Origin of the sequence: Mycobacterium sp. (assembly GCF_044370595.1) — a bacterium.
Classification (GTDB): domain Bacteria; phylum Actinomycetota; class Actinomycetes; order Mycobacteriales; family Mycobacteriaceae; genus Mycobacterium.
In genome coordinates this window covers 1-52,130 of the sequence record NZ_JBILVF010000008.1, presented here as the reverse complement: position 1 = coordinate 52,130, position 52,130 = coordinate 1, and the positions used below count along the sequence as shown (strand labels likewise).

At 67.2% G+C, this 52,130-nt stretch carries 44 protein-coding genes, 1 tRNA gene and 1 pseudogene; 11 read left to right on the top strand and 35 right to left on the bottom strand.

All coding sequences use genetic code 11. From position 1 onward, the window contains the following. The 20 genes from ADBZ5N_RS02390 to argS form a co-directional block, all read right to left on the bottom strand. On the bottom strand, positions 1–767 hold a 767-nt coding region (locus tag ADBZ5N_RS02390; RefSeq protein WP_526255884.1), incomplete at its 3' end, for a F0F1 ATP synthase subunit beta. 35 nt (positions 768–802) lie between these two features. Then, positions 803–1,726, bottom strand: coding sequence for a F0F1 ATP synthase subunit gamma (locus ADBZ5N_RS02385; RefSeq protein ID WP_526255883.1), 924 nt, complete (start codon positions 1,724–1,726; stop codon positions 803–805). Next, positions 1,726–3,372 carry a F0F1 ATP synthase subunit alpha gene (gene atpA, locus ADBZ5N_RS02380; RefSeq protein WP_526255882.1) on the bottom strand — a complete coding sequence of 549 codons (1,647 nt, stop codon included), beginning with the start codon at positions 3,370–3,372 and terminating at the stop codon, positions 1,726–1,728. The genes ADBZ5N_RS02385 and atpA overlap by 1 nt, the downstream gene beginning before the upstream one ends. 64 nt (positions 3,373–3,436) lie before the next feature. Beyond that, positions 3,437–4,771 carry a F0F1 ATP synthase subunit B/delta gene (locus ADBZ5N_RS02375; protein WP_526255881.1) on the bottom strand — a complete coding sequence of 445 codons (1,335 nt, stop codon included), beginning with the start codon at positions 4,769–4,771 and terminating at the stop codon, positions 3,437–3,439. A gap of 11 nt (positions 4,772–4,782) precedes the next feature. After that, positions 4,783–5,298 carry a F0F1 ATP synthase subunit B gene (locus tag ADBZ5N_RS02370; RefSeq protein WP_526255880.1) on the bottom strand — a complete coding sequence of 172 codons (516 nt, stop codon included), beginning with the start codon at positions 5,296–5,298 and terminating at the stop codon, positions 4,783–4,785. Between the two features lie 6 nt (positions 5,299–5,304). Next, on the bottom strand, positions 5,305–5,556 hold the full coding sequence (locus ADBZ5N_RS02365) for a F0F1 ATP synthase subunit C (RefSeq protein ID WP_293223340.1): 252 nt from the start codon (positions 5,554–5,556) through the stop codon (positions 5,305–5,307). A gap of 81 nt (positions 5,557–5,637) precedes the next feature. Further along, the gene (atpB, locus tag ADBZ5N_RS02360; RefSeq protein ID WP_526255879.1) at positions 5,638–6,393 is read right to left on the bottom strand and encodes a F0F1 ATP synthase subunit A; all 756 of its coding nucleotides are present in this window, start codon (positions 6,391–6,393) and stop codon (positions 5,638–5,640) included. 5 nt (positions 6,394–6,398) lie between these two features. Beyond that, entirely contained in the window at positions 6,399–6,896 is a 498-nt protein-coding gene (locus ADBZ5N_RS02355; protein ID WP_526255878.1) for an ATP synthase subunit I, read from the bottom strand. A 150-nt stretch (positions 6,897–7,046) separates the two neighbouring features. Further along, positions 7,047–8,258: a glycosyltransferase family 4 protein gene (locus tag ADBZ5N_RS02350; RefSeq protein WP_526255877.1), complete on the bottom strand. Its 1,212-nt coding sequence runs from the start codon at positions 8,256–8,258 to the stop codon at positions 7,047–7,049. A 7-nt stretch (positions 8,259–8,265) separates the two neighbouring features. Beyond that, positions 8,266–8,940 (bottom strand): L-threonylcarbamoyladenylate synthase, encoded by a 675-nt coding sequence (locus ADBZ5N_RS02345; protein ID WP_526255876.1) that lies wholly within the window; start codon positions 8,938–8,940, stop codon positions 8,266–8,268. Further along, a complete protein-coding gene (prmC, locus tag ADBZ5N_RS02340) occupies positions 8,937–9,782 on the bottom strand; it encodes a peptide chain release factor N(5)-glutamine methyltransferase (RefSeq protein ID WP_526255875.1) in 846 nt (281 codons plus the stop codon). The genes ADBZ5N_RS02345 and prmC overlap by 4 nt, the downstream gene beginning before the upstream one ends. Beyond that, on the bottom strand, positions 9,779–10,858 hold the full coding sequence (gene prfA / locus ADBZ5N_RS02335; RefSeq protein WP_526255874.1) for a peptide chain release factor 1: 1,080 nt from the start codon (positions 10,856–10,858) through the stop codon (positions 9,779–9,781). The genes prmC and prfA overlap by 4 nt, the downstream gene beginning before the upstream one ends. Before the next feature lie 93 nt (positions 10,859–10,951). Next, the gene (gene rpmE, locus ADBZ5N_RS02330; protein WP_526255873.1) at positions 10,952–11,200 is read right to left on the bottom strand and encodes a 50S ribosomal protein L31; all 249 of its coding nucleotides are present in this window, start codon (positions 11,198–11,200) and stop codon (positions 10,952–10,954) included. Positions 11,201–11,512: 312 nt separating this feature from the next. Beyond that, a complete protein-coding gene (fadD1, locus tag ADBZ5N_RS02325; RefSeq protein WP_526255872.1) occupies positions 11,513–13,090 on the bottom strand; it encodes a fatty-acid--CoA ligase FadD1 in 1,578 nt (525 codons plus the stop codon). Between the two features lie 71 nt (positions 13,091–13,161). Beyond that, positions 13,162–14,868, bottom strand: coding sequence for a transcription termination factor Rho (rho, locus tag ADBZ5N_RS02320; RefSeq protein WP_526255871.1), 1,707 nt, complete (start codon positions 14,866–14,868; stop codon positions 13,162–13,164). A 250-nt stretch (positions 14,869–15,118) separates the two neighbouring features. Next, positions 15,119–16,078, bottom strand: a complete 960-nt coding sequence (gene thrB / locus ADBZ5N_RS02315; protein ID WP_526255890.1) for a homoserine kinase — start codon at positions 16,076–16,078, stop codon at positions 15,119–15,121. A gap of 41 nt (positions 16,079–16,119) precedes the next feature. Continuing rightward, on the bottom strand, positions 16,120–17,229 hold the full coding sequence (gene thrC / locus ADBZ5N_RS02310) for a threonine synthase (protein WP_526255870.1): 1,110 nt from the start codon (positions 17,227–17,229) through the stop codon (positions 16,120–16,122). Further along, positions 17,226–18,539: a homoserine dehydrogenase gene (locus ADBZ5N_RS02305; RefSeq protein ID WP_526255869.1), complete on the bottom strand. Its 1,314-nt coding sequence runs from the start codon at positions 18,537–18,539 to the stop codon at positions 17,226–17,228. The genes thrC and ADBZ5N_RS02305 overlap by 4 nt, the downstream gene beginning before the upstream one ends. Then, positions 18,536–19,915, bottom strand: coding sequence for a diaminopimelate decarboxylase (gene lysA / locus ADBZ5N_RS02300; protein ID WP_526255889.1), 1,380 nt, complete (start codon positions 19,913–19,915; stop codon positions 18,536–18,538). Before lysA ends, ADBZ5N_RS02305 begins: the two co-directional genes overlap by 4 nt. 35 nt (positions 19,916–19,950) lie before the next feature. Further along, positions 19,951–21,603, bottom strand: coding sequence for an arginine--tRNA ligase (gene argS, locus ADBZ5N_RS02295; RefSeq protein WP_526255868.1), 1,653 nt, complete (start codon positions 21,601–21,603; stop codon positions 19,951–19,953). A 52-nt stretch (positions 21,604–21,655) separates the two neighbouring features. Here argS and ADBZ5N_RS02290 point away from each other — a divergent pair. Next, positions 21,656–21,728, top strand: a tRNA-Arg gene (locus ADBZ5N_RS02290). A 30-nt stretch (positions 21,729–21,758) separates the two neighbouring features. Beyond that, a complete protein-coding gene (locus tag ADBZ5N_RS02285) occupies positions 21,759–22,163 on the top strand; it encodes a hypothetical protein (protein ID WP_526255867.1) in 405 nt (134 codons plus the stop codon). Here ADBZ5N_RS02285 and ADBZ5N_RS02280 read toward each other — a convergent pair. The 10 genes from ADBZ5N_RS02280 to ADBZ5N_RS02235 form a co-directional block, all read right to left on the bottom strand. After that, on the bottom strand, positions 22,143–22,823 hold the full coding sequence (locus tag ADBZ5N_RS02280; RefSeq protein ID WP_526255866.1) for a pyridoxamine 5'-phosphate oxidase family protein: 681 nt from the start codon (positions 22,821–22,823) through the stop codon (positions 22,143–22,145). The genes ADBZ5N_RS02285 and ADBZ5N_RS02280 overlap by 21 nt on opposite strands. A gap of 17 nt (positions 22,824–22,840) precedes the next feature. Further along, entirely contained in the window at positions 22,841–24,001 is a 1,161-nt protein-coding gene (locus ADBZ5N_RS02275) for an alpha-hydroxy-acid oxidizing protein (RefSeq protein ID WP_526255865.1), read from the bottom strand. Then, entirely contained in the window at positions 23,998–24,912 is a 915-nt protein-coding gene (locus tag ADBZ5N_RS02270; protein ID WP_526255864.1) for an LLM class flavin-dependent oxidoreductase, read from the bottom strand. The genes ADBZ5N_RS02275 and ADBZ5N_RS02270 overlap by 4 nt, the downstream gene beginning before the upstream one ends. Positions 24,913–24,938: 26 nt before the next feature. Beyond that, positions 24,939–26,051, bottom strand: a complete 1,113-nt coding sequence (locus ADBZ5N_RS02265; protein WP_526255863.1) for a TDT family transporter — start codon at positions 26,049–26,051, stop codon at positions 24,939–24,941. After that, complete coding sequence (locus ADBZ5N_RS02260) at positions 26,048–26,536, bottom strand: Rrf2 family transcriptional regulator (protein WP_526255862.1); 489 nt, start codon at positions 26,534–26,536, stop codon at positions 26,048–26,050. Before ADBZ5N_RS02260 ends, ADBZ5N_RS02265 begins: the two co-directional genes overlap by 4 nt. A 39-nt stretch (positions 26,537–26,575) precedes the next feature. Further along, on the bottom strand, positions 26,576–27,802 hold the full coding sequence (locus tag ADBZ5N_RS02255; RefSeq protein WP_526255861.1) for a hypothetical protein: 1,227 nt from the start codon (positions 27,800–27,802) through the stop codon (positions 26,576–26,578). A gap of 109 nt (positions 27,803–27,911) precedes the next feature. After that, positions 27,912–28,646 carry a 3'(2'),5'-bisphosphate nucleotidase CysQ gene (locus ADBZ5N_RS02250; RefSeq protein WP_526255860.1) on the bottom strand — a complete coding sequence of 245 codons (735 nt, stop codon included), beginning with the start codon at positions 28,644–28,646 and terminating at the stop codon, positions 27,912–27,914. Beyond that, a complete protein-coding gene (gene cysN, locus ADBZ5N_RS02245) occupies positions 28,643–30,529 on the bottom strand; it encodes a sulfate adenylyltransferase subunit CysN (protein ID WP_526255859.1) in 1,887 nt (628 codons plus the stop codon). Before cysN ends, ADBZ5N_RS02250 begins: the two co-directional genes overlap by 4 nt. Further along, positions 30,529–31,458 (bottom strand): sulfate adenylyltransferase subunit CysD, encoded by a 930-nt coding sequence (cysD, locus tag ADBZ5N_RS02240; protein WP_526255858.1) that lies wholly within the window; start codon positions 31,456–31,458, stop codon positions 30,529–30,531. The genes cysN and cysD overlap by 1 nt, the downstream gene beginning before the upstream one ends. A gap of 93 nt (positions 31,459–31,551) precedes the next feature. Continuing rightward, positions 31,552–32,043, bottom strand: a complete 492-nt coding sequence (locus ADBZ5N_RS02235; RefSeq protein WP_526255857.1) for a beta-class carbonic anhydrase — start codon at positions 32,041–32,043, stop codon at positions 31,552–31,554. 190 nt (positions 32,044–32,233) lie between these two features. Here ADBZ5N_RS02235 and oppB point away from each other — a divergent pair, with 190 nt between their 5' ends. From oppB to oppA, 4 genes are all read left to right on the top strand, one after another. After that, positions 32,234–33,211, top strand: a complete 978-nt coding sequence (gene oppB, locus ADBZ5N_RS02230; RefSeq protein WP_526255856.1) for an oligopeptide ABC transporter permease OppB — start codon at positions 32,234–32,236, stop codon at positions 33,209–33,211. After that, a complete protein-coding gene (gene oppC, locus ADBZ5N_RS02225; RefSeq protein ID WP_526255855.1) occupies positions 33,208–34,134 on the top strand; it encodes an oligopeptide ABC transporter permease OppC in 927 nt (308 codons plus the stop codon). The genes oppB and oppC overlap by 4 nt, the downstream gene beginning before the upstream one ends. Next, on the top strand, positions 34,131–35,975 hold the full coding sequence (gene oppD / locus ADBZ5N_RS02220; RefSeq protein WP_526255854.1) for an oligopeptide ABC transporter ATP-binding protein OppD: 1,845 nt from the start codon (positions 34,131–34,133) through the stop codon (positions 35,973–35,975). The genes oppC and oppD overlap by 4 nt, the downstream gene beginning before the upstream one ends. Positions 35,976–36,064: 89 nt before the next feature. Then, positions 36,065–37,702, top strand: a complete 1,638-nt coding sequence (oppA, locus tag ADBZ5N_RS02215; protein WP_526255888.1) for an oligopeptide ABC transporter substrate-binding protein OppA — start codon at positions 36,065–36,067, stop codon at positions 37,700–37,702. Here oppA and ADBZ5N_RS02210 read toward each other — a convergent pair. Further along, positions 37,692–38,945: an alpha/beta fold hydrolase gene (locus ADBZ5N_RS02210; RefSeq protein WP_526255887.1), complete on the bottom strand. Its 1,254-nt coding sequence runs from the start codon at positions 38,943–38,945 to the stop codon at positions 37,692–37,694. The genes oppA and ADBZ5N_RS02210 overlap by 11 nt on opposite strands. Before the next feature lie 112 nt (positions 38,946–39,057). Here ADBZ5N_RS02210 and ADBZ5N_RS02205 point away from each other — a divergent pair, with 112 nt between their 5' ends. After that, positions 39,058–40,431, top strand: a complete 1,374-nt coding sequence (locus ADBZ5N_RS02205) for a wax ester/triacylglycerol synthase domain-containing protein (RefSeq protein WP_526255853.1) — start codon at positions 39,058–39,060, stop codon at positions 40,429–40,431. Positions 40,432–41,686: 1,255 nt separating this feature from the next. Here ADBZ5N_RS02205 and ADBZ5N_RS02200 read toward each other — a convergent pair. Together ADBZ5N_RS02200 and ADBZ5N_RS02195 are read right to left on the bottom strand one after the other, a co-directional pair. After that, complete coding sequence (locus ADBZ5N_RS02200) at positions 41,687–44,302, bottom strand: AAA family ATPase (protein ID WP_526255852.1); 2,616 nt, start codon at positions 44,300–44,302, stop codon at positions 41,687–41,689. Then, the gene (locus tag ADBZ5N_RS02195) at positions 44,299–45,447 is read right to left on the bottom strand and encodes a metallophosphoesterase family protein (protein WP_526255851.1); all 1,149 of its coding nucleotides are present in this window, start codon (positions 45,445–45,447) and stop codon (positions 44,299–44,301) included. Before ADBZ5N_RS02195 ends, ADBZ5N_RS02200 begins: the two co-directional genes overlap by 4 nt. Positions 45,448–45,556: 109 nt before the next feature. Between ADBZ5N_RS02195 and ADBZ5N_RS02190 the strand changes: the two genes are divergently transcribed. Beyond that, on the top strand, positions 45,557–46,048 hold the full coding sequence (locus ADBZ5N_RS02190; RefSeq protein WP_526255850.1) for a SixA phosphatase family protein: 492 nt from the start codon (positions 45,557–45,559) through the stop codon (positions 46,046–46,048). Between the two features lie 38 nt (positions 46,049–46,086). On the opposite strand, the gene ADBZ5N_RS02185 is transcribed toward ADBZ5N_RS02190, so the two are convergent. After that, complete coding sequence (locus ADBZ5N_RS02185) at positions 46,087–46,638, bottom strand: DUF3558 family protein (protein WP_526255849.1); 552 nt, start codon at positions 46,636–46,638, stop codon at positions 46,087–46,089. Further along, positions 46,635–47,186, bottom strand: a complete 552-nt coding sequence (locus tag ADBZ5N_RS02180) for a DUF3558 family protein (protein ID WP_526255886.1) — start codon at positions 47,184–47,186, stop codon at positions 46,635–46,637. The genes ADBZ5N_RS02185 and ADBZ5N_RS02180 overlap by 4 nt, the downstream gene beginning before the upstream one ends. A 122-nt stretch (positions 47,187–47,308) precedes the next feature. Here ADBZ5N_RS02180 and ADBZ5N_RS02175 point away from each other — a divergent pair, with 122 nt between their 5' ends. The 3 genes and pseudogenes from ADBZ5N_RS02175 to ADBZ5N_RS02165 form a co-directional block, all read left to right on the top strand. Beyond that, the gene (locus ADBZ5N_RS02175) at positions 47,309–49,048 is read left to right on the top strand and encodes an ABC transporter ATP-binding protein (protein ID WP_526255848.1); all 1,740 of its coding nucleotides are present in this window, start codon (positions 47,309–47,311) and stop codon (positions 49,046–49,048) included. A gap of 32 nt (positions 49,049–49,080) precedes the next feature. Then, on the top strand, positions 49,081–51,000 hold the full coding sequence (locus ADBZ5N_RS02170) for an ABC transporter ATP-binding protein (RefSeq protein WP_526255885.1): 1,920 nt from the start codon (positions 49,081–49,083) through the stop codon (positions 50,998–51,000). 71 nt (positions 51,001–51,071) lie between these two features. Further along, positions 51,072–52,130 (top strand): annotated as a pseudogene (locus tag ADBZ5N_RS02165) (hypothetical protein); the annotation flags it as partial.

The window sequence follows — 52,130 nt, the reverse complement described above, 5'->3', positions numbered from 1 at the left end:
TCCATCTGGCCGAACACCAGCGCGGTGTCCTTGAGCACGTTGGCGTCCGCAAGTTCCACCCACAGGTCGTTGCCCTCACGGGTGCGCTCGCCAACCCCGGCGAACACCGAAGTGCCGCCGAAGTTGCGGGCGATACGGTTAATCATCTCCTGAATGAGCACGGTCTTGCCCACGCCGGCACCGCCGAACAGCGCGATCTTGCCGCCACGCACGTACGGGGTGAGCAGATCGACGACCTTCAGACCGGTCTCGAGCATCTCGGTGCGAGGCTCCAGCTCGTCGAAGGCCGGCGGGCGGCGGTGGATCGACCAGTGCTCGAAGTCCTTGCCGTATCCGGGTTCGTCCAGGCACTGGCCCAACGCGTTGAACACGTGCCCCTTGACGCCATCACCGACCGGCACCGAGATCGAGGCGCCGGTGTCGATGACCTCGACGCCACGAACGAGCCCGTCGGTGGGCTGCATGGAGATGGTGCGCACCAGGTTCTCGCCGAGGTGCTGAGCAACCTCAAGGGTCAGCGTCTTGGCCATCGGCCCAAAGGAGATGTCGGCGTGCAGGGCGTTGAAGAGCTCCGGCACCGACCCGCGCGGGAACTCCACGTCGACGACCGGTCCGGTGACCCGCACCACGCGGCCGGCACCCTCTTTGCTGCTGCTCGCGCCGCCACTGCTGTAGCTGCTGGTGCCACTGGTGCTGGTGACTGCGCTGGTGACTGTGCTGCTGCTGTCACCGCTGTCGCTGGCGTAGATGACGGTGGTCTCGGTCATTTCAGTCTTCGCTTCCTAAGCATTCCGACGGGGGTCTATTTCGCTGCGTCGGCCAGAGCGTTTGCGCCGCCGACGATTTCGCTGATTTCCTGGGTGATCTTGGCCTGCCGCTCCCGGTTGGCCATCAGGGTGAGGATCTTGATCAGATCGTCGGCGTTGTCCGACGCCGACTTCATCGCCCGCCGCCGCGAGGCCGACTCCGACGCCGCCGCCTCCAGCAGTGCCGAGAAGATCCGAGTAGCGACGTAACGCGGCAGCAGCGACTCGAAGAGTGTGGTGGCGTCCGGTTCGAAGGAGAACAGGGTGTGCGGCCCGGTGTCCTCTTCGACGTACTCCACCTCCATCGGGGCGATCCGGCGCGCCTCAGCCACCTGCGAGAGCATCGACCGGAACTCGGTGAAGACGATGTGAAGTTCGTCGACGCCCAGGACGCCATCGTCGCCAGGGTTGTCGCCTTCATCGTCGGCGCCGGCCAGGAAGGCCGTCACCATGGCGGTCGCGATCTCCTGGGCCTGCTCGTAGGTGGGTTTCTCCGAGAAGCCGATCCACGAGTCGGTGACCGCCCAGTTACGGAAAGTGAAGTAACTGAGCGCTTTGCGGCCCACCACGTAGAGGGTCGGATGCTTGCCCTCCTCGCGCAGCAGTGCCATCAACTCCTCGGAGCGCCGCAACAGGTTGGCGTTGTAAGCGCCGCACAGTCCGCGGTCTGACGAGATCACCAGCACCGCGGCCCGTTTGGGATTCTCCCGCGCCACCAGCAGTGGATGGTCCAGCGCCGACTCAGCCGCGAGTTCGGTCAGCATGTTGGTGATCTCGGCCGAATAGGGCCGGGCTGCCTCCACCCTCGCCTGCGCCTTGGCGATGCGCGAGGTGGCGATCAACTCCTGGGCCTTGGTGATCTTCTTGATCGACCCAGCAGATTTGATGCGTCCGCGAAGTTCGCGGAGGGTGGCTGCCATTACTTCCTCTTCGGGGCGGGCTTGCGGACCTTGACGGCTTCCTTCTCCACGTCCGCCTCGTCCATGGCGGCGACGTGCTCGTTGGGGATCACCGAACTACCGTCGGTGGTGGCGAAGCCGCGCTTGAATTCGGCCACCGCCTCGGTGAGCGCAACGTCGGTGTCCTCGGAGAGTTTCTGCGAGGTCTTGATCTCGCTGAGGATCCCGGAATTCGACGCCCGCAGATGCTCGAGGAACTCCGACTCGAAGCGGGACACATCGGCCACCGGCACCGAGTCGAGATGGCCCTTGGTGCCCAGGAAGATGGCCACCACCTGGTCCTCGACCGCCATCGGGGTGTACTGCGGCTGTTTGAGCAGTTCCACCAACCGAGCGCCGCGCTCCAGCTGCGCCTTGGATGCCTCGTCGAGGTCGGAGGCGAAGGCTGCGAAGGACTCCAGCTCGCGATACTGGGACAGATCCAGGCGCAGTGAGCCGGCCACCTCCTTCATGGCCTTGATCTGCGCCGCGCCGCCCACGCGGGACACCGACACACCGACGTTGATGGCCGGTCGCACGCCCTGGTTGAACAGGTCGGTCTCCAGGAAGCACTGGCCGTCGGTGATCGAGATGACGTTGGTGGGGATGTAGGCCGAGATGTCGTTGGCCTTGGTCTCGATGATCGGCAGGCCGGTCATCGAGCCGCCGCCGAGTTCGTCGGAGAGCTTCGCGCAGCGCTCCAGCAGACGCGAGTGCAGATAGAAGACGTCGCCGGGGTAGGCCTCACGGCCCGGCGGCCGGCGCAGCAGCAGCGAGATCGCCCGGTAGGCCTCGGCCTGCTTGGTGAGGTCGTCAAAGACGATCAGGACGTGCTTGCCGTCGTACATCCAGTGCTGGGCGATAGCCGAACCGGTGTAGGGCGCAAGCCATTTGAAGCCCGGGGAATCCGATGCCGGGGCGGCGACGATGGTGGTGTAGTCCATGGCACCACCCTCCTCCAGCGCGCGACGCACGCTGGCGATGGTGGTGCCCTTCTGTCCGATCGCGACGTAGACGCAGCGAACCTGCTTATTCGGGTCGCCGGTCTCCCAGTTCTGTCGCTGGTTGAGGATGGTGTCGACGCAGACGGCGGTCTTTCCGGTCTTGCGGTCGCCGATGATGAGCTGTCGCTGGCCGCGCCCGATCGGGGTCATGGCGTCGATGGCCTTGATCCCGGTCTGCAGCGGCTCACTGACGCCCTTGCGCTCGACCACCGACGGGGCCTGCAGTTCCAGCGCGCGGCGAGTACTGGCGGCGACGTCGCCCCGCCCGTCGATGGGTTGCCCAAGCGGGTTGACCACCCGACCGAGGAACGCATCACCCACCGGAACCGACAGCACTTCGCCGGTCCGCCGGACCTGCTGGCCTTGCTCGATCTTGTCCGACTCACCGAGGATCACCGCGCCGATGCTGTGCTCGTCGAGGTTGAGCGCCACGCCGAGCACACCGCCGGCGAACTCCAGCAGTTCCTGGGTCATCACCGAGGGCAAACCCTCGACGTGGGCGATGCCGTCACCGGTGTCGATGACGGTACCGACCTCCTCGCGCCCGGTGCCCGCCTCGAAGCTCGAGACGTAGCTCTCGATGGCGCCCTCGATGTCCTGTGCGGAGATTGTCAACTCTGCCATGGCTTTTCGTCTTCCTGCCTCTGGATGTCTTTGGAGTAGATCGGGTTTCGGCTTTTGGTGGCGGCTAGTCGGGCAGCTTCGTCGCTGCTGCGGCCAACCGGGATGACAGTGTTCCATCAATGACCTCGTCCCCCACGGCGACCGACAGCCCGCCGAGCAGCTCAGGGTTGACACTGAGCTGCACCGAAACGGGGTTGTGGTAGATGCGGGCGAGGATCTCGGTCAGCCGCCGGCGCTGACTGTCGCTCAGGTCGGCCGCGGCGCTGACCTGGGCAACAAGTTCCCCGCGGCGGGCCACCGCGAGTTCGGCCACTTCGTGCACCGCTTCGTCGGCACGCTCGCCATGGAGCAGTTCCACCGCGTGGGTAAGCAGTGCCGCAGCCGTCGGATTGGTGCCGCTGGCTCGATCAAGAATGCCGCGCAGCAACGCGACGCGGTCCGAGGACGGCTTGGAGTAGTCACTGAGCAGCGTGGTCAGTTGCGGCTCAGAGTCCAGAACGCGCCCGAACCGGAACAGCTGTTCGGCTACCTCGTCGGTCTGGTAATCGCGTTCAGCCTTGGCTAACAGGCTGAGCCGCGCAACATGCTGGAGAGCACCTCCGAAGTCCTCGGTCTTGGACCACCGCACCGATACCGCCGCATCGAGCAGGTCGAGCGTGGTCGTGCCGACCCGACCGCCGAGAACTCGTTGCACCAGTTGCCTCTTGGCGTCGGTCTCGCCGGTCGCCTCAGCAAGGTGTCGGGCCAGCATCGGCTCGCGCAGCAGAAGGTTCGTCACCGCGACCAGTTCATCGGCCAGGGTCGACAAATCGCTTGTGCTGAGCGATCCGGACAGCGCATCGAATCGGGCCACGACGGCGCCCTGGGCGTCCCGACTTGCCGAACGCAGGTCGCTGGCCGCCACTTCCGGAGCGAATGCGGCCGGGGCCATGGAATCCAACTCGTCGAGGAACCGGTCCACGGTGGCCGACTGGTTCTGCGGATCGGCGACGTGCGCCTTGACCAATTCGGTAGCTCGGCGAACCGACTCGCCACCGAGGTCGCCGCGCAGTTGGCGAATCAACTGGGAGCGCAGGAGCGAGACCTGCTGACCGCCTTGGACTTTGATCCGCTCGGCTTCGACGCCGGCCTGCACGTGCAACTGCTCGGCGATGCGCACCGAGTCGGTGCGGGCCTCATCGACGATGTGCCGGGCCTCGGTGCGACCCTCGTCGACCCGCTTGGCGTGAAACTGATCGGCAGCGGCGAGCCGCTGCTTGGCCTTGGCGCTCTCCTCCAACTGAGTGCGCACGGCTTCTTTCTGGGCGTTCATCAGCTTGCGGACCGGCGGGACCACGAATTTGGTGATGATCCAGACGATGACGGCGAAACCGACCAGCTGCCCGATGAATGTTGACATTCGCTACCGCCCTAGACCGTCGACGCCGAGGAGTAGCCCGGGGTGCTCGACGCCGAAACGCCGAGCACCCGGCTGGCCAATGTCTGCGACAACGTCTCCACCGACGCATTCAGGGTGGGCGCGATGGCGTCGCTCTGAAGCTTGAGTTCGTCGTTGGCTTCCTGCAGCGTGCCGGAGACCTCGTCGTTGGCCCGGGTACGCATATCGTCGATGACCTGCCGGCCCTCCGACCTGGCAGCGTCGCGGATGCCCGCGGCCTCGGAGCGGGCGGTGGCCAACTCCTTGTTGTAATCGGCCTCTGCGGCGGCCTCCTGCGCAGCGGCCCGGCGGTTGTCCTCGGCGGTCTGTGCCGCCATCCGTTCGCGCTCACTCAACACCTTCTGGATCGGCGGCACGACGAACTTGCCGATCACGCCGAGCACGATCAAGAAGATGGCCAGCACGAAGAAGAAGGTGCCGTTGGGGATGAGGAAGTTCTGGGTACCGCCTTCCCCAGCCGCCAACACGGTGACGCTCACGTCCCCCATGGCTGCTTAGGAGGCGCCGGGCGTGGCGAAGACGAACAGCGCCATGAACGCGAGGTTGATGAAGTACGCCGCCTCCACCAGACCGACGGTGATGAAGAACGGGGTGAACAGGCGGCCCTGCGCCTCGGGTTGGCGCGCGATACCGGAGATCAGCGCGTTACCGGCGATACCGTCGCCGATACCGGCACCGATGGCGCCGCCGCCCAGGATGAGCCCGCCGCCGATCAGGGCGCCGGCAACGATTTGTGGGTCTGCCATTACTTTCCTCCTTGATTGTTGGTAGGAGTCCTACCAGGGCTGTGGTTTGCTCGGGGGTCGAGCACAAGACTCGAGTTGGTTCTAGTGGTGCTCCTCATCCAGTTCCATGGACTGGCTGAAGTACAGGATCGTCAACAACGAGAAGATGAACGCCTGGATCAGACCGACGAACAAGTCGAAGGTCTTCCAGATCGCGTTGGGCGCCCACATGATGTACGGCGGGAACAACGCGATCAGGGCCACCATGATGCCGCCGGCGAAAATGTTGCCGAAGAGCCGGAGCGACAGCGAGATGGGCTTGGCGATCTCCTCGACGAGGTTGATCGGGGCCAGGAATGCGACGTGGCCCTTGAGCAGCTTGACGGGGTGGCCGATGAAGCCGCGGCGCCAGATTCCGGCTGCGTGGTAGCAGAGGAATACGAACAGAGCCAGCGCCAGCACGAAGTTGATGTCCGACGCCGGCGGTTTGAGCAACTCGTGGGTGCCGCCTTCAGCGGTGCCGTACTGCACCGGCAGCACTGCGATCCAGTTCGCGGCGAGAATGAAGACGAAGAGTGTCACTGCCAGGGGCAGCACGAACGGCGCGATCTTCATGCCGATGGCGGCCTCGATCTGGCCGCGCATCTGAACGGTGATGGCCTCCCAGAACAGCTGCACGCCGTTGGGTACACCGGTCGAGGTGATCTTGGCCTTCAGGAAGAAGGCCAGACCAAGTGTGACGGCCGCGGCGACCAGGGTCGCGTAGATGGTGTCGGTGTTGACGGTCATACCAAGCCAGGTGGCCGTGGTGTGGTGGCCGACCTCGATGGCACCCTCGGCGAGGATCTCTTCGGTCATGGTGCTCAATCCTTGAACATGTTGTCGGCAATTGAGGCGGGATTGCGATAAGAATCCACCGGAGCGCTTCCATCCTCGGCAAGCGCGTCCGGATCACCGGTGCGGATCTTCCTCCACACCGGAAGTGCGGTGCTGAGCACCAGGACGACCTGGAACAGCGCCAGGCCAAACAGCACACCCAGTCCGGGCGGGCGAAAGACGAAGGCGATGATCAGCCCGATGGCGGTGATGAGCAGCAGTCGGGTGGCCGAGTTGAGCGCCATCTTGTGCTTGAGCGGGTGGGCGTCGGCGGTGATTGAGGCCACCGACCGGCGCACCAGTAGAGCGTTGATCAGACCGAGACCCAGTCCGATTCCGAAGAACACCCCGTACAGCGCCTGGCCGGCCCAAGCGGCCACCGCGACTGCAACCGCGGTAAGCGCCGCACAGATGATCAGCAGTCGCAACGGCTGAAAAACCACCGACGGGAACACCAACGGCGCATCTGGCGCTGGCGTCGTCACAGGTCAACCCACAATCGCGTCGGTCTGGCGTATCCGTCGTGTACTTCTGCTGGAGCGTGTTCTTCTGCTGGAGAAGGGGCCCCAGGGGGCGCTCGCAACGGCACGGTACCACACGTTCATCAGCGGTAACCGGGAGTTAGGTGGGGCCTACTACTTGCTGTCGTAAAGAGTGTCGTAGAGCGCCGTCAACTCGTCGTCGTCGGGCATGTTCTCACCGCGGACGAGGGGGATGACGGTCACGACAACGGCCGCCACGAGGGCCGCGAGCAGCACCGCGCCGGTGTAGCGCGGATCGAAGAAGATGCTGCTGGCAGCGCCAAGGGCGACCAACCCCACCCAGAGGTAGATCAGCAGCACCGCGCGGCGGTGGGAATGACCGATCTGTAGGAGTCGGTGGTGCAGGTGCATCTTGTCCGGACTGAACGGGCTACGCCCGGCCCGGGTGCGCCGCACGATGGCCAGCAGCATGTCCAGTGCCGGCACGAACACCACAGCCACCACGAGCAGGAATGGGGACAGCAGGCCGAAGACGTCGCGGGCGCCGTAGGCGCTCTGCGAGATCGGTCCAGCCGCCGTCGTGGAGGCCGCCGCCAACATCAACCCGATCAGCATCGAACCGGAATCTCCCATGAAGATCCGGGCCCGATGGAAGTTGTGCGGCAGGAAGCCCAGGCACGCCCCGGCCAACACCACCGAGATCACCGCCGGCGGATAGAACAGCACATCCCCGCCGTGGTCACGCAGCAGGCCGACAGAGAAGATGCAGATGGCCATCGCGGTGATCAGCCCCAGGCCCGCTGCCAACCCGTCAAGACCGTCGACGAAGTTCATCGCATTGACCACCGCGACCGTCAGGGCCAGGGTGAGCAGGATCGAGGACACCTGATCAAGCACGATGGTGCCCACTCCGCCGAACGGAATGTAGAGCACGCTCCAGGCCACGCCCATGGTCACCAACACGCTGGCAGCGGTGATCTGCCCGGCGAACTTGGTCAGGGCATCCAGCCCCCACCGATCGTCGATGAGGCCGATGCCCATGATCAGTCCACCGGCGATCACCACCGCGGGCATTCCGGAGGAGTAGACGAACCCACGGGTGAGTGCCGGTAGCTGGGAGGCCAGGAACACGGCGGTGACCACGCCGAGGTACATGGCCAGCCCGCCCATCCGGGGGGTGGGCGCAAGGTGGACGTCCCGCGACCTGGGGTAGGCGACCGCACCCAACCGGGTCGCCAGCACCCGCACCCCGCCGGTGGCGAAGTAGGTGACGGCTGCGGCGGTTAAACCAACCAAGGTCAGTTCACGCAGTGGGACACCGGCCCCGCGATCCGAAAGCGCCAGGTAGAGCACGTCGGCGGCCATCGCGGGCCTACTCGCCCACGGTCGGCGCCGGGGCCGTCAGTATTTCGGCGTCCACCCCGATCACCTCGGCGACCGCCGCCACGCTGACCGGTCCCTCCCGCAGGACACGCGGCGTGGCACCGGTGAGGTCGACGATGGTCGACGCGGCCTGCTGCTGCGCCTGCCCGCCATCGAGATAGACGTCGACGAGGCCACCCAGCTGGTGCTGGGCCTCTTCGGCGGTGGTGGCCGCCGGCTGCCCGGAGATGTTGGCGCTGGAGACCGCCAGCGGACCCGTTTCCCGCAGCAGTTCGAGGGCCACCGGATGCAGGGGCATGCGCAGCATCACGGTGCCCCGGGCGTCGCCGAGATCCCACCGCAACGACGGAGCCTGTTGCACCACCAGGCTCAGCGCGCCGGGCCAGAAGGCGCGGATGAGTTCCCGGGCGGCGTCGGGCACGTAGTACACCAGACCCTCAATGGTGTGCCAGGAGCCGACCAGCACACCGACCGGCATATCCCGGCCGCGACCCTTGGCCGCGAGCAGGGCGGCGACGGCCTGGCTGTCGAAGGCGTCCGCGGCGATGCCATAGACGGTGTCGGTGGGCATCACGACCAGTCGCCCGCTCTTGAGGGCCGCGGCCGCCGCCGTGATGGCCTCGGCCCGGTTCTCCGGGTTGCGGCAGTCCAGGAACTGGGTCATCGGGCGCGCCGAGCCGTCACGAACCGCGGTCTGCCGGTGAGGTCGCGGTGGGCGGTCACCTCGGTGAAGGCGCCGACACCCTCGACGGTCGCCACACACGCCGCCGAGGTGGTGTCGTCGTGTTCGACGGCCAGCAGACCGTCGGCTTTGAGCCAGTCCGCGGCGCGGTGGACGACCGGGGTGATCACCGACATCCCATCGTCGCCGCCGAACAAGGCGCGCGCCGGATCATGCCGGGACACCTCGGGGTCGAGGACGGCGCCGCGCGGAATGTAAGGCGGATTGGCCACCACAAGGTCGACGGTACCGATCAATTCGGGCAGCAGGCGAGGATCGGTGGCGTCGCCGGTGATCAGTTGCACCGTCGTCGTTGCGGCGTTGCGGCGGGCGTACTCCAGCGCCGCGGGATCGTCGTCCACACCGATCACCGTGGCACCGGGGAGGTGGGCGGCCAGCGCGATGGCCAGCGCCCCGGATCCAGTGCAGAGGTCGACGATGACCGGATTGTCCGGAAGAGCTTGCCTCAGCGACCATTCCAGCAGCGCCTCGGTCTCCGGGCGCGGAATGAACACACCGGGCCCGACCTGCAGCTGCACCGGACCGAATGCCGTCGTCCCGGTGATGTGTTGCAGCGGAACGCGTTTGGCCCGCTCAGCGACAGCCTCCTGGAAGCGCTCCAGGAATTCGGGGGTGGTCCGTTCCAGTAGTGTCAGCCGCCCGCGCTCGGTGCCGGCCGCGTGCGCGGCCAGCAGTTCGGCATCGGTGCGGGCGGTGTCGATGCCGGCCTGGGCCAGGATGTCAGCAGCCACGGCGATGGCGGCGCGGAGTTGATGGCGGCTCATGCCTGCTCTAGCCGCGACTGCTTGTCGGCGGCTGCCAGCGCGTCGAGCAGTGCGTCGAGATCGCCGTCGAGGACCTGATCGAGATTGTGGGCTTTGAAGTTGATCCGGTGATCGGCGATCCGATTCTCCGGGAAGTTGTAGGTGCGGATCCGCTCGGAGCGGTCCACGGTGCGGATCTGACTCGCCCGGTCGGCCGAGGCGTCGGCTTGAGCCTGGTCCTCGGCGAGTGCCTGCAGTCGGGCGGCCAGCACCTGCATGGCTCGGGCTTTGTTCTGCAGTTGGGAGCGTTCGTTCTGACAGGTGACGACGATGCCGGTCGGCAGGTGGGTGATCCGGACCGCCGAGTCGGTGGTGTTGACGCCCTGACCGCCCTTGCCCGAGGAGCGGTAGACGTCGATACGCAGATCGGACTCGTCGATCTGCACCTCTTCGACCTCTTCGGGCTCGGGGTAAACCAGCACCCCGGCCGCCGAGGTGTGCACCCGGCCCTGGGACTCGGTCACCGGTACCCGCTGCACCCGGTGCACGCCGCCCTCCCATTTCAGCCGCGACCACACACCGTCGGGCGAGTCACTCTTGCTGGCAATGGAGATCGTCGCCTCTTTGTAGCCGCCGAGGTCGGAGAATGTCTCGTCGAGGACCGTCACCGCCCACCCGCGCCGTTCGGCGTACCGGATGTACATCCGGGCCAGGTCGGCGGCGAACAACGCCGACTCCTCGCCGCCCTCCCCGGACTTGACCTCCAGCACGATGTCGTCGGGGTCGTGCGGATCACGCGGTGCCAGCATGTCGGTCAGTTGGTCGTCGAGTTCGGCCACCCGGGCTTGAAGTTCGGTGACCTCGGCGGCGAAGGACGAGTCGTCGGCGACCAACTCGCGGGCCGCCTCAAGATCCCCGCGCGCCGCCTCAAGTTTGCGGTAGGTGGCCACGATCGGCGCCAACTGGGAGAACCGCCGGCCTACCCGCCGGGCATTCCCGGCGTCGCTGTGCAATTCGGGATCGGAGAGTTGTCGTTCTAGGTCGGCGTGCTCGGACACGATGGCGTCGATCGCAACAGCGGGGGCGCTCAGCGTCATCGTTGGTCCTTTGCCCGTCGGTATTGCCTGTGCCGTAATGCACACCGACGCCCGTCCTGTCGTGGAAACGGCAGACGGGCGTCGCCTGGGCAACTACTTGTCGGTGGCCTCACCGGACTTGTCCGCGGCGGCGCCGGCACGTTTCCCGTAGCGCTTCTCGAAACGGGCCACCCGGCCGCCGCTGTCGAGAATCTTCTGCTTACCGGTGTAGAAGGGATGGCACTGCGAGCACACCTCGACCACGATGTGGCCGCTCTCCTTGGTGCTGCGAGTGGTGAAGCTGTTGCCACAGCCGCAGACCACGGTGGTCTCGACGTAGGCGGGGTGAATGCCGGTTTTCATAGGTCCTCTTCTGTTCTGGTCGCCGGGTCGCCCGGGTTGCGGACGTGAACCGGTACCTGAGGTGATTCGCCCCCAAGTATGCCAGTCGGGCCCGCACCGGCCCAAACCGGCCCGAGTCGGCCCGAGCAGGGGTTTCGGGGCAGGACAGGCCGGGTATTCCGAGGTAGGCGGCATCCTGCCGGTCGGCCTCCCCTGGTCGGGAACGGTGCCCACCCCGCCGGTGACCCCTTGGTCACCAGGCCTGCGGTGAGCGGCGAGCGTCAACTGTCCATGCCGTCTTCGATCGCCGCGTCGCAGCCTGCGACGCGGCGATCAACGTTGCCGGTAGCCGGGGGTTTCGCGGCCAAACCGCTCCCACAGCACGCCGTCCGGTACATCGGTGGCCTGCGCGCTCAGTTGTCGCTTGACGATTTTGTTGGTCGCTGTCAGCGGAAGATCGCCGGCGATCCAGACGAAGCGGGGCCACGCCTTCGGCGACAGGTCCGGTTGGGCCACCAGGAATTCCCCGAACTGCTCGGGCAACAGCGTTGCACCCTCGCGCAGAACCAGAGCGGCCATCACCGCATCCCCGGCCAGTTCGTCGGGCACCGCATATACCGCTACCCGGCTCACCCGATCCAGTCGGTGCAGAATCCTCTCGATCGGCGCGCAGGCCAGGTTCTCACCATCGACACGCAGCCACTCACCGGTTCGCCCGGCGAAATAGATCCAGCCGTCGGCATCGCGGTAGCCGAGGTCACCGGACCAGTACATGCCGCCGCGCAATCGCTCGCGGGTGGCCTCGGCGTCGTTGTAGTAGCCGCTGAACAACCCGGCGCCGTGGGTGTTGACGATTTCGCCGATGGCCTCATCAGGGTTGAGCAGCACTCCGCCCGCGCCAAACCGCGCGGGTGGGCACTCGGTGCCGGTGTGCGGGTCATAGATGGCCACACCGGGGAAGCCGCGGCCCACCGAGCCGGGCGGGCAGTCCCCGTCGCGGGCGATGATCACCGAACCCTCGGTGGATCCGAATCCGTCCCAGACCGTGCAGCCGAACCGGCGGCCGAATTCGGCGACGTCGCGTTCGCCGGCTTCGTTGCCGAACGCCACCCGCAGCGGGTTGTCGGCGTCGTCGGGCTGTTCCGGGGTGGCCAGCACATAGGCCAGTGGCTTGCCGACGTAGTTCAGGTAGGTGGCGCCGTAGCGGCGCAGGTCGGCAAGCAAGCCGGAGGCCGAGAACGCAGCGGGTGCCATGGCGGCGCCGGCGCACAGCGCCACCGCCCACCCGGCAAGCAGCGCATTGGAGTGGAACAGCGGCATGGACAGATAGCAGACGTCGGTTGCGGTGAGCGAAAAGCGTTGCACCAGTGCGCTTCCCGAGAACGGGATCATCATGTGCGCCACCTGCACGGCCTTCGGCTCGCCGCTGGTGCCGGAGGTGAAGATCAGCATGAAGGTGTCGGTCGGGGCGGGCTCCGCGTGCGGGCGCAGGTCGCCGCTTGAGGCCAGCAGCGTTGTCCACGCGTCGGAGTCGACGTCGAGTACCTGCACGCCCGGTAGCTCGAGGCCGGCGAGCAACCCGCGGTGCGCGGTGTCGGTCAGCACGATCTGACAGTCAGCCCGGGCGATATCCCGGGCCAGCGCCGCACCGCGGCGGGTGTTGTTGATACCGGCCAGCACATAGCCGCCCAGACCCGCGGCGGCCAGTGCGGTGAGCATCGCCGGGGTGTTTCCCAGCAGGGTGCCTACGTGCAGGGGCCGACGGGGGTCGGCGAGGGAGATGAGGGCGGCGGCTTGGCGGGCCGCATCGTCGAGGTACTGCGCCCACGTCCAGACCCGGTCGCCGTACTTGACTGCGGGTGCGTCGTCGGTGAGGCGCTCACGCAGCAGCTTCTGGACGGTCTCCGCCACCTGACCTCCGGTGATTTGGGTGCGCAAACAGGCGCCCAGCGCACGTTAGCGCACCGAAATGGCGAGCCAGGTCAGTCGTCGTTGTCCATCGCGCCCGGCGCGGTCTTGGAGACCTGGACCAGGAACTCGTAGTTGTTCTTGGTTTTGCGCAGCTGGCTCATCAGCAGGTCGATGGCCTGATGGCTGTCCAGACCGGAGAGCACCCGGCGCAGCTTGTGCACGATCGCGAACTCGTCCGGGGACAGCAGCAGTTCGTCCTTGCGGGTGCCCGAGGGGTTGACGTCGACGGCCGGGAACACCCGGCGTTCGGCGATCTTGCGGTCCAGCTTGAGCTCGGCGTTACCGGTGCCCTTGAACTCCTCGAAGATCACCGTGTCGCCGGTGGAGCCGGTCTCGACCATCGCGGTGGCGATGATGGTCAGCGAACCGCCGTTCTCGATATTGCGGGCCGCACCGAGGAACCGTTTGGGCGGGTACAGCGCGGTGGAGTCCACACCGCCGGACAGGATGCGCCCAGACGCCGGCGAGGCGTTGTTGTAGGCGCGACCGAGGCGGGTGATGGAGTCGAGCAGCACCACGACGTCCTTGCCCTGCTCGACGAGGCGCTTGGCCCGCTCGATGGCCAGCTCAGCGGCCTGGGTGTGGTCCGACGGCGGCCGGTCGAAGGTCGAGGCGATGACCTCACCCTTGACCGAGCGCTGCATATCGGTGACTTCTTCGGGCCGCTCGTCGACGAGCACGACCATCAGGTGGCACTCCGGGTTGTTGCGGGTGATCGCGTTGGCGATGTCCTGCATGATCGTGGTCTTGCCGGCTTTGGGCGGCGAGACGATCAGCGCGCGCTGTCCCTTGCCGATCGGCATGATGAGGTCGATGACCCGGGTGGTGAGCTTCTCGGTGGTGGTCTCCAGGCGCAGCCGCTGGTTGGGGTACAGCGGGGTGAGCTTGCCGAATTCCGGGCGGTTGCGTGCCGCCTCGACGGGGCCGCCGTTGACGCTGTCCAGACGCACCAGCGGGTTGAACTTCTGGCGCTGGTTCTGGTTGCCGCCGCCGTCGCCCTCGCGCGGCACCCGCACCGCACCGGTGACGGCGTCGCCGCGGCGAAGGCCGTTCTTGCGGACCATGTTCATCGAGACGTAGACGTCGTTGGGCCCGGCCAGGTAGCCGGAGGTCCGCACGAAGGCGTAGTTGTCGAGGACGTCGAGGATGCCGGCGACCGGTTGGACGACGTCGTCCTCGCGCAGTTCGGTCTCTCCGCCGCCCTCGCCACCGGGCCGATCAGCGCGGCGGCGGCGGTCCCGAAACCGGCGGCCGCGCCGCCCACCGCGGCCTTCGCCGTCGTCTCCCGGTGGACCGCCCTGATGGCCGCCGGCGCCGGCTTCCGCGCCGCCCTGCTCACCGACTTGCGCTTCGGCCGGGGCGGGCTCTGCTGCCGTACCGGTGCCGTCGACCTGCGCCGACGATGCGTCATCGGTGCGGCGCGGCTTGTCGTGGCGGGTTTGGGCATCCTGCTGCTCGGCAGATTCGGGTTGCGAGTGGCCACCGTTATGGGACCCGCGGATCTCTGTGATCGCGGCGATCAGTTCGTTCTTCCGCATGCCCGATGTCCCTTTGACGCCGACCTGACTGGCAAGGGCGCGTAACTCGGGGAGCACCATGGTGGCCAGCGAGCCTCCCGCAGAACCCCTGGAGTCATTGGAAGCTTCAGCGGGTTCTTGCGCCGGGTTCTCCGAACTGGCAGAGGCGTCGTCGACCGCGATGAGGTCCGTATCCGTCACGGATTTCCTTTCTCTCCCCCGCGTTCTCATCTCACGGGGGTTTCCGGCGTTCAGCCGATTCGCTGAACGCGAAGTCTCACCTCAATCGGTGTCTGTGGGTGCCGGGCTGAGGCCAGCAGGCCAACCGTTCAGTCCACTGAATTACACACTCAAAAGTTTGGTGATCGTCCTAGTGTCGGCGCAGTACCTACGCTGCAGTTGCTGGACGCTTCTGAGAATAACCCGCTTCCCAGTTCGAGGCAAGAAAGCCTCACCTGCATTTCTCCTGCGCGCCGACGGCGACGTCGGCGCTCCACCGCACCGGCTGCCCGACGCCAACCTCCGCGGTGGCAAACCCGTGCTCGGCGGCAAAACCGCGAACCTCGTCCGGCAGGTCGGCCCCGTCGGTGAGGGCCAATACCGACGGCCCGGCCCCGGAAAGCACCGCCGCTATCCCGTGATTGCGCAGAAGCTGCAGGTACTGGGCTGATTCCGGCATGGCCGGGCCGCGTTGGGGCTGATGCAGTTGGTCCTCGGTCGACGGCATCAGCAGATCAGGGCGCTCCGTGAGTGCGAGGACCAGCAAAGCGACACGGCTGACGTTGAAGCGCGCCGCCTGATGACTGACCTGCGCCGGCAGCAGCACCCGGGTCTCCGCGGTCGACGAACGCACCTCCGGAATACCCGCAAACAACCGGATGTCGGGGTGTAGCCGCAAGGGTGCGGCGAAGTAGCCGGGTGCCTCGATGCCGATACCGGCACCACCGGGGCCGGGGTCCTGTGTCCAGGACACCACCGCACCGCCGAGCACCGAGGCCGAGGCGTTGTCGGGGTGTCCCTCGAATTCACCAGACAACTGAATCAGTTGCTGCGGGGTCAGTGGCGTCAAGTCGGTCTGCGCCACAAGGGCATTGGCGGCCGCCAGCCCGCCGACAACGGCGGCAGCCGATGAACCCAGCCCGCGGGAATGCGGAATCATGTTGCGGCAGTGGACTTTCAGGCCGTGCACTTGAACACCGGCTGCCTGCAAACCTCGGCGGATCGCGACTGCCACCAGGTTGTCGCCGCCGGTGGGAACCTGGCCCTGCCCCTCCCCTTCGACTGTGACAATCGTTGGGCCGGTCGTTGTTTCGACCACAATGTCGTCGTAGAGCGCCAACGCCAGACCCAGACTGTCGAACCCCGGACCGAGGTTGGCACTGGAGGCAGCCACGGTGGAACTGCCGGTCATGCCAGCCGGCAGCAGCACAGTCAACTCCGATCCCACTCGACTCAGCCCAAGCCCAGAGCGGCCACCACCGCGGCCGGATCGACCGGAACCGGAGTCACGGTCGGCATATCGCGCAGCGCGGTGTCGGGGTCTTTGAGTCCGTGGCCGGTGACCGTGCACACCACCGTCGAACCGGGCCGCACCCAGCCGTCCTCGGCCGCCTTGAGCAGGCCGGCGACGCTGGCGGCCGACGCCGGTTCGACGAAGATTCCCTCCTCGCGGGCCAGCAGGTGATAAGCCGCCAGCAGATCGTCATCGGTGGCAGCCAGGAACCGCCCGCCGGACTCCTGCTGGGCGGCCATCGCGCCGTCCCAGGAAGCCGGGGAGCCGATCCGGATCGCGGTGGCCAGGGTCTCGGGCTTGCTCACCGGGTGGCCCAGCACCAGCGGGGCGGCGCCGGCGGCCTGGGTTCCCAGCATCCGGGGCAGGCCTTCGCAGAGCCCGTCGCGGTGGTACTCGGTATAGCCCTTCCAGTACGCGGTGATGTTCCCGGCATTGCCGACCGGCAGGGCGTGGATGTCGGGGGCGTAGCCCAGGACGTCGACGATCTCGAAGGCCGCCGTCTTCTGACCCTCGATGCGGACCGGGTTGACGCTGTTGACCAGCGAGATGGTCGGGTAGTCGGCGGTCAGCTTGCGGGCCAGTTCCAGGCAGTCGTCGAAGTTGCCGTCGATCTGAATGATCTTGGCCCCGTGCATCACCGCCTGCGCCAGCTTGCCCATCGCGATCTTGCCCTGCGGGATCAGCACCGCGCAGGTGATGCCCGCGCGGGCCGCATAGGCGGCGGCCGACGCCGAGGTGTTTCCGGTGGAGGCGCACAGCACCGCCTGCTTTCCGGTGGCGACCGCCTCGGTGACCGCCATCGTCATTCCGCGGTCCTTGAACGAACCGGTGGGATTGAGTCCCTCCACCTTGATATGCACTGTGCAGCCGGTCTTCTCGGACAGTCGGGGGGCCGGTACCAGTGGGGTTCCGCCCTCCTTCAGTGTCACCGCCGTCCAGTCCGCAGCCATCGGCAACCGGTCACGGTAGGCCTCGATCAGTCCCGGCCAGGAGCATCCGACGCGGCCACGGCAGTCCGCAAACCCGCGCAAACGCCGCTCATCGGTCATTCGGCGGTCCCCTCCAGGCGCAGCACGCTGGTGACCTCGTCCACGACATCCAGGCCGGCCAACGCGGCCACTGTGTCCGACAGTGCCGAGTCAGTCGCGCGGTGGGTGACGACGACGATCCGGGCATCCTCACCGACGAGACCATCCTGGCGCAACTCCGCGATGCTGACCTCGCGTCGCCCGAATTCGGTTGCCACCGCGGCCAATACACCTGGGCGATCCTTGACGGTCATGCTGACGTAGTAGCGGGTCGGGATGATGCCAATCGGCGCGATCGGCAATTGCGCATAGCGCGACTCGCGCGGTCCGCGGCCGCCGTGCACCCGGTTGCGCGCGGCCATCACCACATCACCCATGACGGCTGAGGCGGTCGGATTACCCCCGGCGCCCTGGCCGTAGAACATCAGCCGGCCGGCCGCCTCGGCTTCGACCACCACGGCGTTGAACGCCCCGTTGACGGTGGCGAGGGGATGCTCCAGGGGTACCAGCGCCGGATAGACCCGAGCCGACACCCGTTGCTGCCCATCGTCATTGATCCGCTCACAGATGGCCAGCAGCTTGATTGTGCAGCCCAGCGCACGCGCCGCATCGAAGTCGGCGGGTGAGACCTTGGTGATGCCCTCCCGGTAGACGTCGTCGGCGGTCACCCGGGTGTGGAAGGCGATGGAGGCCAGGATTGCCGCCTTGGCGGCCGCGTCGTAACCCTCGACGTCGGCGGTGGGGTCGGCCTCGGCGTAGCCCAGCGCGCTGGCGTCGACCAGGGCCGAGGCGTAATCGGCTCCGGTGGAGGCCATCTCGGAAAGGATGTAGTTGGTGGTGCCGTTGACGATGCCGGCCACCCGCACCACGGTGTCACCGGCCAGCGACTGGGTCAGTGGGCGGATCACCGGAATGGCTCCGGCCACCGCGGCCTCGAAGTAGAGGTCGACGCGGGCACGTTCGGCCGCCTCGGCCAGTTCGCCGGTGGACTGGGCCAGCAGCGCCTTGTTCGCCGTGACCACCGACTTGCCGTGCTCCAGGGCGGTCAGGATGGCTTTGCGCGCCGGTTCGACCGGCCCCATCACCTCCACCACGATGTCGACGTCTTCCCGGGACACCAGATCCTCGACGTTGTCGGTCAACATCTGCATCGGAACGCCGCGGCCGCCGTCCACCCGGCGGACCGCCACACCCCGCAACTCCAGTGGCGCTCCGATCCGGGCGGCCAGGTCGGCGGCACTCTCATCGATGATGCGGACCACTTCGCGTCCGACGTTGCCCAGGCCCAGCACCGCGACCCCGATCGGCTTCGCAGAACTCGTGTTCGTCACCGCACCTCCAGACTGAGTAGATCGTCCATCGTCTCCCGGCGCAGCACCAAACGGGCGCGACCGTCGCGGACGGCGACCACCGCCGGTCGGCCCACCAGGTTGTACCGACTGGACATGGAATAGCAGTAGGCCCCGGTGGCCGCCACCGCGAGCAGGTCCCCGGGAGTCACGTCGTCGGGTACCCACGCGTCGCGGACGACGATGTCGCCGCTTTCGCAGTGCTTTCCGACGATGCGGGCCAGCGTGGGCGCTGCCGAACTGGCCCGCGACACCAGGCGGACGTCGTAAGTGGCACCGTAGAGGGAGGTGCGGATGTTGTCGCTCATACCGCCGTCCACGCTGATGTAGCGCCGGTGCGCGGTAGCGCTGACGGCGACGTCCTTGACGGTGCCGACCTCATAGAGCGTGATGGTTCCGGGGCCGGCGATCGCCCGACCGGGTTCCACCACCAGCCGCGGCGCCGGCAGCCCCACCGCGGCGGACTCGGCCCGCACGATGGCCGTCAGCTTGGCCGCGAGGTCGCCGACCGGCGGCGGATCATCGGCGGGCAGATAGGCGATCCCCAGACCGCCGCCGAGGTCCACCGTGGCGATCTGGGAGGTTTTGGCCACCCCGAATTCGGCGACGATGTCGCGCAGCAGTCCGATGATCCGGCGGGCGGCGAGTTCGAAACCGTCGACGTCGAAAATCTGTGATCCGATGTGGCTGTGCAGGCCCACCAGGCGCAGATTGTGCGCCGCGAAGACCTTGCGCACCGCGTCCATCGCCTGGCCGGCGGCCAGGGACAGTCCGAACTTCTGGTCCTCGTGGGCGGTGGCGATGAACTCGTGGGTATGGGCCTCGACCCCGACAGTCACCCGAACCATGACGTTCTGCACCACGCCGGCCTCACCGGCGACGGCGTCGAGACGGTCGATCTCGGTGATCGAGTCGACCACCACGTAACCGATGCCGGCTTTGACAGCCGCGGTGAGTTCGTCGACGGATTTGTTGTTGCCGTGCAGGGCGATCCGCTCGGCCGGAAATCCGGCGTGCAGGGCGACCGCCAGTTCGCCGCCGGTGGCGACGTCGAGGGACAGACCCTCCTGCGCGACCCACCGCGCGATCTCGCCACACAGGAAGGCTTTGGCGGCGTAGTGCACGTTGCCGCCGCCGCCGAACGCCGCGGCCATCTCACGGCAGCGGCCCCGGAAGTCGTCCTCGTCGATGACGAACAGCGGGGTGCCGTACTGCCCGGCCAAGTCGGTCACCGCGAGACCGGCCACCTGCACCTGTCCGTCGTCGGCACGAAACACGTTACGGGGCCATACATTCGGCGGTAGACCCAGTAGATCGTCGGCGCCCTGCGGCCGGGGCGGGGCGTCGGTGTGCTTGATCTCCTCGGCATGCCGGGGTCCGGCCGGATGGACGTTCACATCCGCTCCGGGGCGGTTACGCCGAGGATTCCCAGGCCGTTCCCGATCACCTGCCGGGTGGCCTCGCACAACGCAAGCCGGGCCTGATGAAGGTTCCCCTGTGCTTCATCGCCCATCGGCAGCACCCGGCAGGAGTCGTAGAAGCGGTGGTAGTCGGCGGCCAGGTCCTCCAGGTAGCGACACACCCGATGCGGTTCACGCAAGGTGGCCGCCGATTGCAGCACCCGCGGGAACTCGCCGAGGTTGCGGATCAGGGTGCCCTCTTTGTCGTGGCTGAGTAGGTCCAGGTGCCCGGCGTCAGGTGAAAGGCCCAGTTCAGCGGCGTTGCGGGCCAGCGCGCACAGCCGGGCGTGCGCGTATTGCACGTAGTAGACCGGGTTTTCGTTCGACGCCGCGGACCATAGCGCCAGGTCGATGTCGATCGGGGTGTCCACCGAGGAACGGATCAGGGCATAGCGGGCGGCGTCGACGCCGATCGCCTCGACCAGATCGTCCAGGGTGATCACGGTGCCGGCCCGCTTGCTCATCCGGACCGGCGCTCCGTCTCGGACCAGGTTCACCATCTGCCCGATCAGAACCTCCACGGTGTCGGGGTCCTCGCCCAAAGCCGCCGCGGCGGCCTTGAGTCGGGCGATGTATCCGTGGTGGTCGGCACCGAGCATGTAGATGCACAGGTCGAAACCGCGCTGCCGCTTGTCCAGGTAGTAGGCGAGATCAGCGGCGATGTAGGCGGGCTGACCGTCGCTCTTGATGACCACGCGGTCCTTGTCGTCACCGAATTCGGTGGTGCGCAACCACGTTGCGCCGTCCTTCTCATAGATCGCGCCGTTCTGACGGAGCTTGGTGATGGCCTGCTCGACCCGGCCAGTGGTGTGCATCGAGTCTTCGTGGGTGTAAACGTCGAAATCGGTGCCGAAGTCGTGCAGGGAGGACTTGATGTGGTCGAACATCAACTCCACACCGATCTCCCGGAAAGTCTCGCGTTGCTCGGCTTCGGGCAGGCTCAACGCATCGGGTGCCTTGGCCAGCACCTGGTCGGCGATGTCGCTGATGTAGGCGCCGGCGTAGCCGTCCTCGGGAGCGGGCTGGCCGTTGGCGGCGGCGATCAGGGAGGTGACGAACCGGTCGATCTGGGCGCCGTGGTCGTTGAAGTAGTACTCCCGGACCACTGCCGCGCCCTGGGTGCTCAGCAGGCGGCCCAGTGCGTCACCGACCGCGGCCCACCGGGTGCCGCCGATGTGGATCGGGCCGGTCGGGTTGGCCGAGACGAACTCCAGGTTGATCAGGCGGCCGTCGAGGAGATCGGAGTTGCCGTAGCCGTCCTGGGCGGTCAGCACGTCGCTGACGATGACACCCTGCGCGGAGGTCTCGATGCGCAGGTTGACAAAGCCCGGGCCGGCGACGTCGGCGGCGGCGATGCCCTCAGCGCCGGACAGCGCCGCAGCCAGCCAAGCGGCCAGGTCCCGCGGGTTGGCACCGACCTTCTTGGCCACCTGAAGGGCAAGGTTGGTGGCGTAGTCGCCGTGCTCAGGATTGCGTGGCCGCTCGACGGTCACCGTCGCCGGGAGTGCGGCGGGATCCAGACCGTGCTCGGCCAGCACCGCAGCGGCGGTACGGCGCAGCAGTTCGGCGAGATCGGCGGGGGTCACGGGGGTTTATCCTATGCGTTAGGCTGGGGCCGCCCGACGGCGCAGCATGTGCGCCCCCGTAGCTCAGGGGATAGAGCGTCTGCCTCCGGAGCAGAAGGCCGCAGGTTCGAATCCTGCCGGGGGCACCCTCTGACCAGCACGCAACGAGTCCGTTCATGATTTGCGCAACTGGGAGCTCGGGAATCGGTACTGCACCACGAGATTGGGTCATCGCCGCGGCCACCGGGATCCTGTTCATCGCGGTGGCCTTCGTGGGCGCCGACAAGCCCCCGCCGCCTGGATTCGCCGTCGTCGCGATCATGGCCGCTGCCCTGACCGCGCTCGTGGCTTTCGCCTTGCCGCGGTGGCGCGCGACCAAGGCCCTCCCCGAACGCGGCAAAGCGCCCGGCCCGGCGGTGCAAGGGGCCCTGGTCGGCACAGCGCTGTGGGCCGCCGCCGTGCTGCTGCCCTTCACGGGAGAGCCGACGATAAACCCTGGATTCGCCGACTACGTGATCGGCGCGGCCCTGGCGGCCTCGCTCGGAGCCGTCGTAGCGGCGCTACTCGCGCGGCTGGCCTGAGCAACGGCAGTTGGACACCACACCGGTCATCGACCGCACCGACGCCGGAATCGGAGTCGCGGGGTCGCAGTCCGGTGCCGGCAGCGGGGTGCCGTAGTGCATGGCGACGGGAACCACACCGGCCCATCCACCCGCGGCGACATCCTCCTCGCTGTCCTCCGGCCAGCCGTCGCCGATCTTCACCGACCAGTTGTCCGCACCGATCGGCAGCGTCAACGCCAGGGTGGCGGCTAGTTCGCGGGGGGTGCTGGCCCGCAGTTCCGCCGACCGGCCGGGGATGAAGGTGTCGGTGAGCGCCTGCAGGTAACCCACCCGGGCGTCGTCGGCTACCGGGCGGAAGGCTCCGAACAGCACTGCACTGCGATAACGGAACGACGACTCGAACCCGCTGCGTGCCACGACAACTCCGTCTATGACCGATGCGCACACCGAAACCGGTGCGCCGCCGGCCAATTCCCGCAGCCATGGCGATCCGGTTGACCCGTGGATCACCAGTTCATCCCCAATTCGCGCACCGCCGACCGGCAGGGCGACCGGATGACCGTCGCGGACGAAAGCCACTGTCACTAGCGGGGTGGCGTCGAGCACGGCATCGAGTTTCGCGCGCTCGGTGGCCTGCCTCTCAGCAAGGCGGGAGACGGCAGTCGACGGATGCAGCATCGCTTCAGCGTCGCATGTCAGCCGACCCGACGCAGCGCCTCCGGTGTCAGGTCCTTCAGGGTGGGGTAGCCGTCGATGGCCATGATGAGGTCGGCCTCGGCCAGCACCGACCGCAGGACGTGCACGATGCCGTCGGTTCCGGCCAGTGCGGCCCCGTAGGAGTACGGGCGGCCGATGCCGACCGCTGATGCACCCAGCGCCAGTGCCTTGACGACATCGGCGCCGGACCGCACACCGGAGTCGAACAGCACCGGCACCTCGCCGCTGGCCGCAACCACATCGGGTAGACAGTCGATAGCGGGCAGGCCGCCGTTGGCCTGTCGGCCACCGTGGTTGGAGCAGTAGATGCCGTCGACACCGGCGTCGACGGCACGGCGCGCATCCTCTGAGTGACAGATGCCTTTGAGGATCAGCGGCAGCGACGTGATCGACCGAAGCCAACCTAAGTCGTTCCAGGTCAGAGAATTCCCGAAGATGCTGACCCAGTGCATGACGGCATTGCGCGGGTCGGCGTCGACATCGGCGTCGACCTTGGCCCGGAAAACCGGATCGCTGATGTAGTTGGCCAGGCACAGCCCGCGCAACTGCGGGAAGTTCGCCGTGGACAGGTCCCGGGGTCGCCAGCCGGGAATCCAGGTGTCCAGGGTCACCACGATTCCGGCGTAACCCGCCGCCTCGGCCCGATGCACAAGACTTTCGGCCAGTTCGCGGTCTGTGGGCGTATAGAGCTGGAAAAAGCCTGGGGTGTCGCCGAATTCGGATGCGACATCCTCCAGGGGGTCCATCGTGAGAGTCGACACGCACAGCGGGACGCCGGTGCGGGCGGCCGCTCGGGCGGCGGCCAGGTCTCCGTGGTGGTCACGGGTGCACAGGCCGATCACCCCGATGGGCGCCATGAATACCGGCGCAGGCCAGCGCCTCCCCCACAATTCGACGGACAGGTCGCGCTCGGTGGCGCCGACCAGCATCCGCGGGATCAAACCCCAGCGGTGAAAGGCGGTCGCGTTGGACCGCTGGGTGAGTTCATCGCCGGCACCGCCGGCGACGTAGGACCAGATCGACGGCGGCAGAGCCTGTTCGGCGCGAGCTTGGAGTTCCTCGAATGCCATCGGCAGGGTGGGCAGCACACCGGTCAGACCCTGAAGGTAGATCTCCAGTTGGTAGTTGCCGAAGCTCATTGGAATCCCCTTGTCTTGGAACCGAAGTTGCTGGCGACGTCGGCAGCCCGACGCAACTGGTCGAGGTCAGAACTGGTCGGGATGAGGTGAATCTCGCTGGTGCCGATGGCGGCGAAGCCGCGCAACACCTCGGCGAGTTGTTCCTCGGTGCCGGCGAAGGCGGTACTGGGCGCCATCGCGTCGACGATCTCGGAGGGAATCCAGTTCATGTAGTGGCGCAGGTGACGGTGGATCTGGGCACGGGCGTCGTCGGGTTCGCCGAAGGCGAACCAGAACGAGGTAGCCAAATGCGGCGCCGGCTTGCCCGCTTCCGCCCAGGCGGAACGGCCCACGTCGAACAGCCGATTCTGTTCGGCGACGTCCAGATTGAGGGTGATACCGGCCAGACCATCGGCCCACTGCGCGGCACTGCGCAGCGTCTTGGGACCGACGGTGCCCACCAGCAGTCGCGGCCCGGCGTGCTGCACAGGCGAGGGACCCACTGGTACAACGGATTCGGTGAGTTTCTCCCCCGCCCATACTCTCTTCATGATGGCGACCCGGTCGGCCATCTCCCGCATGGTCTGGGTCGACGGATCAGCCCCCACAGCCCGGTAATCCTCGTGTCGGCCGCCGACTCCAACGCCGACGGTGAGCCTGCCCCCACTCAGCATGTCGCCGGTGGCCAACGACTTGGCCAGCAGCACCGGATCATGCAGTTGCGGCACCACCACCGTGGTGATCAGTGGGACCCGATCGGTCCAGGCCGCCAGGGCGCCCAGCAGTGTCAGGGCCTCGGGGTTGGTGAAGGCGATGCGCTCACCCCAGCACAGCGATGAGAACGGGCCCTGGTCGATGCCGGTCGCCCACTGCCGCAGAAGCGCCGCGTCGAGATCGGCCTCCATCACCGGCATTGTCATGCCTATCTGCATCTAGGCGATTCTGGCATATCGATCGTTTACCCCTTACGGGCCCGCACCGGGGCGGTTGGCGGTGGCGTGAAGAACTGACCACGCAGGCTGCCCCGGGCGGTGCGCACTGCGACTAACAACCATGTGCCGATCAGGCAGGCGTAGGCGATCAGCGCGACCGCCTTGAATACAGGCAAGCCGGTGTGTACCGCCAATTGCGTTGTGCCGGTGACGAATGTCCCAACCGGAAAGGTCAAGCTCCACCAGGTCAGGGCGAAGGGCATGCCGCGACGGAGGGTACGAACGGTCAGTGCGGTGGCCAACGCGATCCACAACACGGCGAAGCCCCAGACCGGCACGCCGTACAAGACCGCGAAGGTGTTCATCGCTTGAGCGGTGACCGGGTCGACGGCCAGCGCGGCGTTGAGTCCGAGCAGGCCGGCCGCGGTGATCGACTGGCCCAGTGGCCCGAGCACGATCCACAGGGTCGGTACCCGGGCAGTACCCGAGGTTCCGTACAACGCCAGCCGACTCCAGATCATCGAGATGATGATCAGGGCGGCGAGCAGAGACATCCCGAACATTGCCCAGCAGCCGTAAAGCAAGGTCTGGCGGGCCACCCCGGCGGGCGTGTGTGCAATCAGCAGGGATCCGGCGGCGGCGGCCACCATCGGCGGGACCACGGGCATCAGCCAACCGCCGAAGGCCGCATCGGGTTCCACGTCATGCTGGGTGAACATCAGAAACGGGATCGTCACCGCGGTGAACAAACCCCCGATGGTGCCGGCGACCCACAGCGCCCAACTCAGGGTGACGGCGGCTTGTTCGCCGATCAGGGGGCCGCCGAGCAGGATCGCGCCGATGCCCACCGTGAGCAGGGCCATCGGCGCGGCGCCGTAGAAGTGGGCCATCTGCGGATTGCGGGCGTGGCTGCGCGCCGTCCGCGGGTGGCGAACCCAGTGACCACCGATGATGGCGACCAACGTGATGAGCATGACGGCAGCGACCACCCAGACCACCCGGGCGAAGGTCTGCAGACCCGGAATATGCACAGGCAGCGTCGCTGCCGCATTGGCAACGATGCCGGTGCCCATCACCGAGGCGAACCAGTTCGGCCCCAGGGTGCCGAGCTTTTCGACCCGGGAGTCCACTGCGCTCACGCCGTCCCGGTCGGGCTGCGGCGGCCGCGCCGACCTTCCTGACCGAGGTAGTCCCGCGCCATTCGGCTGACGTGCGGTGGCAGGACACCGCCGACGACGTCGGCCAAGGTGGTCTCCTCCAGAACCGACCGCATACTGGCGCGCAGCGCCCGCCACAGATCGGTCAATGCGGCGGTGGGACCCGAGTAGGGCAAATCGCCGAGTCCGATATCGCGGACGCTGGCCAGCGGTCCGTCGATGCAGCGCAGCACATCGGCGATGCTGATCTGGTCGGCCGGACGGGCCAGTATGTAGCCGCCGTCGCGGCCGCGGTGGCTGCGGACCAGCCGGTCGGCCCGCAGATCGGAGAGGATATCGACTAGGAACTGCGGCGGAATGCCCTGGGCCTTGGCGAGGTCGTCGGTCTTGACCAACACACCGGGGGCCACCGACGCCAGGTGCGTCATGGCACGGACGGCGTACTCCGCTTTGGCCGACATCCGCATGAGCCGGATTCTGCCAGCTTGCCGGTCGGCGCCGCCTGCCTACCGGATCGCGCGGCCGGCGGGCTCCCCACCGGTTCGCCCGGCCGGGTCGGCGTCTTGCCGCGGGGGCTGGTGCGCCTTGCTCTGAAGTGCCTCGGCGGCTTCGGCGGGCTCATCGGCCTCGGCGGCGGGCCGCAGCGGGAGTGCCGACGGGAACTCGGCGGCCGGATCTTCACTCTCGGCGAGCTCTTCGGGAGCGTCCCGGGGGACGTCCCGGGGGGCGTCCTGGGGGACGTCCTGGGGATCCTGGGGGGCGTCGACGTCACGGGCGGCGTCGAGGTCTTCGTGGAGGGCGTCGGCCCGGTCTGCGGCGCCACGGGTGCGCCGATCCGCCAGCGGTGAGGCCGCGTCGAGGTCCTCGGTCGCTGTCGCACGGGTGTTCTCGCCGGAGGATTGGGTCGGCTCCTCGGTCACCGCGCCGGACACCGGCGGGGTGATCGACGGGGGGACGATCGACGGGGGGACGATCGACGGGGGGACGATCGGGGGCGGAGCAATCAGCGGCAGCTGGGCGATGACAGTACGAATGCCATCGCCGATCACCGCTCCGGTACGCGGCAAAACGGCAATCACCGACACGGTGCCGTCGATTATCAGCCCGATGCCATCTCCGACCGACCCGACAACGGCACCCATGACGGGGAAATACTCGGTGGCCAGGGCCGCACCGGCGGCGAACGCCGCGGCGATGGCCCGAACGTCGCCGGCGTGGCTGACGTCGGCCAGGATCTCGGTGAGCGCTTGCGCCACCACCGGCCCCAGATCGCCAGGGTCGGCCACCGGCGCCGTGGGCGTCGGCCAGGGCAGCGCCGCAGGGTCCATTGCCGCAGGGTCGATCGCCGCACCGGGGGGCTCTACGGGAACGTACGGATAGGACGTCGAGGTCAGCGCCGGATCGGCGATGACCCGAGCCCCCGTCGTGAAGGCGTGCAGGATCGCGTTCTTGCCCAGGTAAGCGGCATCAGCAACGATCACCCGGACCAAGTCGGTCAGGACAGCGAGCGGATTGGTCGACGCGGCCGGCTCGGGGCCGACGGCTCGGATGAAGTCCTCATCGAGCATTGCGATGGCCGCCTCGCGATGACCGTCGTCGGTGAGGGTGGCCGACAGTTCGCGAGCCGATATCTGGACATCAGCGCGGGGCACGACGACGGGGTTGGAAACCACCACAGCGGCGGCTCCCAGAGCCACCCCCGCCGTGAGGATCGGACCGAACGCCCAGGGCACGCGCGCACACCACCTTGTCTCGGAAGGTTACGTATTGTCTGAGAAACCTCAAGAATAGCTGAGAATTGCCTGAGGGGGAAATCCGGGGCGAACCTGACGCGCCCCGGCCCTAACCGTCCGCCAGTGCCGCGAGCACCGCGTCGGCGTAGTTCGGCCGGCAGACCAGCAGATCCGGAAGCAGGGGGTCGGCCCGGTTGTAGCTCAGTGGCGTGCCGTCGATCCGGGAGGTGTGCAGGCCCGCCGCCCGGGCGACCGCGACCGGTGCCGCCGAATCCCACTCGTACTGCCCACCGGCGTGCACGTAGACCTCTGCGCGGCCCTGGACCACCGCACAGACCTTCGCCCCCGCCGATCCCATCTCGACCAGCGTGCCGCCCAACTGGTCACAGACCCGTCGTGCCACAGCAGGCGGCCGGGTCCTGGATACCAGGATCCGCGGCGTGGTCGGCGGCGGAGGGGGAACCGGCACCGCCGGGGTCGCCAACGTCAGACCCTGGGCGGGCAGCGCCACCGCGCCCGCGGTCAGATCGCCGTCGCACCACAGCGCAACGTGGACCGCCCAGTCGTCGCGGCCGAGTTCAGAGAACTCGCGGGTGCCGTCAAGTGGGTCGACGATCCAGACCCGGCTCGACCGCAACCGGGCGATGTCGTCGCTGCCCTCCTCGCTGAGCACCGCGTCGGCGGGCCGTGCCCGGTGCAGCTCACCCATGAGAAATTCGTGGGAACGCTTGTCGCCTTGAGCCTTTCGCTCCGCCGCCGGCGCTTCGGCCAGTTCGGCACGCACGTCAAGCAACAACCGACCCGCCTCGGTCGCCAATCGGGCAGCCAGTTCGTGGTCGTTCACGCCCGCAATTCCAACAGTTCGACGACCTGCCGGGCAAGTTCTGCGACCGTGCGATCGGGAGTCAGTCGCAGGTCCGGATTACGGGGCCGCTGATAGGGGCTGTCGATGCCGGTGAAGTGGGTGATTTCGCCACGCCGGGCCTTGGCGTACAGGCCCTTGGGATCCCGGCTTTCACAGTCTTCCAGCGGGGTGTCGACGAACACCTCGAAGAATTCGATGCCGGCGACGGCGTGCACGGCGCGCGCCAGTTCGCGATGCTCACGCAACGGACTGATGGCCGGAACCAGCACCGTCAATCCCGCGTCGGCCATCAGGGTCGCCACATGGGCCAGGCGGCGCAGATTCTCGGCACGGTCGGCCATGGCGAAACCCAGGTCGGCGTTGAGTCCGTGGCGCAGGTTGTCGCCGTCCAGAATGTAAGCGGGGCAGCCCTGTTCGAGCAGCATCTGTTCGGCGACCACGGCTATCGAGGACTTACCCGAGCCCGACAATCCGGTGAACCAGACGGTCCGGCCCTTGGTCAGACGGTCGCTGACCAGCGACTGGTGGCGCACGGTGTTGGGTGAGGCACTTCTGTTGGCCGCCGGCGCGGTGTCGCGCACCATGCCGGCGGCGACGGTGACGTTGGTGTCCGGGTCGATCAGGATGAACGATCCGGTGGCCGCGTTGCGGGTGTACTCGTCGAGCAGCAACGGAACCTGGGTGCGCAGGGTCACCCGGCCAAGTTCGTTGAGCTTCAACGCCGTTGCGCTTTTGTCGCGGTGCAGGGTGTTGACGTCAAGGCGGTAGTCCAGCGCACTCACCCGGGCTCGGGTGGTCCGGGTGGTGTGTTTGATGACGTAGTCGCGTCCGGGCTCCAGCGTGGCGTCGTCGGCCATCCAGCAGACTGTAGCGTCGAATTCGCTGCTGGCTTCGGGCTGGTTGTTCGGCCGGGCCAGCATGTCGCCGCGAGAAATGTCAACGTCATCAGCGAGACTGACCGACACCGCCATCGGCGGAAACGCTTCGGCCACCGGGCCGGCCGGTCCCTCGATGGCGGTGATGCGACTGGTCTTTCCGTTCGGCAGCACCACGACCTCGTCGCCGGGGCGCAGGATGCCGCTGGCGACCGTTCCCGCGTAGCTGCGGTGATCGGCATGCTTGCGGGTCTGCGGGCGGATGACGTACTGCACCGGGAACCGGACGTCGACGAGGTTGCGGTCACCGGCGATGTAGACGTCCTCGAGATGGCGCAGCAGGGGCGGCCCGTCGTACCACGGCGCTTTATCGGACTTGGTCACCACGTTGTCTCCGTTGAGCGCCGACATCGGGATGGTGGTGACGTCGTGGACGTCAAGGCGTGCCGCGAAGGCGTGGAACTCGTCGCGGATCCATTCGAACCGCTCCTGATCCCAGCCGATCAGGTCCATCTTGTTGACGGCCAGCACAATGTGCTGCACACCGAGAAGTGAGGCCAGGAAGGCGTGCCGGCGGGACTGTTCCAGCAGACCGTTGCGGGCATCGACGAGGACGATCACCAGCTGGGCCGTGGAGGCACCAGTGACCATGTTGCGGGTGTACTGGATGTGTCCGGGGGTGTCGGCGATGATGAATTTCCGCCTGGCCGTAGCGAAGTAGCGGTAGGCCACGTCGATGGTGATGCCCTGTTCGCGCTCCGAGCGCAGCCCGTCGGTGACCAGCGCCAGGTCGGTGTAGTCGTTGCCCCGCTCGCGGGAGGTGCGCTCCACGGCGGCCAACTGATCCTCCATGACGGCCTTGGAGTCATACAGCAGACGGCCGATCAGCGTGGATTTGCCGTCATCGACGGAACCGGCGGTTGCCAGCCTCAGCAGGGTGGTGGCTGAGGGCGGGAGCGAAGCGACCCGGGAATCGGATTCAGCCATCAGAAGTACCCCTCGCGCTTGCGGTCTTCCATGCCGGCCTCGGAGATGCGGTCGTCGGCGCGGGTGGCACCGCGTTCGGTGAGCCGGGACACCGCGGTCTCGGCGATCACCTCAAGCACTGTGGCGGCCTCGGACTCCACGCAGCCAGTGCAGGTGACATCACCGACGGTGCGGAACCGAACTGAGGTTTCCACGATCTCCTCGCCGTCGGCGGGCTGCATGAACTCATGGACGGCCAGCAACATTCCGTCCCGGCGGAACACCGGCCTGCGGTGGGCGAAGTAGATCGCCGGCAGGCGGATGTCCTCGGCGCCGATGTAGGCCCAGATGTCGTATTCGGTCCAGTTGGACAGCGGAAAGACCCGGATGTGCTCACCCTTGCGGTGCCGGCCGTTGTAGAGGTTCCACAGTTCGGGCCGCTGTGCCTTGGGGTCCCACTGGCCGAATTCGTCCCGGAAGCTGAAGACGCGCTCCTTGGCGCGGGCCTTCTCCTCGTCGCGGCGGGCCCCACCGAATGCGGCATCGAAGCGGTTCGCCCGGATCGCGCGCAGCAGGGTCACGGTCTGCAACGGGTTGCGCGACGGGCCGTTGTCCACCACCCGGCCGGCGTCGATGTCGTCCTGCACTTTGGCCACCACCAGTCGAAGGCCGTGGCGGTCGACCAGTTCGTCGCGGGTGGCCAGCACCTCATCGAAGTTGTGGCCGGTGTCGACATGCATGATCGGGAACGGCAACCGGGCGGGGGCGAACGCCTTGATGGCCAGGTGCAGCATGACGATCGAGTCCTTGCCACCGGAGAACAACAGCACCGGACGCTCGAACTCGGCGGCCACCTCGCGGATGATGTGAATGGCCTCGGCCTCCAATGAGCGCAGATGGCTCAATTCGTACTGCCCGGCTCGGGGCTGGGCGACCGCGGTCTCGACCATACTTCCTCGTTAAGTTGGTAGATTTGACCAGATTAATGAACTTCGAGTGTACCAACCTGATGGGGCCGCACGTGCGCCCCGATCGCAAATGGTCTAGAGGCTGACCTCGGTCAGCTTTCCGGTTGCCACGTCGAAAACAAAGCCCCGGGCCGAGGTGTGCAGGGTGACAAACGGGCTGGCCTGGATGCGCCGCAGGGACTGCCGGACGTCTACCTCGACGTCGCCGAAGGCCTCGGCCGCCCACTCGGGCTTGATACCGGTGTCCTTCTGGAGGTCACGCTTGAAGTCGTCGTCGGTGAACGTCAGCATGCCGCAGTCGGTGTGGTGGATCAGGATGATCTCCCGGGTGCCCAGCAGACGCTGGCTGATGGCCAGGGAGCGGATCTCGTCGTCGGTCACCACCCCGCCGGCGTTGCGGATGACGTGCGCCTCGCCCTCGTTGAGGCCCAACATCCGGTAGACGTCCATCCGCGCGTCCATGCACGCCACGACTGCCACGTGCCTGCTCGGCGGCAGCGGCAACGGCCCGGAGAAGGTCTTCGCATACTCGGCGTTATTGGCCAGATACTCGTCGGTGACGCTCACGGCGGCTCTCCTGTCGGCGGGGGATGCTCGCCGAGATGGTAGCCGCCGCCGGCGCCGGTGAACCACCGGCGTGATGCAGGGCCGCCCTCAGTCCCGCCCTTCCCATGGTTACCCGTGCCCATCGCGGCGCAACGCCCGCGATCTCCTACCCTGTGCTGATGCGACATCGGGCCCGACCAGGGGTCGGCAGATGATCCGGTTTCTGGCGCGCCGGTTGCTCAACTATCTGGTGCTGCTGGCTCTGGCGTCCTTTTTGACCTTTTCGCTGACCTCCTACACCTTCACCCCGCTGAACAGCCTGCTGCAGCGCAACCCGCGCCCGCCGCAGGCGGTGATCGACGCCAAAGCCGCCGAACTGGACCTCGACAAGCCGATCCCGCTGCGCTACGCGCATTGGGTTTCCGGTGCGGTGCGGGGCGACTTCGGGACCACGGTCGCCGGCCAACCGGTCTCCGACGAACTGTGGCGCCGGATCGGGGTCAGTCTGCGACTGCTGGTGATCGGCTCGGTGCTCGGCACCGTCATCGGCGTGGTGGTGGGCGCTTGGGGGGCGATCCGCCAGTACCGATTATCCGACCGCGTTGTGACGCTGTTGTCCCTACTGATCATCAGCACACCGACATTCGTGTTGGCCAACCTGTTGATTCTGGCCGCACTCCAGGTCAATACGACGCTGGGGATGCAGATCTTCGAGTACACCGGCGAGACGTCCCCCGACGCGGTGGGCGGGGCCTGGAACCGGTTCGTCGACCGGTTGCAGCACCTCGTGCTGCCGACAGTGACGCTGGCGCTGGTCTCCATCGCCGGCTACAGCCGCTACCAACGCAACGCCATGCTCGATGTGCTCGGCCAGGATTTCATCCGCACCGCCCGGGCCAAAGGACTGACCCGCCGCCAAGCGCTGTTCAAGCACGGTCTGCGAACAGCGTTGATTCCGATGGCCACACTGTTCGCCTACAGCGTCGCCGGACTGGTCACCGGGGCGGTGTTCGTGGAGAAGATTTTCGGCTGGCACGGCATGGGTGAGTGGGTGGTGCAGGGAATCGCTACCCAGGACACCAACATCGTCGCCGCCATCACGCTGTTCTCCGGCGCAGTGGTCCTGCTGGCGGGGCTGCTCTCCGATGTCATCTACGCCATGCTCGACCCGCGGGTTCGGGTGACATGAGCACACCGGAAGTTCAAGTGGCGCAGAGCCAGTCCGACCCCGAGCAGTTCGTGTCCCGACGGACCCTGGTAACCCGCCGTTTCCTGCAGAACCGATTGGCGGTCATCTCGCTGGCGGTACTGGTCGGGCTGTTCGTAGCCTGCTACGCGGTTCCGCCGCTGCTGCCCTACTCCCACACCGACATCGACTATTACGCGCTGCAAACCCCACCGAGTCCGCAGCACTGGTTCGGCACCAACGCCCTCGGCCAGGACGTCCTGGCCCAGGTGCTGCGCGGCATGCAGAAGTCGCTGCTCATCGGGGTGTGCGTCGCGTTCATCTCGGCGCTGGTGGCCGCCATCGTCGGCTCGGTCGCCGGGTATTTCGGCGGCTGGCGTGACCGGGCGCTGATGTGGTTCGTCGATCTGCTGCTGGTAGTGCCCAGCTTCATCCTGATCGCGATCATCACCCCGCGTACCAAGAATTCGGCCAACATCGCGCTGTTGATCGTGTTGCTGGCGGCATTCAGCTGGATGATCAGCTCCCGCATGGTGCGCGGCCTGACCATGAGCCTGCGCGAACGCGAATACGTCCAGGCGGCGCGCTATATGGGCGTGCCGAGTTGGCGGATCATCGCCCGGCACATCCTGCCCAATGTGGCCTCAATTCTGATCATCGACACCGCGCTGAACGTCGGGGTGGCGATCCTGGCCGAAACCGGTTTGAGCTACCTCGGTTTCGGCGTGCAGCCACCGGATGTCTCCTTGGGCACCCTGATCGCCGACGGGACCAAGTCGGCGACCACGTTCCCGTGGGTGTTCCTGTTTCCGGCCGGGGTGCTGGTGTTGATCCTGGTGTGCGCCAACCTCACCGGCGACGGGTTACGCGACGCACTCGATCCCGGCAGTGCAAATCTGCAGCGGCGGAAGCTCATCAAGCCGTGAGCCTGCTGACGGTGGATGACCTGTCGGTGAGCTTCCCCACCGACAGTGGCGAACTGCGGGCGGTGCGCGGACTGAGTTACCGGATCGCCCCGCGTGAAGTGGTGGCGATGGTCGGCGAGTCCGGCTCGGGGAAGTCCGCGGCGGCGATGGCGGTGATCGGTCTGCTGCCGGAGTACGCCTCGGTGTCCGGTTCGGCCAGACTTGACGGCCGGGAACTGCTCGGGATGCCCGACGAGGAGATGTCGAGGATCCGGGGCCGTCGCATCGGCACGGTGTTCCAGGATCCGATGTCGGCGCTCACCCCGGTTTACACCGTGGGCGACCAGATCGCCGAGGCCATCCGGGTGCACCATCGTGATGTCGGCAGAGCGCAGGCCCGGGCCCGTGCGGTCGAACTGCTCGACCTGGTCGGCATCGCCCAACCCGATCGGCGCGCCCGAGCCTTCCCGCACGAACTCTCCGGTGGTGAGCGCCAACGGGTGGTGATCGCCATCGCGATCGCGAACGACCCCGCCCTGATCATCTGCGACGAACCGACCACCGCACTGGATGTCACCGTGCAGGCTCAGATCCTGGAAGTGCTCAGGACGGCCCGCGACGTCACCGGCGCCGGGGTGCTGATCATCACCCACGACCTCGGGGTGGTCGCCGAGTTCGCCGATCGCGCGCTGGTCATGTACGCCGGCCGGGCCGTGGAGACGGCCTCGGTCCCCGACCTCTACGCTGATCGCCGGATGCCCTACACCGCAGGGCTTTTGGGTTCGGTTCCCCGGCTCGGCGCACCCCGCGGTGAACGCCTGGTGCCCATCCCCGGCGCTCCGCCGTCCCTGGTGACGCTGCCGCCCGGGTGCCCATTTGCGCCGCGGTGCCCACTGCTGGTCGAGGAATGCGCGTCGGCCGAACCGGCCCTGGCGCCGGTGGGTCCGGGGCATTCTGAGCATCTAGCGGCCTGTATCCGCACCGATCAGGTGGCTGGGCGCAGTGCCGCGGAGATCTACGGTGTGGCCACCGCGGCGCCCGAGGCCGACGACGGCGGTCCCCGCGCCGTGGTGGTGCGGGTTTCTGACCTAAGCCGGACCTACCGACTGACCAAGGGCGTGGTGTTCCGCCGCCAGATCGGCGAGGTACGCGCCGTCGACCGGATCAGCTTCGAGGTGCAGCAGGGCCGCACACTGGGCATCGTGGGCGAGTCCGGGTCGGGCAAATCCACCACGCTGCACGAGATCCTGGAGTTGCGCGCACCGCAGTCGGGATCGATCGACGTCCTGGGCAACGACGTCGCCACCCTCACCCCGGCACGGCGGCGCGAGTTGCGCCGCGATCTGCAGGTGGTGTTCCAAGATCCGGTGGCATCCCTGGACCCTCGACTTCCAGTGTTCGACATCCTCGCTGAACCGCTGAGCGCCAACGGTTTCGACAAGACGGCCACCGACCATCGGGTAGCGGAGCTCCTGGAGATCGTGGGGCTGCGCCGGGCCGACGCCAGCCGCTATCCGGCGGAGTTCTCCGGCGGCCAGAAACAGCGCATCGGCATCGCCCGCGCGTTGGCGTTGCAGCCCAAGATCCTGGCTCTGGACGAGCCCGTCTCGGCGCTGGACGTGTCGATCCAGGCCGGGATCATCAACCTGCTGCTGGATCTGCAGCACGAGTTCGACCTGTCCTACCTGTTCGTCTCCCACGACCTGTCGGTGGTCAAACATCTGGCCCACCAGGTCGCGGTGATGCACCGGGGGGCGATCGTGGAGTACGGCGACAGCGAAGCGGTCTTCACCAACCCTCGCCACGAGTACACCCGACAACTGCTGGCCGCCATCCCCCAACCCGACCCGGCGCGCCGCTAACATCAGCGGTTGTGACCCTTGCGCGAACAGACACAAACTCTCACTCACAGCGGCGTTTCAGCGCGACTTTGCGTCTGCTCGCGGTCGCGATGGCGGCATTGCTGGCGCTGGCCGGCTGCTCGGCGCCCAACCGCGAGGCCGCCGCACCCGGCGCCAACGCCGAACTCGGCAAGAGCAGCGACACCAACCCGCAGGACGTCTCGGCCCTCAAGTCGGGCGGCAATCTGCGGTTGGCCATCGGGGCGCTGCCGTCGAACTTCAACACCCTCAACATCGACGGCAACGAGGCCGACAACGGCTCCATGCAGCGCCCCACAATGCCGCGGGCGTTCGTGATATCCCCGGACGGGTCGATGAAGGTCAACACCGACTACTTCACTTCGGTGGAGTTGACCAAGACCGACCCGCAGGTGGTCACCTACACCGTCAACCCGAAGGCGGTCTGGTCCGACGGTACGCCGATCACCTGGGAGGACATCGCCTCCCAGATCAACGCCACCAGCGGCAAGGACAAGGCCTTCGCGATTGCCTCCCCCAACGGCTCAGACCGGGTCGCCTCGGTCACCCGCGGGGTCGACGACCGCCAGGCCGTGATGACCTTCGCCCAGCACTACCCGGAGTGGCGCGGCATGTTCGCCGGCAACACCATGCTGCTGCCCAAGAGCATGACCGCCGACCCCGACGTGTTCAACAAGGGCCAGCTGGACAAGCCGGGACCGTCCGCGGGGCCGTTCATGATCTCCGCGGTGGACCGCACCGCGCAGCGGGTGACGTTGACACGCAACCCGAAATGGTGGGGAACCCCACCGCTGCTGGACTCGATCACCTTCCTGGCTCTTGACGACGCCGCCCGCATCCCGGCACTGCAGAACAACACGATCGACGCCACCGGGATCGCCTCGCTGGACGAACTGACCGTGGCCCAGCGCACCGAGGGCATCTCGATCCGCCGCGCCCCCGGACCGAGTTGGTATCACCTGACGTTCAACGGCGCACCGGGATCGATCCTGTCCGACAGGGCGCTGCGGCAGGCCGTCGCCAAAGGTATCGACCGGCAGGCCATCGTCAACGTCGCCCAGCGTGGTCTGGTGGACAAGCCCACCCCGCTAGGTAACCACATCTTCGTCGCCGGCCAGGACGGCTACCAGGACAACAGCGCGGTGGTGGCCTACGACCCGGAGAAGGCCAAAGCCGAACTAGACGCGCTGGGCTGGAAGCTCAACGGCCAGTTCCGCGAGAAGGACGGCAAACAACTGGTGATCCGGGACGTGCTGTATGACTCCCAGAGCGGTCGGCAGGTGGCCCAGGTGGCGCAGAACAGCCTCGCCCAGATCGGGGTGAAGTTGGAACTCGACGTCAAACCCGCCAACGGCTTCTTCACCAACTACGTCAACGTCGGCGACTTCGACATCACCCAATTCTCCTGGGTCGGTGACGCTTTCGCGTTGTGCTGCCTCAACCAGATCTTCACCACCGGCGCGGAGAGCAACTTCGGCAAGATCTCCTCACCGCAGATCGACGCCAAAGTCGAGGAAGTGCTCGACGAACTCGATCCGGTCAAGGCCCGGGCCCTGGCCAACGAGGTGGACAAGATGTTGTGGGAAGAGGTATTCAGCCTCGCGCTGTTCCAGTCGCCGGGCAACGTTGCGGTGCGCAACGCACTGGCCAATTTCGGCCCGTCCGGTGTCGGCGACTTGAACTACAGCACAATCGGTTTCATGAAATAGGCGGGCGGGGCAACAGTCGGGGCATTGCCGGAAGGACGCCCTCGACCCGCGCCGCGGCCTCAATCGCCAAGCCCAGCAGCCGCAGTTCCGGTGATGCGGGCAGTTCGTCGAGCACCTGCCCCTGGGCCGGCAGGTCCCCGGCCCGGCCGTCACACACCTGACCGGCGATCCGCAGCGCCGCCCGCTCCCGGGTGTCCAGGATGCTGTGACCGGCGGTCGGCAGCCGCACCAAGGCCGGGGCAGCAACGAGTTCGGCGATGAGGTCAGCCACCGCCGGCGGGGTGATCAGGTCGCGGCCGCCGGAGATCACCACGGTGGGCCAGCCGAAGCCGGGCATCTCGGCCACCAGGTCGAACGGCTCGCCCTGGAAGTCCGGCGGCGCGTCAAGGTCGGACTCCCGCATCGCCACCGCCGGGTCCAGCGGAAGGCCGTCGGGGGTGCCGTGGAAATTCAATTCCCGGTATCCGATCGGGCCCACTAGGTCGGTTTCGTTGCGGTAGGGCATTTTTCGGCTGGCCAGCCGACTGAGGTATCCCATCGTGGTCCAGAGCACCCGCCGGTCATCGAGCAGCAGATCCAGCAGACGGTGCAGCATGTCCGAACCGCCGATGCCATAGAGAGCTGCCGCGAGTTGGGCGTCGCTGGGCGTCATGGCGCCGTCATCGGAAAGCTGCCGCACTTTGGCCGCGAGGTCGGAGCTGTCCGGATCGGCGCCGTGCCAGAGCAGTCGGCGCAGTTCGCGACGCATGATCTCGATGTCGTCCCGGTTGAGCAGCGGAGAGTCCAGGATCATCGCGTGTACGCGGTCGGGGTGCCGCACACCAAGCCCGGCGGCGAGGTAGCTGCCGTAGGAGGTCCCGTACACCACGGCGTCGTCGACCTGCGCGTCGGCGAGTACTGCGGCGATGTCGTCGACTACCTGCTCGATGGTGAGCGCCTCGGCCGACAGGTCCTGACCGTCGTCGTCATGGCGGGACATGCCCACACCGCGATGCTCGACCATGATGACGTCAAGGCCGGCGGCGGCGGCCCGGCGGCGCAGACCCTGATAGTGACCGATCGAGGCCATGCCCGGGCCGCCGGGGATGACGACCAAGGGGCGCACTGTCGGCGGGCCGGTGCGTATGTAATACAGATCGAACTGCTCCCCGTCGGGGTCGGTGACCGGGCGGCGCAACGAGGCGACACCGGGCAGCGCGGCCAACTTGTCGTGGACGCGGCGGCGTTTGTCGTCCAGGGTCATCGGCAGGGTCCCGGCATGCCCCCGATTCTGCCAACGTGGGCAGGGGAGAAAGTCACCACTTGCCGCGCAGACGGTGACGCCGGCCGCACCGCGGTCGTAGCGTGGGATCACGATGACCGAATTCATGAGCCAGACCGACGCGTTCACCTGGGCGATGGAGTCCGATCCTCGGCTGCGGTCCACCGTGGTGACGGTGATCATGCTGGACCGTTCACCGGACTGGGGGGTGGTCCGCGAACGCTTCGAGGCCCTCTCCCGCAACCTGCCCATCTGGCGGCAGCGGGTGGTGGAGTCCCCACCACCGGCGCCGCCGCGTTGGGAGGACGCTCCCGATTTCGACATCGACTTCCACATGCGCCGGGTTTCGGCGCCGGAACCCGGCAACCTCGACGGCGTGCTGGAGATGGCGCGGGTGGCGGCGATGGCCGACTTCGACCGAGCCCGGCCGTTGTGGACCGCGACGCTGATCGAGGGACTCGACGACGGAGGCGCCGCGGTGTTGTGCAAGTTCCACCACGGGCTGACCGACGGGGTGGGCGGCGTGCAGATCGCCATGCACCTTTTCGACCTGAGCGAGGAGCCGCGTTCGATCGAGTCGGTCCGGGCCAAGTCCGGTGTGCCCGAGGTTCACGAGCGCGGGCCACTGGCGGAGTACATCGACATCGTGCGTTACGACCTCGGCCTGGTGGGCAAGGCCGTCGCCGGTGCGGTGAGCGCGACTCCGGGTCTGCTGTTGAACACCATCCGTCGACCGATTCAGACGGTGGCGTCGGCCGGGGAGTTGGCCGCTTCGGTGTATCGCACCGTGCGGCCGGTCAGCGAGACCGGGTCGCCGATCATGAAGGAGCGCACTCTGGTGCGCCGTCTGGCCGTTCACGATGTTCCCCTGGCGGGACTGAAGGAGGCCGCCCATCGGGGCGGCGGCGCACTCAACGACGCATTCGTCGCCGGTATCGCCGGAGGTTTGCGCCGTTATCACGACAAGCACGGCGCGACGGTTGGTGATCTGCACCTGACGATGCCGATCAGTGTCCGCACCAAGGACGACAACGAGGGCGGCAACCACATCACGTTGGCGCGCTTTGATGTTCCGGTCGGGATTGCCGATCCCGCCACGCGGATCCGCGAGACCCGGGAGCGCACCAACAAGGTGCGCAACGAGAAGTCCACGCCCTACATCCAGCTCATCGCCGGCGCGATGAACCTGATGCCCCGCTGGTACATCGGGTCCGTGCTGCGAAAGGTCGACTTCCTGGCCAGTGACGTGCCCGGGATTCCGGTGCCGGTCTACCTGGCCGGAGCCAAGATGCGGATGCAATACGCGTTCGGGCCGACGATCGGCTCAGCGGTCAACGTCACACTGCTGACGTATGTGGACACCTGCGCGCTGGGCATTGATGTCGATACCGGCGCCATCCCGGACTTCGAGGCGTTCTACGAGTGCCTCGTGGAAGGCTTCGACGAAGTCCTGGCTCTGGCGGACTGAGCGGTGACGATGCGGTCCATCAGGTACTGAGCGGCAACGATTCGGAGCACCCTGAGCGACGACGATACGAGCGCGCCAGCGACGGTGCATCCAACCTGGGCGATTACCGACCTCTTGGGCGAACATCTACATTTGAGGACTCCGCTATCATCACGAGCAAAGTTCGCTGAAATCTTTGGGGGTTTTCCAGTGCACAGCCACGCAAACCGGAGCCGTCTGGTTCTTCCTGTCGCAGTGGCGCTGGCGCTCGGCCTGATCAGTGTTCCGCACAATCCGGTGTCGGCGACTGCAATCCCGAGGCTCACCGAGGTTTCCGCCGTCCGACTGCAAGCCGAAGTCAGCTCTCTGGTCACCGGAATGGCGGGCGCCCTCTCTGCCGAACCGTCCGCCGAGGCGGCAGCGAACAGCCTCACCGGGAGCGCGACCACAGCCGTCGTTGACTCGTGCGTCTACCCCTGCACGTTCTTCGACAAGTTCCTATCGAGCCTGCCGGAGGACGTGCGCTATGCCATTCTTCCCGCGGTCTATGTCGTTGCTTGGTGGGTGGGATTGATAATCTCACCGGTCATACTGGTGACCTCCGCGCTGTTCGGTTGGCCGTATTCGTTGCCGAGTGCGGCCGCGGCGACACCGCAGACCGCACCGGAACCGGCTGAGGCGACCACTCCGGCGAGTGATCCGATCGGCGCGGGTTCCGATCAGGAAGCAGGGGCCGGCCAGGAAGCCGTGCCGGCTGTCCCCGGCGGGAACGCAGTCGGCAATGAGGCCGCGGGAATTTCCACTGAGAGCGACGACAACAGCTTGCGCGGCAGTGCGCAACGCACCATCGAGGCGGGTACAAACCCAGCGGTAAGTTCAGTGTCTGCAGAGGCTTCCGCTCTCCCGGACACTGCCGCCACCGAGCCGACGCCGACTGCTGAGATGTCGACTGAGGCCACCAACGCGGCCAAGGACGCTGCCCCAGTTCAAGACCGTCCGGCGCAACTCCCCGGCGGCTCATTAGAGGCCGGGTCCCCGGAGATCGGGTCCCCCGAGATCGGGTCCCCCGAGATCGGGTCCCCGGAGGCTGGGTCCCCGGAGGCTGGGTCCCCGGAGGCTGGGTCCCCGGAGGCTGGGTCCCCGGAGGCTGGGTCCCCGGAGTCCCCAGAGATCGCGTCCCCCGGGACGGCCCCCACCGAGGCTGGCCCGACGACGGGCCCCAGTGGTGCCACCGACGCGGGCCCCGCGGATTCGGCTCGGGCCTCGCAGCGGGCGTCTACGCGCTGAGCTCGATGACCTCGGCGTCGGCGACCCCGTCGTAGCGGCCGGGCGTGCACGTCAGCACGATGACCTGACCTCGGTCGCCGACGGTGTTGAGCACCCCGCTCATCCTGTCCAGACGATCCGGGTCACTGAAGCCCAGCGCGTCGTCGATGATCACCGGCACGGTGTCCTCCTTGGCGACCAGCGCGGCACCTGCTAGCCGGGCGAGAATGCCCAGCTGTTCCTTGGCGCCGCCGGACAGCGAGTCGTAGGGCACGGTGCATCCGTCCAGCGTGCGGGTCTGGATGGACAACTCGGTGTCGACATCCACCTCGAAGCTAGGGCCGAATACCTCCCGGCCCAGCCGCTCCAACTCGGCACGGTAGGGCTGGACGTAGCGCTGCCGGGTGTTGTCCCGGTGCCGGATCATTGTGGTGCGCAGCAACTCGGCGGACTGCGCCCGCTCCTGGACGCGGGCATACTCGGCGCGCGCCCGTTCCAGTTCGGCCTGCGCCTCATCCAGCCGGCCCTGCCGGCCCTCGCTGCCGATGACGCCCAACTCAGCGGCCAGCGTGTGCAATTCGAGTTTGGAGTCGTCGCGTTGACCGGTGATGGACTCGACCGACTCCAACGCGTCCGCGAGTTCGGCGTCCACCGCGGCCGGATCTGCTGCGCCGTAGCGCTCGGCCAGACCTGCGACCACCTCGTCGGCGGTGCGCTTAGCATCGGCGTCGGAGGTCGCCTGCGCAGCGACGAGTTCGTCGGAAACGGCGGCCCGCAGCATGGCCAATTGATCACGCACCGAAACGAATTCGGCGTCGGCCGTCTTCAGCCGTTCCTGTGCCACTGTTGCCCCGGTGGACTTCGCGCTCAGGACCGCGGCTGCCGCGGTGGCGGCCTTCTGGTGTTCAGCCGCCTCGGCTCGGGCCTTGGCCAACGCCTCGCCGGCCGCCGTCAGTTCCGCGGCGGCCGCCTCCGGGTCGATCTGATCACCGACCGCGGCGGCGGCGCGAAGCGCGGCCAGTTGGGTGTGCAAGGCGGCGCCGGCCTCGCCCGCGAGCAGGCCTTCGAGCTTTGCCGCGTGCGTGGCGCGGCTGTCTGAGAGCGCACGACGCTGGGCATTCAGTGCACGCGCAGCCTCGACACCGTCGACTCCGGCGAGGGTAAGTTCGTGATCCAGAAGCTGCTGTGCCGCATCCAGATCCGCACGTAACTTCGCCGCGCTCGCACCCGGGTCGATGCGAACGCTCAGCACACCGGGCACGTCGACGATCACCGCGGCCGAGGCGGGCTGGGTCCAACTCTGCCCGGCGGTCAGGGTGCGCGGCCGGCCGTCGACGGTGATGTCGAGGTCGGCGGAGGCGGTGAACTCGACACTCGCAGCGTCGGCCTGCAACTGCGCCGCGACGCGCTGCACCGCCGACCACTGCTGCTCGATACCGGCCATCACCGTCTCAGTGAGGGTGATCGCGGTCAATTCGCCGGCAATCCGGGCGAGTTGCTTCCCGATCTCGTCGATGCTCGCCACCCGGGCCGCCAGTTTGTCGGCGGCCTCGCGCGCGACACAGGCTTCCGCCGCCGTCTTGGCAGCATCGAATCGGTCCTGCGCAGCCACCAGTGCAGCGGCTGATTTCTCGGTAGCCGCACGGGCCACCTCAGCCGTCTCCGTGGCCAGGGCCTCCTGCTGGACGGCCTCGGCAAGCGTGGTCTGCAACGCCAGCAGCGTTTCCCCGCGGCGCTTACCGTCGTCGACCAACTGTTGGCGCTGGCCGTAGGCCGCCGTCGAGTTCGAACTGGTGGCGGCCGCGGCGGCCGCCACCAGGCGAGCCTGACGCAACTGTTCGCGCAGTTCGGCCAGCGCCTCGTGCACCTTGCGGGCCTCGGCAAGCCGCCCGTTCACCGGGGTGAGCGACTCCTCAAGGTCTCGCAGCGTAGCAATCAGGTCCTCGTGGCGGGACACCCGTTCGTCGACCTCCTCGACGGAGAGCAGCCAGCGGTCCACCTCGACCTCAGCGGTCTTGACTCGTTCGATCGCCGACTTCCACACACCCGTTGGCCGCCCGGTGCCGGTGAAGTACTTCAGATACTCGGCGTCGACGCGGTCGATGAGCAGGGACTCATCTCCGGCCGGCGCGGCGTCGGTTTCCCCGGCGGCGGCGTCCAGCGCCCGGGACAATGCGTCAGAGCCGGTCAGGTTCACCGCGTTCGTCGACGCCGACTGCAGCACCCGCTGGGCTTCCCACAGCTTGGTGTCCAGTGTCGCGGCCAGCATGGCCTCGACCCGCTCGTGGGCATCGTCGGCGGACAGTTGTTCCCGCCTGGGCTCGATGATCTCCAGTTCGGTCTTGGCCTTCTTGTGGAAGCGCTTTCGGTAGACGAACCGGTAGGGGCCGGTGCTGATTTCGGCCTCGACCTCGGCTCCGACATCGGCGTGTGCGGGCTTGACCGCCTTGACGTCGCGATGGCCGGAGCGGTCCCGGTAGGTGAGCAGCAGATCGAGAGCCTCGAGCATCGAGGATTTACCGATCTCGTTGGGGCCGCAGACCACCACCACGCCCTGGTCGGGAAAGGAGACCTCACGGTTGCCGACACCCCGAAAGTTGGTCAGCCGCAGACGATGCAGGATCACGCCGCGCTCCCCTGCTTGAGACGCAGCAGCAGGGCCAGGGCACCACGGGCCGCACCGGCGTCGTCCCCCTCGGAGCGGGCGGTCGCGACCAGTTCAGCGACGGCGTCGGCGGCGAACCCGCCGATACCCAGATCGTCGAACTCGTCGTCGGCGGGCATCACTGCGATGTCGGTGTTGCGCTCCCAGATGCTCAGGGCGGCGAACCGACGGGAGTGCCGGTCGATGCAGGCGTCCAGTGCCGCCCGGTCGGTGACCGTCAGCGTGCCGACCAAGCCGATCTTGACCACCGTGCGGTCCTTGTCGGGCAGTTCGTCGAGGTTGAGGTTCAGATCGGCGACATCACGGCTGTTGTTGACCTCGCGGCGCAAGGTCAGGAACCGCCAGGTACCGACGGAGTGGGACTCGACGGTCACCGGATGCGCCGGGTCGTCGAGGTCGATGTCGACCACGAGCACATGCCCGGAGTCTGCTTCCTTGTGGTCATAGTTGGTGACCTCCGGGGATCCGGAGTACCAGACGCGGCCGCTGTCACCCACTCGGGTGCGAGAGTGCTTGTCCCCCAGTGCGCCGTAGTGCACCGCCGCGCGTTCGATCGCGGCCCGCAGACCGGCCATCGCGATCTGGGCCGGGTTGTCGCGGTCGGGGTCCAATGTGTCGACGGCCCCGTGGGCCAGCAGGATCCGCGCCGTTCCATCCGACGCCAAACCCTCGAGCACCTCGGCGGTCAAGTCGGTGGTGGGCTTCTTGGACCGCCACGGCGCGGCGACGATATCCAGACCCGGACGCACCTGCCAGACTCCGGCGCGGTTGAGCACCGTCACGTTGTCCGGGCACTCGGCGATGAACAACGCGCTGGTGTACACCGATGCCGCATCCAGTGGGTCGTGGTTGCCGGGCAGTAAATAAACCGGAACCTCGATGGCCCGCATGGCATCCAGCGATTGGCTGATGACTCTGGGCGCCAACTGGTTGGCGTCGAAAACGTCGCCGGCCACCACCACGAACTCGGCTCCGGTCTGCCGGGCCAGTGCTCCGATGGCCACGATCGCGTCGCGGCGGGCGGCGGAGTAGCGGGCCTGGGCGTCCTCCTGCAGGAAGTGACGCGTCATACCCAGTTGCCAGTCCGCGGTGTGTAGGAACTTCATACCTCCGACGTTCCTTTCCTCCGGGTGCTGATTGCCGACGGCGCGAGTGTATGGCCGCAGTCCGACAAGTCCGCGGACCTCAGTCGGCATGTGCCCTAACCTGGGACGAATGAGAACACTGGTGCTGATGCGACACGCGAAATCGGACTATCCAGACGGCGTGCCGGATCATGAGCGGCCCCTCGCCGCCCGCGGAGTCCGAGAGGCCGCCCTGGCCGGTGAGTGGTTGCAGGCCAACGCGCCCAACATCGATGCGGTGCTGTGCTCGTCGGCGACGCGAACCCGGCAGACCCTCGAGCGCACCGGGGTGCCGGCGCCGGTGAACTATCTGGACCGGCTCTATGGGGCGAGCCCGGGCGATGTGATCGACGAAATCACCAAGGTCGGCGCCGACATCGCCACCCTGCTGGTCGTCGGCCATGAACCCACCACGAGCCACCTCGCACTCGGACTGGCCGGCCCCGGCAGCGACCGCGACGCCGCCGAACAGGTGGCGCGCAAGTATCCGACGTCGGCGATCGCCGTCTTGCAGGTGCCGGGGCCGTGGTCCGGACTGCAACTCAGCGGTGCGGAGTTGGTGTCATTCCACGTGCCGCGCTGAGAAGTCGCTCGGAGCCGGGCAACAGCGACCAGAAATCTCTAGGAGTTGGTAGCCAGTGTCAGTTCCATCAACTTGATGGCCTGAGCGCACGCATCAGTACCCGGGGTCTGCGGGTTGACCCACCAGCCCACCACCCCGGCGGCATCGGCGGCCACTCCGCATCCCCCGTTGGGGTCGTTGCCGCGCATCACGATGGCGGCGATGCCGTTGATCGCGCGGCTCTCGATCTTGTACTTGTAAGACTCGGCGATCCTGCGCTCGTTTTCGAGGCTGCCCTGCTCGAACCAGAACCGGGTGATATCGACCAGCCCCGTCGTGCTCAGGGCCTGCCAGCGGCAAATCGCCCCGACGAAGGTGCTCTGGATGTCCAACGGGTCGGCGCCGACCGTCTTGGCCAGGATGTCGGCGGTCAGGACGTCGCATTCCTTGAGGAGATTGGGGTACTCCTGCGCAGCACCCCCGCGGGAGCCGCCGGTGCCGGCCTTCATCGCCGTGCCGTCAACGGTCTGGGCGCAGCCGCTCAGCGCAACCGGCATCAGCACCGCCGCGACCGCCCCCGCAGCCAGCCGGCGACGGATGAGGCCGCTCATTTGGCGTTCACAATCGACAGCCGGGTCAGTTCTTTGGCGACGTCGCAGGCCGGCGGGTAGGGCTTCTCGGCGAAGCTCACCGACCACTCGATGAAGTCGTCGTCGAACTGGATCCCGATCTCGCAGAGACTCTCGCCGAGCAACGGGTCGTCGTTGACCGCGATGAACCCGCTGCGGCCCTCGATGGTGATGTCCTCGACGCTGGTGCGGGAGAGTTCCTCGGTCTTGCGTTCGCGTCCGATCGGGCTGCCGCGGAACCAGTTGAAGGAGAAGTGCGGCCCGAGGATTCCGCCCCCGGCCAGCCACTGACAGCCGACCGGATTCACCGCGGTCTTGACCAGTCCGGTGATCCGGGTCTGCTCGGCCATCGTCTGATCATTGATTCCGCCGCACTCGGGGAACGTCGGCCCGTGCTTGCCTTCCTTGGCCACCGGCGCGCTGGACTCCTGCCCCGGGGACTGTGGCTGCCCGGTATCGACCGAATCGGAGCACGACGAAAGCGTGCTGATCGCCGCTACGGCGGCCAAGCCGGCCACGACTGAGCGCATCACCATCATGCGGACCTGCTCACTGTCACAGCATGCACTGTAGCGGCCGGGGCCGGTCAGGCTTAGACACACCGGCTGAACAGCCTGTTTGTCGCCCCTTCGCAGTGTGGGACAGTTACGAAATGCTCCTCGGGCTGGTCCGGCGCTACGTCCGGCCGTACCGGCGGCTGGTGGCCGCGGTGATGGTTCTGCAAACCCTGAGCGCCACGGCGTCGCTGTATCTGCCGACGATCAACGCAGCCATCATCGACGACGGCGTCGCGACCGGCGACACCGCGTTGATCACCCGACTGGGACTGCTCATGCTGGCCGTGACAGCGCTGCAGGGGGCCTGCGCCGTCGGCGCGGTGTACTTCGGATCACGGACCGGAATGGGTTTCGGCCGGGATCTGCGCGCGGCGATGTTCCACCACGTCATCGGTTTCTCCGAGGCCGAGACGGCACGGTTCTCCGCGCCGTCGCTGCTCACCCGGACCACCAACGACGTCCAGCAGATCCAGACCCTGGTCCAGATGACGGCGACGGTCCTGGTGACCGCGCCCATCATGTGCGTCGGCGGCATCATCATGGCCATCCACCAGGACGCCGGGCTGTCCTGGCTGCTGTTGATCAGCGTGCCGGTCCTGGCAAGCGCCAACTATCTGATCGTCGCCCGGATGCTTCCGGTCTTCCGCAGCATGCAGCGTCTGATTGACGGTATCAATCGGGTTGTGCGCGAGCAGCTTTCGGGGATCCGGGTGGTTCGGGCATTCGCCCGGGAGCCGTTCGAACAGCAGCGGTTCGACGCCGCCAACCGGGCGGTGTCGGATGCCGCGCTGACCGCGGGGCGCTGGCAGGCGCTGATGCTGCCGGTGACGACACTGACCATCAACATCTCCAGCGTGGCTCTGATCTGGTTCGGCGGGTTACGCATCGACGCCGGTCAGATGCAGGTCGGTTCGCTGATCGCTTTTCTGTCCTATTTCCTGCAGATCCTGATGGCCGTCTTGATGGCCACCCTCATCCTGGTGATACTGCCGAGGGCTTCGGTCTGCGCCGAGCGCATCAGCGAGGTGCTCGGCACCCGACCGGGGTTGGCCGACCCGCCGGCCCCGCGGCGCCCGACCGGCGGGATCCGCGGCACGGTGTGTCTCGACGCGGTGACGTTCCGCTATCCCGGGGCCGAACGTGCGGTGCTCGAGGACGTCAGCTTCACCGCCCACCCCGGCACCACCACCGCGATCGTGGGTGGCACCGGATCGGGGAAGTCGACACTGGTGGCGTTGATCTGTCGCCTTTACGACGTAACCGCCGGATCGGTCCGAGTGGACGGCATCGACGTTCGGGACTACGACACCGAGGACCTGTGGTCGGCGCTGGGTCTGGTACCGCAGCGCGGATACCTGTTCTCCGGCACGGTCGCCGACAACCTGCGCTACGGCAAAGCCGACGCGGGCGAGGAGGAGATGTGGGCGGCCCTGCAGACCGCCGCCGCCGACGATTTCGTTCGCGACCACCCCGACGGGCTGGGCATGCGGATCGCCCAGGGCGGCATCAACATTTCCGGTGGCCAGCGGCAGCGGCTGGCGATCGCCCGCGCGATGATCCGAACTCCGAGCATCTATCTGTTCGACGACGCGCTGTCCTCCCTCGATGTCCGCACCGACGCGCGGGTGCGGTCCGCGCTGCGAGAGGCCTCAGTTGGTGCCACGGTAATCGTTGTCGCGCAACGTATTTCGACGGTAACCGAGGCTGATCAGATCGTCGTCCTGGACGACGGTCGGGTCGTCGGGGTCGGGTCGCACGCATCCCTGATCGCCGAATGCCCCACCTACGCTCAGTTCGTCGATTCCCAGATGGTCAGCGTGGGAGGTCGATCGTGACCGCCCCGCCGGTACGGGCCGGGGTGCGGGCAATGCTCGCTGATCCGGAACTGGCGCGCTCGCGGGATTTCCGGGGCTCAGCGCTTCGGTTGCTGCGGCGGCTGACCCCGCACCGCCTGCCCACAGCAGCGGTCATGGCGATGGCCATCGTCGGCATCGCACTGTCGGTGATCGGCCCGCGGGTGCTGGGCCACGCCACCGACCTGCTGTTCAACGGGTTCATCGGCCGGCGCCTGCCGGACGGGATCACCAAGGCCCAGGCCATCGCCGAAGCGCGGGCCCGCGGTGACGACAGGTTCGCCGAACTGCTGTCCGGGATGAATGTGGTGCCCGGCCAGGGAATCGACTTCGCCGCCGTTGGCGCGACGTTGCTGCTGGCGCTGGTTCTCTATGTGACCGCAGCACTGCTGATTTGGGGTCAAGCCCGGCTACTGAACGTGATCGTGCAACGCACCGTGACAGCGCTACGGACCGACGTGCAAGCCAAAATTCACCGGCTGCCGCTGAGCTACTTCGACTCACGTCAGCGCGGTGAGTTACTGAGCCGGGTCACCAATGACGTCGACAACATTGCCGCCTCGTTGTCGCTGACGATCAGCCAACTTCTCACCGCCGTTCTCACCGTCGTCGCGGTGCTGGTGATGATGCTTGTCCTCTCACCGCTGCTGACGCTGATCGCCGTGGTCGGCGTTCCGCTGTCGCTGTTGGCGATCCGGGCGATCACCCGCCGGTCGCGGACACTGTTCGTGGCGCAGTGGGCGAATACCGGGCGACTCAACGCGCACATCGAGGAGACCTACAGCGGCTTCACCGTGGTCAAAACCTTCGGTCACCGCGCCTCGGCGAGTGCGAAGTTCGATCAGCTCAACGACGATGTGTACCAGGCGGGTTTCGGCGCCCAGTTCTTCTCCGGTCTGGTGTCCCCGGCCAGCATGATCGTCGGCAACCTCAGCTACGTCGCGGTCGCGGTGGCCGGCGGCTATCAGGTCGCCACCGGGCAGATCACCCTCGGCAGTGTGCAGGCGTTCATCCAGTACGTCCGCCAGTTCAATCAGCCCTTGACCCAACTGGCCGGGATGTACAACACCCTGCAGTCCGGGGTGGCCAGCGCCGAGCGGGTGTTCGAGTTCCTCGACGAGGCCGAGGAGTCCGGTGCGCAATCATCCGCTGCGACGGCCGAACTGCCCGCCGGGCCCGGCCGGGTGGAGTTGCGCGACATCAGTTTCAGCTACCGCCCCGGCACCCCGGTGATCGAGAACCTGTCGCTGACCGCCGAGCCGGGCAGCACGGTGGCCATCGTCGGCCCCACCGGCGCCGGGAAGACCACCCTGGTCAATCTGCTGATGCGGTTCTACGACACCGACTCCGGGGCCATCCTGATCGACGGGGTGGACATCACGTCGGTGAGCCGCCGGTCGCTGCGGTCACGGATCGGGATGGTGCTCCAGGACGCCTGGCTCTACGGCGGCACGATCGCCGAGAACATCGCCTACGGCAGGCCCGATGCGACCCAGGACGAGATCGTGGCGGCGGCGCGGGCGGCTCGGGTGGACGCGTTCGTCCGGGCGCTGCCAGACGGCTACGCCACCCGGGTCAGCGACGACGGCGGGAAGATCAGCGCTGGCGAGAAGCAGTTGATCACCATCGCCCGGGCGTTCCTGGCCCGCCCGGAGTTGCTGATCCTCGACGAGGCCACCAGTTCGGTGGACACCCGCACCGAACTACTGGTCCAGCAGGCGATGGTGGATTTGCGCCGAGACCGCACCTGTTTCATCGTCGCCCACCGACTGTCGACGATCCGCGATGCCGACCTGATCGTGGTGATGGACCGCGGGCGAATCCTCGAGCAAGGCAGCCCAGCAGTATTACGGGCGCGACGCAGTACGTATTGGGCGATGACCAACGATCAACCCGGCCCGGGAGAGTCCGTTGAACCGGTGCCACCGCTGTGACTATCATCACTGGTTAACAGCGGCAGCACGAGGACAGCGAGAATTTGATGACCGCGTCAAAACTGAACCGGATGACAGCGGCACTATTCCTCGCGGGGGTGTCGTTAGCTGGCCCCCAGGCGATCGGCGTGGCCGCGGCGGACAGGTCCGCGAGCGACAGTGCGGACAGCGCAAGCGCCGGCAGTGCAGCGGAGTCGGGTGCCACCGAGGTTGAAGAGATTGAACCGGTCCAACCCCCCGAGCAGCAATTCAGCGAGACCGAACAGTCCCTGCCCCTGTCCCTGCCCGAACCGCAACCCGACGAAACAGTCGACGAAACACAACCCGAACCGCAACCCGACGAAACAGTCGACGAAACACAACCCGAACCGCAACCCGACGAAACAGTCGACGAAACCCAACCCGAACCGCAACCCGACGAAACGGTCGACGAAGCGGTGCCGGACTCTGCGGCGGAGTTGACCGCCGAGTCGACCACTGAGGACGCCAGCGGTGAGGTAGCGCCCGATCCCGAACCCGAGGCCGACGCGCCCACCGAAGACCAGCACTACGGCGATGTCACGGGCGGCCGGGACGGTTGGCTAACCCCGTTACCGTTCTGGCGGGGCGGCGTCAGCGAAAAGACCCACGAGGACCCCGAGCCCGTCGCGCTGGAGAGCACGGGGATCACGGAGATCGGCCCTGGCGGCGAGTCCGCGGATTCACCGTCCCCCAACGTCGACATCGACGCGCCGGTCTACCACTTCGGCGGCGTCAAGACCGACCCGTCGGACCTGCCGGTGTTGACGGCGGACAGTGTTGTTGAACCGGCCGGTGGCGACTCACCGCGGCAGTCCGCTCCGGGGTTGGGCGCGTTGGTCGAAGCGGTGGCGACCGGCCTCGCCCAGATTTTGGACGCGGCGGGCGCCTGGATCTCGGGGCTGCCCTCCGGACCATTGCAAGACTTCCTGGCCGGCGTGCTGCTCCTGGTGCGTAACGCGCTACCGCAGGATTGGGTGAAGTCCGTCAGGGACCCCTCCGACGGGACCGGACAACTGATCGACGACGACGACGACGACGATGACGACGGCGACGGCGACGACGGCGGCGGCGGCGGCGACGACGACGGCGACGACGGCGGCGACGACGGC

Excerpts from the sequence above, each read along its gene's own strand:
- ADBZ5N_RS02375 (WP_526255881.1), bottom strand. The coding sequence starts at position 4,771 with ATGTCAACATTCATCGGGCAGCTGGTCGGTTTCGCCGTCATCGTCTGG.
- ADBZ5N_RS02345 (WP_526255876.1), bottom strand. The coding sequence starts at position 8,940 with ATGACCCAGTTCCTGGACTGCCGCAACCCGGAGAACCGGGCCGAGGCC.
- ADBZ5N_RS02275 (WP_526255865.1), bottom strand. The coding sequence starts at position 24,001 with ATGAGCTTCGGCAACTACCAACTGGAGATCTACCTTCAGGGTCTGACC.
- ADBZ5N_RS02350 (WP_526255877.1), bottom strand. The coding sequence starts at position 8,258 with ATGGCCGCCGACGTGCTCTACCTGGCGCTTTCGGATCGCGGGGCCGGT.
- thrC (WP_526255870.1), bottom strand. The coding sequence starts at position 17,229 with ATGACCGATGAGCGGCGTTTGCGCGGGTTTGCGGACTGCCGTGGCCGC.
- ADBZ5N_RS02210 (WP_526255887.1), bottom strand. The coding sequence starts at position 38,945 with ATGACCCTGGACGACAAACGCCGCCGCGTCCACGACAAGTTGGCCGCG.
- ADBZ5N_RS02280 (WP_526255866.1), bottom strand. The coding sequence starts at position 22,823 with ATGCTGCATCCGTCGACTGCCGTCTCCCGCCTTGCTGAGAGGCAGGCC.
- ADBZ5N_RS02190 (WP_526255850.1), top strand. The coding sequence starts at position 45,557 with ATGAGAACACTGGTGCTGATGCGACACGCGAAATCGGACTATCCAGAC.
- thrB (WP_526255890.1), bottom strand. The coding sequence starts at position 16,078 with ATGACCGGCAGTTCCACCGTGGCTGCCTCCAGTGCCAACCTCGGTCCG.
- cysD (WP_526255858.1), bottom strand. The coding sequence starts at position 31,458 with ATGGTCGAGACCGCGGTCGCCCAGCCCCGAGCCGGGCAGTACGAATTG.
- oppA (WP_526255888.1), top strand. The coding sequence starts at position 36,065 with ATGGCGGCATTGCTGGCGCTGGCCGGCTGCTCGGCGCCCAACCGCGAG.
- rpmE (WP_526255873.1), bottom strand. The coding sequence starts at position 11,200 with ATGAAAACCGGCATTCACCCCGCCTACGTCGAGACCACCGTGGTCTGC.
- atpB (WP_526255879.1), bottom strand. The coding sequence starts at position 6,393 with ATGACCGAAGAGATCCTCGCCGAGGGTGCCATCGAGGTCGGCCACCAC.
- ADBZ5N_RS02195 (WP_526255851.1), bottom strand. The coding sequence starts at position 45,447 with ATGAAGTTCCTACACACCGCGGACTGGCAACTGGGTATGACGCGTCAC.
- ADBZ5N_RS02270 (WP_526255864.1), bottom strand. The coding sequence starts at position 24,912 with ATGCAGATAGGCATGACAATGCCGGTGATGGAGGCCGATCTCGACGCG.
- cysN (WP_526255859.1), bottom strand. The coding sequence starts at position 30,529 with ATGGCTGAATCCGATTCCCGGGTCGCTTCGCTCCCGCCCTCAGCCACC.
- ADBZ5N_RS02185 (WP_526255849.1), bottom strand. The coding sequence starts at position 46,638 with ATGAGCGGCCTCATCCGTCGCCGGCTGGCTGCGGGGGCGGTCGCGGCG.
- ADBZ5N_RS02180 (WP_526255886.1), bottom strand. The coding sequence starts at position 47,186 with ATGCGCTCAGTCGTGGCCGGCTTGGCCGCCGTAGCGGCGATCAGCACG.
- ADBZ5N_RS02285 (WP_526255867.1), top strand. The coding sequence starts at position 21,759 with ATGATTTGCGCAACTGGGAGCTCGGGAATCGGTACTGCACCACGAGAT.
- oppB (WP_526255856.1), top strand. The coding sequence starts at position 32,234 with ATGATCCGGTTTCTGGCGCGCCGGTTGCTCAACTATCTGGTGCTGCTG.
- ADBZ5N_RS02170 (WP_526255885.1), top strand. The coding sequence starts at position 49,081 with ATGCTCGCTGATCCGGAACTGGCGCGCTCGCGGGATTTCCGGGGCTCA.
- ADBZ5N_RS02175 (WP_526255848.1), top strand. The coding sequence starts at position 47,309 with ATGCTCCTCGGGCTGGTCCGGCGCTACGTCCGGCCGTACCGGCGGCTG.
- ADBZ5N_RS02205 (WP_526255853.1), top strand. The coding sequence starts at position 39,058 with ATGACCGAATTCATGAGCCAGACCGACGCGTTCACCTGGGCGATGGAG.
- ADBZ5N_RS02365 (WP_293223340.1), bottom strand. The coding sequence starts at position 5,556 with ATGGCAGACCCACAAATCGTTGCCGGCGCCCTGATCGGCGGCGGGCTC.
- ADBZ5N_RS02260 (WP_526255862.1), bottom strand. The coding sequence starts at position 26,536 with ATGCGGATGTCGGCCAAAGCGGAGTACGCCGTCCGTGCCATGACGCAC.
- ADBZ5N_RS02385 (WP_526255883.1), bottom strand. The coding sequence starts at position 1,726 with ATGGCAGCCACCCTCCGCGAACTTCGCGGACGCATCAAATCTGCTGGG.
- ADBZ5N_RS02370 (WP_526255880.1), bottom strand. The coding sequence starts at position 5,298 with ATGGGGGACGTGAGCGTCACCGTGTTGGCGGCTGGGGAAGGCGGTACC.
- oppC (WP_526255855.1), top strand. The coding sequence starts at position 33,208 with ATGAGCACACCGGAAGTTCAAGTGGCGCAGAGCCAGTCCGACCCCGAG.
- atpA (WP_526255882.1), bottom strand. The coding sequence starts at position 3,372 with ATGGCAGAGTTGACAATCTCCGCACAGGACATCGAGGGCGCCATCGAG.
- prfA (WP_526255874.1), bottom strand. The coding sequence starts at position 10,858 with ATGACGCTGAGCGCCCCCGCTGTTGCGATCGACGCCATCGTGTCCGAG.
- prmC (WP_526255875.1), bottom strand. The coding sequence starts at position 9,782 with ATGAGCCGCCATCAACTCCGCGCCGCCATCGCCGTGGCTGCTGACATC.